The sequence below is a fragment of the Calorimonas adulescens genome (genome assembly GCF_008274215.1).
Lineage (GTDB): Bacteria > Bacillota > Thermoanaerobacteria > Thermoanaerobacterales > UBA4877 > Calorimonas > Calorimonas adulescens.
This window is the reverse complement of the sequence record NZ_VTPS01000017.1, coordinates 1-57,671: the sequence shown is the minus strand read 5'-3', so window position 1 is coordinate 57,671 and position 57,671 is coordinate 1. Positions and strand designations below refer to the sequence as shown.

General features: G+C 43.1%; 54 protein-coding genes, 1 pseudogene and 1 riboswitch (1 of these 56 running past the window's edge). Of the genes and pseudogenes, 14 read left to right on the top strand and 41 right to left on the bottom strand.

The window, feature by feature from the left end:
- Window positions 1–811 carry the beginning of an ABC transporter ATP-binding protein gene (locus FWJ32_RS10565; RefSeq protein WP_238988862.1) on the bottom strand. Its footprint begins 1,040 nt before the window's first position, so the window shows 811 of its 1,851 coding nt (coding positions 1–811); the start codon lies at window positions 809–811; its stop codon lies off the left edge, out of view.
- On the bottom strand, window positions 811–2,541 hold the full coding sequence (locus FWJ32_RS10560; RefSeq protein ID WP_149545921.1) for an ABC transporter ATP-binding protein: 1,731 nt from the start codon (window positions 2,539–2,541) through the stop codon (window positions 811–813). Before FWJ32_RS10560 ends, FWJ32_RS10565 begins: the two co-directional genes overlap by 1 nt.
- Before the next feature lie 298 nt (window positions 2,542–2,839).
- Between FWJ32_RS10560 and FWJ32_RS10555 the strand changes: the two genes are divergently transcribed.
- The 3 genes from FWJ32_RS10555 to FWJ32_RS10545 are packed head-to-tail and all read left to right on the top strand — an operon-like array spanning window position 2,840 to window position 5,191.
- Window positions 2,840–4,477, top strand: coding sequence for an FAD-dependent oxidoreductase (locus FWJ32_RS10555; RefSeq protein ID WP_149545920.1), 1,638 nt, complete (start codon window positions 2,840–2,842; stop codon window positions 4,475–4,477).
- Between the two features lie 13 nt (window positions 4,478–4,490).
- A complete protein-coding gene (locus FWJ32_RS10550; protein WP_238988861.1) occupies window positions 4,491–4,712 on the top strand; it encodes a sulfurtransferase TusA family protein in 222 nt (73 codons plus the stop codon).
- 8 nt (window positions 4,713–4,720) lie between these two features.
- Window positions 4,721–5,191, top strand: coding sequence for a DsrE/DsrF/DrsH-like family protein (locus FWJ32_RS10545; protein ID WP_149545918.1), 471 nt, complete (start codon window positions 4,721–4,723; stop codon window positions 5,189–5,191).
- Between the two features lie 54 nt (window positions 5,192–5,245).
- On the opposite strand, the gene FWJ32_RS13740 is transcribed toward FWJ32_RS10545, so the two are convergent.
- The 6 genes from FWJ32_RS13740 to FWJ32_RS10520 all read right to left on the bottom strand — a co-directional run bounded on the left by FWJ32_RS13740 (window position 5,246) and on the right by FWJ32_RS10520 (window position 9,762).
- Window positions 5,246–5,377, bottom strand: coding sequence for a hypothetical protein (locus FWJ32_RS13740; protein WP_275266295.1), 132 nt, complete (start codon window positions 5,375–5,377; stop codon window positions 5,246–5,248).
- Window positions 5,378–5,458: 81 nt separating this feature from the next.
- A complete protein-coding gene (locus FWJ32_RS10540) occupies window positions 5,459–5,905 on the bottom strand; it encodes a hypothetical protein (RefSeq protein ID WP_149545917.1) in 447 nt (148 codons plus the stop codon).
- Between the two features lie 190 nt (window positions 5,906–6,095).
- Window positions 6,096–6,389, bottom strand: coding sequence for a hypothetical protein (locus FWJ32_RS10535; RefSeq protein ID WP_149545916.1), 294 nt, complete (start codon window positions 6,387–6,389; stop codon window positions 6,096–6,098).
- 233 nt (window positions 6,390–6,622) lie between these two features.
- A complete protein-coding gene (locus tag FWJ32_RS10530) occupies window positions 6,623–7,033 on the bottom strand; it encodes an Asp23/Gls24 family envelope stress response protein (protein WP_238988860.1) in 411 nt (136 codons plus the stop codon).
- Window positions 7,034–7,190: 157 nt separating this feature from the next.
- Window positions 7,191–8,717: a GGDEF domain-containing response regulator gene (locus FWJ32_RS10525; protein WP_149545914.1), complete on the bottom strand. Its 1,527-nt coding sequence runs from the start codon at window positions 8,715–8,717 to the stop codon at window positions 7,191–7,193.
- 112 nt (window positions 8,718–8,829) lie between these two features.
- Window positions 8,830–9,762 carry a hypothetical protein gene (locus tag FWJ32_RS10520; RefSeq protein WP_149545913.1) on the bottom strand — a complete coding sequence of 311 codons (933 nt, stop codon included), beginning with the start codon at window positions 9,760–9,762 and terminating at the stop codon, window positions 8,830–8,832.
- A gap of 147 nt (window positions 9,763–9,909) precedes the next feature.
- Here FWJ32_RS10520 and hflX point away from each other — a divergent pair, with 147 nt between their 5' ends.
- The gene (hflX, locus tag FWJ32_RS10515; protein ID WP_149545912.1) at window positions 9,910–11,139 is read left to right on the top strand and encodes a GTPase HflX; all 1,230 of its coding nucleotides are present in this window, start codon (window positions 9,910–9,912) and stop codon (window positions 11,137–11,139) included.
- On the opposite strand, the gene FWJ32_RS10510 is transcribed toward hflX, so the two are convergent.
- Window positions 11,132–11,740, bottom strand: coding sequence for an Asp23/Gls24 family envelope stress response protein (locus tag FWJ32_RS10510; RefSeq protein ID WP_149545911.1), 609 nt, complete (start codon window positions 11,738–11,740; stop codon window positions 11,132–11,134). The genes hflX and FWJ32_RS10510 overlap by 8 nt on opposite strands.
- Window positions 11,741–11,861: 121 nt before the next feature.
- Here FWJ32_RS10510 and FWJ32_RS10505 point away from each other — a divergent pair, with 121 nt between their 5' ends.
- Complete coding sequence (locus FWJ32_RS10505) at window positions 11,862–13,001, top strand: DNA polymerase IV (protein WP_149545910.1); 1,140 nt, start codon at window positions 11,862–11,864, stop codon at window positions 12,999–13,001.
- 55 nt (window positions 13,002–13,056) lie between these two features.
- Here FWJ32_RS10505 and FWJ32_RS10500 read toward each other — a convergent pair whose 3' ends face one another.
- From FWJ32_RS10500 to asnB, 4 genes are all read right to left on the bottom strand, one after another.
- Window positions 13,057–14,049: a M42 family metallopeptidase gene (locus FWJ32_RS10500; protein ID WP_149545909.1), complete on the bottom strand. Its 993-nt coding sequence runs from the start codon at window positions 14,047–14,049 to the stop codon at window positions 13,057–13,059.
- Window positions 14,050–15,063 (bottom strand): M42 family metallopeptidase, encoded by a 1,014-nt coding sequence (locus FWJ32_RS10495; RefSeq protein ID WP_149545908.1) that lies wholly within the window; start codon window positions 15,061–15,063, stop codon window positions 14,050–14,052.
- Window positions 15,048–16,091 (bottom strand): M42 family metallopeptidase, encoded by a 1,044-nt coding sequence (locus FWJ32_RS10490; RefSeq protein ID WP_149545907.1) that lies wholly within the window; start codon window positions 16,089–16,091, stop codon window positions 15,048–15,050. Before FWJ32_RS10490 ends, FWJ32_RS10495 begins: the two co-directional genes overlap by 16 nt.
- A gap of 211 nt (window positions 16,092–16,302) precedes the next feature.
- Entirely contained in the window at window positions 16,303–18,147 is a 1,845-nt protein-coding gene (gene asnB / locus FWJ32_RS10485) for an asparagine synthase (glutamine-hydrolyzing) (RefSeq protein WP_149545906.1), read from the bottom strand.
- A 146-nt stretch (window positions 18,148–18,293) separates the two neighbouring features.
- Here asnB and FWJ32_RS10480 point away from each other — a divergent pair, with 146 nt between their 5' ends.
- The gene (locus FWJ32_RS10480) at window positions 18,294–18,488 is read left to right on the top strand and encodes a DUF1657 domain-containing protein (protein WP_149545905.1); all 195 of its coding nucleotides are present in this window, start codon (window positions 18,294–18,296) and stop codon (window positions 18,486–18,488) included.
- Window positions 18,489–18,526: 38 nt separating this feature from the next.
- Here FWJ32_RS10480 and FWJ32_RS10475 read toward each other — a convergent pair whose 3' ends face one another.
- From FWJ32_RS10475 to FWJ32_RS10460, 4 genes are all read right to left on the bottom strand, one after another.
- Window positions 18,527–20,131 carry an MBL fold metallo-hydrolase RNA specificity domain-containing protein gene (locus FWJ32_RS10475; RefSeq protein ID WP_149545904.1) on the bottom strand — a complete coding sequence of 535 codons (1,605 nt, stop codon included), beginning with the start codon at window positions 20,129–20,131 and terminating at the stop codon, window positions 18,527–18,529.
- 84 nt (window positions 20,132–20,215) lie between these two features.
- Window positions 20,216–22,003 carry an oligoendopeptidase F gene (gene pepF / locus FWJ32_RS10470; RefSeq protein WP_149545926.1) on the bottom strand — a complete coding sequence of 596 codons (1,788 nt, stop codon included), beginning with the start codon at window positions 22,001–22,003 and terminating at the stop codon, window positions 20,216–20,218.
- 167 nt (window positions 22,004–22,170) lie between these two features.
- Window positions 22,171–23,049, bottom strand: coding sequence for a shikimate dehydrogenase (gene aroE, locus FWJ32_RS10465; RefSeq protein WP_149545903.1), 879 nt, complete (start codon window positions 23,047–23,049; stop codon window positions 22,171–22,173).
- Window positions 23,050–23,070: 21 nt separating this feature from the next.
- On the bottom strand, window positions 23,071–24,141 hold the full coding sequence (locus FWJ32_RS10460) for a mandelate racemase/muconate lactonizing enzyme family protein (RefSeq protein WP_238988859.1): 1,071 nt from the start codon (window positions 24,139–24,141) through the stop codon (window positions 23,071–23,073).
- A 373-nt stretch (window positions 24,142–24,514) separates the two neighbouring features.
- Between FWJ32_RS10460 and FWJ32_RS10450 the strand changes: the two genes are divergently transcribed.
- Window positions 24,515–25,042, top strand: coding sequence for an ECF transporter S component (locus FWJ32_RS10450; protein ID WP_149545902.1), 528 nt, complete (start codon window positions 24,515–24,517; stop codon window positions 25,040–25,042).
- Window positions 25,043–25,051: 9 nt separating this feature from the next.
- Entirely contained in the window at window positions 25,052–25,651 is a 600-nt protein-coding gene (locus FWJ32_RS10445; protein ID WP_149545901.1) for a nitroreductase family protein, read from the top strand.
- Window positions 25,652–25,762: 111 nt separating this feature from the next.
- Here the strand turns inward: FWJ32_RS10445 and FWJ32_RS10440 are convergent, their stop codons facing one another.
- The 7 genes from FWJ32_RS10440 to gcvT all read right to left on the bottom strand — a co-directional run bounded on the left by FWJ32_RS10440 (window position 25,763) and on the right by gcvT (window position 33,031).
- The gene (locus FWJ32_RS10440; protein WP_203227730.1) at window positions 25,763–26,575 is read right to left on the bottom strand and encodes a lipoate--protein ligase family protein; all 813 of its coding nucleotides are present in this window, start codon (window positions 26,573–26,575) and stop codon (window positions 25,763–25,765) included.
- Window positions 26,572–27,531, bottom strand: coding sequence for a LipS2 family lipoyl synthase (locus FWJ32_RS10435; RefSeq protein WP_149545900.1), 960 nt, complete (start codon window positions 27,529–27,531; stop codon window positions 26,572–26,574). Before FWJ32_RS10435 ends, FWJ32_RS10440 begins: the two co-directional genes overlap by 4 nt.
- A complete protein-coding gene (locus FWJ32_RS10430) occupies window positions 27,528–28,325 on the bottom strand; it encodes a LipS1 family lipoyl synthase (RefSeq protein WP_149545899.1) in 798 nt (265 codons plus the stop codon). Before FWJ32_RS10430 ends, FWJ32_RS10435 begins: the two co-directional genes overlap by 4 nt.
- A gap of 130 nt (window positions 28,326–28,455) precedes the next feature.
- Window positions 28,456–29,904, bottom strand: coding sequence for an aminomethyl-transferring glycine dehydrogenase subunit GcvPB (gene gcvPB / locus FWJ32_RS10425; RefSeq protein WP_149545898.1), 1,449 nt, complete (start codon window positions 29,902–29,904; stop codon window positions 28,456–28,458).
- Window positions 29,901–31,235 (bottom strand): aminomethyl-transferring glycine dehydrogenase subunit GcvPA, encoded by a 1,335-nt coding sequence (gene gcvPA / locus FWJ32_RS10420; RefSeq protein WP_149545897.1) that lies wholly within the window; start codon window positions 31,233–31,235, stop codon window positions 29,901–29,903. Before gcvPA ends, gcvPB begins: the two co-directional genes overlap by 4 nt.
- 1 nt (window position 31,236) lies before the next feature.
- Window positions 31,237–31,623, bottom strand: a complete 387-nt coding sequence (gene gcvH / locus FWJ32_RS10415) for a glycine cleavage system protein GcvH (RefSeq protein WP_149545896.1) — start codon at window positions 31,621–31,623, stop codon at window positions 31,237–31,239.
- Window positions 31,624–31,933: 310 nt separating this feature from the next.
- A complete protein-coding gene (gene gcvT / locus FWJ32_RS10410) occupies window positions 31,934–33,031 on the bottom strand; it encodes a glycine cleavage system aminomethyltransferase GcvT (RefSeq protein ID WP_149545923.1) in 1,098 nt (365 codons plus the stop codon).
- Between the two features lie 341 nt (window positions 33,032–33,372).
- Between gcvT and FWJ32_RS13920 the strand changes: the two genes are divergently transcribed.
- Together FWJ32_RS13920 and FWJ32_RS10400 are read left to right on the top strand one after the other, a co-directional pair.
- The gene (locus FWJ32_RS13920) at window positions 33,373–34,713 is read left to right on the top strand and encodes a DNA methyltransferase (protein WP_149545895.1); all 1,341 of its coding nucleotides are present in this window, start codon (window positions 33,373–33,375) and stop codon (window positions 34,711–34,713) included.
- Complete coding sequence (locus FWJ32_RS10400) at window positions 34,661–35,293, top strand: MjaI family restriction endonuclease (RefSeq protein ID WP_149545894.1); 633 nt, start codon at window positions 34,661–34,663, stop codon at window positions 35,291–35,293. Before FWJ32_RS13920 ends, FWJ32_RS10400 begins: the two co-directional genes overlap by 53 nt.
- A 24-nt stretch (window positions 35,294–35,317) precedes the next feature.
- On the opposite strand, the gene FWJ32_RS10395 is transcribed toward FWJ32_RS10400, so the two are convergent.
- On the bottom strand, window positions 35,318–36,208 hold the full coding sequence (locus FWJ32_RS10395; protein WP_149545893.1) for an MBL fold metallo-hydrolase: 891 nt from the start codon (window positions 36,206–36,208) through the stop codon (window positions 35,318–35,320).
- Between the two features lie 205 nt (window positions 36,209–36,413).
- Here FWJ32_RS10395 and FWJ32_RS13915 point away from each other — a divergent pair.
- Window positions 36,414–36,818 (top strand): annotated as a pseudogene (locus tag FWJ32_RS13915) (substrate-binding domain-containing protein); the annotation flags it as partial.
- Between the two features lie 54 nt (window positions 36,819–36,872).
- On the opposite strand, the gene FWJ32_RS10385 reads toward FWJ32_RS13915, so the two are convergent.
- From FWJ32_RS10385 to FWJ32_RS10365, 4 genes are all read right to left on the bottom strand, one after another.
- Window positions 36,873–38,879, bottom strand: a complete 2,007-nt coding sequence (locus tag FWJ32_RS10385) for a GGDEF domain-containing response regulator (RefSeq protein ID WP_149545891.1) — start codon at window positions 38,877–38,879, stop codon at window positions 36,873–36,875.
- 754 nt (window positions 38,880–39,633) lie between these two features.
- On the bottom strand, window positions 39,634–40,677 hold the full coding sequence (locus tag FWJ32_RS10380) for an L-Ala-D/L-Glu epimerase (RefSeq protein ID WP_149545890.1): 1,044 nt from the start codon (window positions 40,675–40,677) through the stop codon (window positions 39,634–39,636).
- Window positions 40,678–40,682: 5 nt separating this feature from the next.
- Entirely contained in the window at window positions 40,683–42,011 is a 1,329-nt protein-coding gene (locus FWJ32_RS10375; RefSeq protein WP_149545889.1) for a transglutaminase family protein, read from the bottom strand.
- Window positions 42,012–42,428: 417 nt separating this feature from the next.
- Window positions 42,429–43,775, bottom strand: a complete 1,347-nt coding sequence (locus tag FWJ32_RS10365; protein WP_149545887.1) for an HD domain-containing protein — start codon at window positions 43,773–43,775, stop codon at window positions 42,429–42,431.
- Window positions 43,776–43,900: 125 nt separating this feature from the next.
- Between FWJ32_RS10365 and FWJ32_RS14025 the strand changes: the two genes are divergently transcribed.
- Complete coding sequence (locus FWJ32_RS14025; RefSeq protein WP_275266294.1) at window positions 43,901–44,182, top strand: DNA methyltransferase; 282 nt, start codon at window positions 43,901–43,903, stop codon at window positions 44,180–44,182.
- Window positions 44,183–44,317: 135 nt separating this feature from the next.
- Here FWJ32_RS14025 and FWJ32_RS10355 read toward each other — a convergent pair whose 3' ends face one another.
- The 12 genes from FWJ32_RS10355 to FWJ32_RS10300 form a co-directional block, all read right to left on the bottom strand.
- Window positions 44,318–45,529 (bottom strand): hypothetical protein, encoded by a 1,212-nt coding sequence (locus FWJ32_RS10355; protein ID WP_149545886.1) that lies wholly within the window; start codon window positions 45,527–45,529, stop codon window positions 44,318–44,320.
- Between the two features lie 222 nt (window positions 45,530–45,751).
- The gene (locus FWJ32_RS10350; protein ID WP_149545885.1) at window positions 45,752–46,195 is read right to left on the bottom strand and encodes an OsmC family protein; all 444 of its coding nucleotides are present in this window, start codon (window positions 46,193–46,195) and stop codon (window positions 45,752–45,754) included.
- 523 nt (window positions 46,196–46,718) lie between these two features.
- Window positions 46,719–46,946, bottom strand: a complete 228-nt coding sequence (locus FWJ32_RS10345; protein ID WP_149545884.1) for a thiaminase II/PqqC family protein — start codon at window positions 46,944–46,946, stop codon at window positions 46,719–46,721.
- 62 nt (window positions 46,947–47,008) lie between these two features.
- Window positions 47,009–47,800: a hydroxyethylthiazole kinase gene (thiM, locus tag FWJ32_RS10340; protein WP_149545883.1), complete on the bottom strand. Its 792-nt coding sequence runs from the start codon at window positions 47,798–47,800 to the stop codon at window positions 47,009–47,011.
- 20 nt (window positions 47,801–47,820) lie between these two features.
- Complete coding sequence (gene thiE / locus FWJ32_RS10335; protein WP_149545882.1) at window positions 47,821–48,462, bottom strand: thiamine phosphate synthase; 642 nt, start codon at window positions 48,460–48,462, stop codon at window positions 47,821–47,823.
- Window positions 48,463–48,467: 5 nt separating this feature from the next.
- Window positions 48,468–48,767 (bottom strand): MTH1187 family thiamine-binding protein, encoded by a 300-nt coding sequence (locus FWJ32_RS10330; protein ID WP_149545881.1) that lies wholly within the window; start codon window positions 48,765–48,767, stop codon window positions 48,468–48,470.
- A gap of 32 nt (window positions 48,768–48,799) precedes the next feature.
- Window positions 48,800–49,987, bottom strand: coding sequence for a putative hydroxymethylpyrimidine transporter CytX (gene cytX, locus FWJ32_RS10325; RefSeq protein ID WP_149545880.1), 1,188 nt, complete (start codon window positions 49,985–49,987; stop codon window positions 48,800–48,802).
- Entirely contained in the window at window positions 49,977–50,768 is a 792-nt protein-coding gene (thiD, locus tag FWJ32_RS10320; RefSeq protein ID WP_149545879.1) for a bifunctional hydroxymethylpyrimidine kinase/phosphomethylpyrimidine kinase, read from the bottom strand. Before thiD ends, cytX begins: the two co-directional genes overlap by 11 nt.
- 71 nt (window positions 50,769–50,839) lie before the next feature.
- Window positions 50,840–50,944: riboswitch (TPP riboswitch) on the bottom strand.
- A gap of 119 nt (window positions 50,945–51,063) precedes the next feature.
- Window positions 51,064–53,070: a tetratricopeptide repeat protein gene (locus FWJ32_RS10315; protein ID WP_149545878.1), complete on the bottom strand. Its 2,007-nt coding sequence runs from the start codon at window positions 53,068–53,070 to the stop codon at window positions 51,064–51,066.
- Window positions 53,071–53,234: 164 nt separating this feature from the next.
- Window positions 53,235–54,605 (bottom strand): sensor histidine kinase, encoded by a 1,371-nt coding sequence (locus tag FWJ32_RS10310; protein WP_149545877.1) that lies wholly within the window; start codon window positions 54,603–54,605, stop codon window positions 53,235–53,237.
- Window positions 54,598–55,290: a response regulator transcription factor gene (locus tag FWJ32_RS10305; RefSeq protein WP_149545876.1), complete on the bottom strand. Its 693-nt coding sequence runs from the start codon at window positions 55,288–55,290 to the stop codon at window positions 54,598–54,600. The genes FWJ32_RS10310 and FWJ32_RS10305 overlap by 8 nt, the downstream gene beginning before the upstream one ends.
- An 84-nt stretch (window positions 55,291–55,374) precedes the next feature.
- Window positions 55,375–56,781 (bottom strand): C40 family peptidase, encoded by a 1,407-nt coding sequence (locus FWJ32_RS10300; protein ID WP_149545875.1) that lies wholly within the window; start codon window positions 56,779–56,781, stop codon window positions 55,375–55,377.
- A gap of 96 nt (window positions 56,782–56,877) precedes the next feature.
- Here FWJ32_RS10300 and arsC point away from each other — a divergent pair, with 96 nt between their 5' ends.
- Both arsC and FWJ32_RS13730 read left to right on the top strand, forming a co-directional pair.
- Window positions 56,878–57,285, top strand: a complete 408-nt coding sequence (arsC, locus tag FWJ32_RS10295) for an arsenate reductase (thioredoxin) (protein ID WP_476727228.1) — start codon at window positions 56,878–56,880, stop codon at window positions 57,283–57,285.
- Between the two features lie 13 nt (window positions 57,286–57,298).
- Window positions 57,299–57,433, top strand: a complete 135-nt coding sequence (locus FWJ32_RS13730; protein ID WP_275266293.1) for a hypothetical protein — start codon at window positions 57,299–57,301, stop codon at window positions 57,431–57,433.
- The last annotated feature ends 238 nt before the right edge of the window (window positions 57,434–57,671 follow it).

Here is a 57,671-nt window from a genome sequence, read left to right as displayed (position 1 = left end):
CTCTCCATGAGGCGTCATACAGCCTGTCATTAATTTCTATAAACTCCTTAACTGCATCCCCTTCATGCCCGAACGCCTTGACAACGTTGTGCCCGCCATACATCTCTTCAACATGGCCATTGAGTTCCCCAAGGGTCTTCTGTTGCCGCGCAAAATATCGCTGCGAACGTGACGCTATGGAAGTGGTTGCTATTATGCTGAGCGGCAGAGTTATTGCTGTAACAAGTGTAAGGACAGGGCTTATGGCAAGCATCATAATCACCACACCAATGAGTGTGACAACTGCGGTGATGAGCTGTGTCACGCTCTGCTGCAGTGCATTGCTTATGTTGTCCACATCATTGGTCACGCGGCTCAAGATATCTCCGTGTGAATTACTGTCATAAAACCTCAGGGGCAGCCTTGAGAGCTTTTGCATTATGTCCTTCCTCATGTTTAAGACTACCTTTTGAGAAACCCCCGCCATGATATACTGCTGTACATAGGCAAAAAGCGAACTCAAGATGTACAGTGCAACCAAAACTAAAAGTACATTCGATATATAATGAAAATCCACAGCAGCACCTGGTATATGATTCAACTTTGCCATAAATCCTTCAAAAAGTTTGGTGGTTATCATGCCTATAAACCGTGGGCTCAATATATTAAATATTGTACTCAAGGCTGCCATAATGAATACCAGGGCAACCTGTACCGTAAAGGGTTTTAGATACACCAAAAGCCTCTTTAAACTGCCCCAGAAATCTTTCGGCTTTTCTACAGCCATCGCCATAGGCGGCCCACCTCCATGGCCTCCATGACGCCTCTCCATCATAATACCACCTCTTCTTCTGACAACTGCGACAGCACAATATCTCTATATACATCGCAGCTTCTATACAGTTCTTTGTGAGTGCCAATCCCAACAACTTTACCCTCATCAAGTACCACAATCTGGTCTGCGTCCATTATAGTGCCAACCTTTTGCGCTACCATAATGACTGTAGCATCATTTGTCTCTTTGCGAAGTGCCTGTCTTAGCCTTGCGTCGGTTTTAAAATCAAGGGCAGAGAAGCTATCATCAAAAATATATATCTTCGGCCTTCTTACAATAGCCCTGGCAATGCAGAGTCTCTGCTTTTGCCCACCTGATACATTGGTACCTCCCTCTGAAATGATTGTATCGAACTTATCATCCATTTCTTCAATAAAGTCAAGGGCCTGAGCTATTGAGGCCGCATGCCTTACCTCATCGTCTGTGGCATCATCCTTGCCATACCTTATATTCTCTGCTATAGTCCCGGTAAACAGCGTAGAACGCTGTGGTACATAGCCTATGTTGGACCTCAAAACATCCTGAGGTATCTCCCTTATGTCTACCCCATCGATGAGTATACTGCCCTTTTCCACATCATAAAACCTCATAATCAGGTTGAGCAATGTGGTCTTTCCCGCACCAGTGCCCCCTACTATTGCAGTAGTTTTACCCGGTTCAGCTTTAAAGGTGATATTTGAAAGGACTGCCTCTTCTGCCCCCGGGTAGCGGAATGTCACATCCTTGAATTCCACACCCCCCCTGACTTCCTCTGGTATCTGAGGTTTAACTGGATCCATTATCCCTGGCATCGTATCCAATACCTCATTTATCCTCTCCGCAGACGCCGAGGCCCGCGGATACATTACGAATATCATTGATACCATTGTCACAGAAAACATTATCTGCATTGCATACTGAATAAACGCCATCAGGTCGCCCACTTGAATGATTCCCGCATCTATCCGCCTGCTGCCAAACCATATGATAACAACGGTCGTCATGTTAAAAATCAACATTGTAATAGGCATAAGGCCTGCCATTAGCCTGTTAACCCTTATGGCCGTATCGGTAAGGTCTTCATTTGCGTCATCAAATCTCTTTTTCTCGTAGTTTATCCGGTTGAAAGCCCTTATTACCCTCACCCCAGTAAGGTTCTCCCTCAAAACCCTGTTAATGGTATCAATCTTTTTCTGAATTGACCTGAAGAGCGGTACAGAAATCCTTGATATAGTCACTATTACTAAGGCGATAACCGGTATGACCACAAGAAATATCCATGAGATGCTTGGCGCTCTTGAGATGGCCATAATTATGCCGCCTATCCCCATTATAGGGGCCATTGCCACCATTCTCAATGACATCATCGTAACCATCTGTATCTGTGTCACATCATTGGTGGTCCTTGTTATAAGGGAAGCTGCCCCAAAGGTGTCAAACTCACTTAACGAGAATCTCTCTACACGCTTGAATATCTCCTCTCTAAGTGCCTTACCTAATCCCATGGCTGCATGGGACGAAAAAAAACTGGCCAATACCGCACTTAAAGCCCCGCCCAATGCTACCAAAAGCATTTTTATACCCACTGACATGATATAATTGATATCGCCATTCACTATTCCCGTATCAACGATGTCCGCCATCAGTGTTGGAAGATAAAGATCCGCCATCGACTGAAAAAAAACAAGTGCAAGCGCCGCTGTAACCAAATGCCAGTATGGCTTTAAATAACTCAGAACCCTGACCACTCATATCCCTCCCTCTTGCTGTTTCGCATAAACCAGTAATGTTTATTTTATCACTTTTTTATAGCCCTTACAACAAAACCATATAAATATTACTCACCAGTTCTTTTGCGGCCTTAGCACCTTTGTGGCTGCTGCATATGCATCCTCAACAGATACTGGCAGAAATTGCTACAGATATATCTGAAGGTTGGATACAAAATCAGGTGTATACCTTATTGACACAAACATGACGATATGATAAATTATAGACAGATCCTACCCCCAAGGGGATAGGGTAAAATAAAGAGGGGGTAATTAAATGCGTTATCTGATAATAGGAGCTGTGGCTGCAGGTACAAAGGCTGCTTCCAAAATTCGAAGAGAGGACGGAGCGGCCGAGATTACTGTCCTTACTTCCGACAGTGATATATCATATGCAGGCTGTGGCCTCCCTTATTATATCGGCGATGTAATAAAGGAGAGGGGTGAGCTGGTCGTAAGGAACCCCGAGGATTTTAAGATGGAACAGGACATAGATGTCCTCACCGGGTGGGAAGCATTAAAAATAAGCCCTGATAAAAAGAGCGTGCTGGCAAGGGATTTAAACACCGGCACGGAGAAAGAGTTTCCCTATGACAAGCTCATACTTGCCACTGGAGCCTCACCTTTTATCCCACCTATAGATGGTGTCAATATTGGTAATGTCTTTACCTTAAGGCGGGTAGTCGACGCAGATAGGATAAAACAACTTGTAAACTCAGGCGTTAAAAATGCCGTGATTGTAGGCGGAGGTTTTATAGGCTTAGAGGTAGGTGAAAACCTGGCAAAGAGAGGAGTAAATGTTACCATAATTGAGATGATGGAGACAATCCTGCCAGGTTTTGACAAGGAAATAGCAATGGCCATGCAGAATTATCTCAAGGAAAAAGGCATGAATATACTCACCGGCGAGGCGGTACAGGCCTTCAAGGGTGATGGGACCGTAAAAGAGGTCGTCACGTCCAAAAGGACTCTCCCCTGCGATATGGCGGTACTTTCAATCGGGGTAAGGCCAAATACCAGGCTTGCAGTCGAAGCCGGAATAGAGCTTGGCCCTACAAAGGCAATAGCAGTTGATGAAAACATGGAGACAAATATAAAGGATATCTATGCTGTAGGTGACTGTGCAGAGAATGTAAACCTCATAACCGGCCAGAAGGTATGGTATCCCATGGGTTCCACTGCCAATAAGACAGGCAGGATAGCTGGCATAAATCTGGCAGATGGCAAGTGGTCCTTTAAGGGTGTTCTCGGTACAACCATAGTAAAATTATTCGATATGACCGCCGCCAAGACCGGACTTAATGAGACAGGCGCAAAGAAAAATGGCTATGACGTCTTGACAGTTCTTGTCCCCTCGGAAGACAGGGCACACTATATACCCGGTTACAGGATGATTACCACCAAGCTTATTGTTGACAAAAACAGCCGCAGGGTACTCGGGGGACAGATAATAGGAGAAGGAGTAGTGGACAAGCCCATAGACATCCTGGCCACCGCTATTACATTTGGTGCAAGGGCTGATGACTTGGTAAACCTGGATTTAGCTTACGCACCACCTGTCTCAACGGCCATGGCATCAACCATAGTAGCTGGAGAGGTAGCAGTCAATAAACTGGATGGAAAGCTGAGGGGTATCTCCCCCACAGAGCTACATGAAAACCTCGGCAGGTACTATGTGGTGGATGTAAGAAGTGAACCAGAGTATATAATCAGTTCCATTCCCGGCTCGGTTAATATCCCCTTTGGCCAGTTAAAGAGGCAAGCCGTAAACCTTCCAAGAGATAAAGAGATAGTCCTTGTCTGTAAAATTGGCAAGAGGGCATATATGGCTTACAGGATATTGAGCCAGATGGGGTTTGAAAATATCATGATACTGGATGGGGGTATTTCCTCTTATCCATTTGAAACTGCATAGGGAGGAGATAGCATTGGAAAGGTATATAAATGCCAAGGGGCTTCAGTGCCCCGGACCTATAATGAAACTTTTTCAGGAGATAAAGACCATGGCCCCCGGCGATGTCGTTAAGATTGAGGCATCCGACTTTGGATTTTTAAAGGATGTAGAGGCGTGGTGCAAAAAGACAGGCAACAAGCTGTTGTCCCTGGAGCAAAAGGATAACGTAATAACCGCACTGGTAGAAAAGGCATAGGTGGCATTATGAGCAAAAAGACAATGATTGTGTTCTCAGGTGACTTGGACAAGGCAATGGCTGCCTTCATCATAGCCAACGGTGCCGCCTCCATGGGCGACGATGTAACCATGTTCTTTACATTCTGGGGCCTTAATATACTGAGGAAAGCGCAGAAGGTAAGGGTACAAAAGTCTATGATAGAAAAGATGTTCGGCTGGATGATGCCCAGGGGTCCAGAGAAGTTAAAGCTTTCTAAGATGAACATGGGCGGAATAGGAAGCTATATGATGAGGTCGATAATGAAGCAGAAGAATGTCTACTCCTTGAATGAGCTCATGGAGTCCGCCCAGGCCATGGGTGTAAAGCTTATAGCCTGTACCATGTCTATGGACATAATGGGCATAAAGAAAGAAGAGCTGATAGATGGCATTGATTATGCCGGTGTGGCCACATACCTGGCGCATGCTGACGAGGGAAATGTAAACCTGTTTATATAACCTCTTTGAAAAGCAGGCGCAGTTTCTCTTATTGCATTTTTCAACCCCTGGTTTTCAGGTCTCCGTTTGCGAGATATCTTTAACCCTCTGCCCTGCAAATAACCATTCATCAGTTCCTGAAACAGCAATTGCTGTTATGAGCCCCGCTGTGATTACTATCACAAATACAATTGTTCTTTTATTCACAATACCCCACTTAATAGTTTGTTACATCAAAAAAGCGAGATATATAAGCTAAACAGGTCTGCCGGATTTATGGCAGACCTGTTACTCCATACCTATCCTGTTCTTTATGGAAAAGATATCTTTCTCGTCCTCAAACAGTCTATACCTGATAAAAGTCATATCATTTGCAATCTTATTGAGCTTTTTGGAGTTGTGCCTCAGGGCCAGTTCTATCACACCTGTCCTATTATCTATTGTTTCCATTAGTTCTTTATGCTCCCTTATGTGGGCTTCTTGATACGACCTATGTACCTCTGTCAATATCTCAATATCCTTCCTCGTCTTCTCCTGGCTTATCTCCACCTTGACAAGACGCTTCTCCAGCCTCTTCTGACCGTTCTTAAGCTCTGCTACGTCCTGCTTTAGGCCGCTGACGTCATCCTTGAGGACAGCTACGTCCTGCTTTAGGCCGCTGACGTCATCCTTGAGCCCTTTAATATCGCCCTGCATGCCCTCCAAGATGAAGAGTATTTTCTCATCATTTGTCATACTATGCCTCCTTAATTTTCATAATCAGCCGCATAATTCTACGAATTTACATACGGATAAGTTTATTATAACATATCGTGGATAACTTTTGATAAAGGTTTTTGTCATACCAATCCTTAAACAAATTATAACATATACATAAAAGATGGGGGTAGGAAAACCTACCCCCATCTTTTATATTGGTCATATATCACTTAACCTCGGCTTTGGTCTGGCTCCTGGCAATCAAATACCAGATATAACCGATTACTATTGCGCCAATAAATCCAGCAATTACGTTGTAGCCGTATGCCATCCAGGCCCAGTCACCCAGGACTGCGTCTCCGGCCCATGCGCCTATGATATGAGCTATGAGTGCTGCCCAGTATGTGCCATAAATCTTATTCAGTCTTTCTGCATAGGTGCTTCCGGCTTTACTGTTAAACAGCGGATGGAACACCAGACTTGAGATTATGCCAACTACAAGAAGCATTACCGTATACATATCATCGCCTCCTTTCATTGGCTTTATTTATCTTTTCACCTATAATTTTACTCCGCTTCATCATAAAAACAAATCCGTTTTTGACCTTTTCTGACCAATTATTGTATATTTGAGCGCCTCATAATGATGTCCCTTACTATTTTCAAACCTTTTCTTATTCAATCTCTTCCTCTTAAAAGATATCATAAAAGTATATGGTGGCAGGAGCGCCACCATATGTCTGAATATTTATATTATGTTGTTTGTACTACATCCTGCAGGGTATCCTCGCGACTCGCCTGCTGATTTTTTGCTTCCTCAGGCTGACTTATACCGACAACATGTACGTTTACACCCACCACATTCAATCCGGTATATTTTTCAACATCATTCTTTATCTTTCTCTGTATATTGTCAGATACCTCGGGTATGCTGTCTCCATAATTTATTACTATGTTCGCATCAATTGTCACATCTCTCTCGTTAGATTTCACCTTTATGCCTTTGGCTAAATTTTTTCTGCCGATCACCTCTGTTATGCCGTCAACTACTCCGCCGCTCATATTTGCAACACCCTTTATCTCCAACGTAACCAGACCAGCTATTGCAGCTACTACATCATCAGATATTTCTACTGTTCCCAATTCCTTTGTATATACAGCCATGGCCATCCTCCTCTCTATTTATTTTAATTATACCACCTGCGACGAATTTAAACAAGTTTGATATTAATCTGATTTTTGCATTAACTACGTATATTAAAAACTATGCTTTGAATAGTAAATTATGAAATTTTTTCAAGCCCCATATGTCTCAATATGCTTATAACATCTTACTCAGCTTATATATCTCATTTTCCAACTCTGTCATAGAAAAAGGTCTGTAAAATATTATATCCGCCCCTTGTATTGAATTTACATTTTTGTCCTCAGTTAAATATATGACCTTAAAATCCATGCGCCTGTTTTTTATCTCATTGAGTACAGTCTTTCCATCCACCTTAGTTGAAATATCATTTATTAAAAGAACAGCCGGATCATCATTTTCTAAAAGGTGAACCTCGTCAGGTGAGATTAAAACAATTTTGTCTTCATCAAATGTATGCCTCAAGATCTCCAGTAATCCCTTCCCGCTGTCAACCACTATGATATTGCCCTTTCTTTTGCCATTCACCCTCTCTGTCCTGTTGCCCCCAGCCTGCTTAGCCGCATACATCGCAGCATCTGCGGCTTTTATAATTTCGTCACAGGATGTTATGCTGTCATCCATCTCTTTAACGCCTGCACTGAATGACAGCATAATATCAGTTTCTCCACAATCAATTTTAAGTGAGGATATGTTCTCTCTTATTCTCTCTGCCGCCCTTACAGCACTCTTTCCGTCCGTATCAGGCATCAGAATGACAAATTCATCTCCGCCATATCTGCAAAAGATATCACAATTTCTCAATGATGACATGACAGCAAATGAAAACTCCTTAAGCACCTTATCGCCAACCACATGGCCATATATATCATTGATATCTTTAAATTTATCTATATCCAAAAACATAACGGAGAACGGTCGCCTGTTTCTTTTAAACTGACCAAACTCCTGATATAGACGCTCAATGAAGTATGATCTATTGTATGCATTCGTAAGCGCATCCCTTAAACATGTATCCCTAAAAGAACTGTACCTTTCAAGGTCAAGCCTTATTCTGCATGCAATTTCCAAGGGGTTGAACGGCTTTATTATGTAATCAAATATACACAGTTTAATCTCTTTCTCTACCATCTCCAGTTGCCCTTCATCGGCAATGGCAATCAATGGTATCTCATTCAAATTATAATCGGACATTTCATGGAACTTATTGCTACCAAAGTCAAAAATACTTAAGTCTATTAGTATCAGATCGGGTCTGGCATTATCAACTATGTATAGTAGCTCATCTAAATCCCGCACATGCCCTGCTGAAAACCCCCCTCTGATGAGAAGCTCCACTAATAATGTGGCAATTATATCATCCCTGCTGGCAATGAGTATCTTATCTTCCCCATTTCCAAAAAATATCTTTCTACTGATAAATAGAATGTCTATAATTCTACTTAATGCCACTTTAACCTCATTGTCATTATGTCCATCATCTTTTAAAATGTCCTCAAGCATTGAGAGATTATTGACTACCTCATTTTCTCCAAGGGTTGTACCCATTATTTTATATCTAATCAGCTCATTTATTATCCTTTTCTTTTCATAACTCGAATTCTCTATCGTTTTATATGTCACGTACACGAAATTCCTGAGATCAGCATAATAGGCCCATGATGCCTTGACTAATGGTTCCCCAACCCATTCATACAAATTCATTGTACCCTCCCCTTATATGCCAGTAAAACTATGCTTTTACATAATTATATCATCTTTATTTTTATGTAACAAATTGCAGCAGATGTTTGTGTCTCAAATTTCTCTTTATCTGCTAACCCTCTAATATCTCTTTTTTCTCTTTTTCTATTCTTTCAAGACCCTTAACTGTTTCATTGAGCTCAAACTCCAGTTTTGCTATCAGATTTTCTACCTGCCCCAGTTGGTCGGCGGCTCTACTGTGTGCATCCTCTATTCTGGTCTGGATTGCCCAATCCACAAAAAAACCGTCAAAGAAGTAGTCGGCAAAGGTGGCCAGGCCTCCGAGATGGACCCCAAGGTCCATATACCTATTCACGTCAGCCAGCTCTTTTTTAAGGCTGCTCAAGGCGTTCTGCGCATAATATGCCTGTTCCTCCGCCTTATCAATACTGGAATGTTTTACAGCAGTTGCAATAAGTCCACCGCCCAGCATATCATATATGCCCCAGTTTTCGGCCGTATTTAGATCATCTATAAGACCTCTCAAGGCGTCCGCTGCCCTGTTACCTGCATTTATAGCCTCTTTAATCTCCTTTTCCTTATTCTTTAATGTCTCTCCCTTTTCAATGAGTTCCAAAAACCTCTTTTTTTGGGGTGAGTCTTCCCTCTTCAATATCTCTTCTTTCTCCTTCAAGACCTGCTCATATTCGGTGTCCACATTACCCAGTGCGGTGAGGTCAAGGCTCAGTTTTTCTCTTTCTTTGTTCAATTGCTCCAACTGCCTTGTTGCAATCTCCCACCTTATCTTGGCCTCTATATACTCCTGTTCTTCTTTTTTCAGCTTTTCCACTCCGTTGCCCCTGATTGATGCCCACAGCCTTGAAAGGCTGAACCTGTTTAATCTGTCAACATCCCCTTTCTCTTTGTCCATGGACTTCTTAAATTCTGAAATTTTCACGCCCAGTTCATCTATCTGTCTATCTACCTGATTTATCTTTGCTCTTATACCGTCAGCTATTTCTTTCCTTTTCTTTGCCGCTTGAAACCTCTCTGAAAAGCAGTCCATGTAAAGGCCTCCCATATTTTAGATTACTATTTACTATTAAAAGTCTATCACATTTTATGTTAGTTAAAAACGCAGTATAAAGCTAATTTTTATTAATGCCGTGACAATGGTGTATAATATTTTTATGCTAAACATGGGGGTTATATAATGATAAATGAAGCAGAAGACAGACCAAGGGCAATCTTAGCCGGTATAGTCAACAGCACAGAAGATGAGGAGTCAATAGATGAGCTGGCACTTCTGGCAGAAACGGCCGGCATTACCGTAGCAGGCAGGGTTACACAGCGTAAAGAGAGGATAGACCCTGCATACTATATAGGGAGGGGAAAGGTTCAGGAACTAAAACTCATGGCTGGTGAGCTAAATGCCAATGTCGTTATCTTTGATGATGAACTATCACCAATACAAAAGAGGAATCTGGAAAACGAAATCGACATCCAGATAGCAGACAGAACTATGCTCATCCTCGATATATTTTCTCAAAGAGCGAAGTCACTGGAGGGCAAGATACAGGTGGAACTGGCCCAGCTTCAATACCTCCTTCCCAGGCTCACAGGTAAAGGTATTGAACTTTCCAGAGAGGGTGGTGGAATCGGTACTAGAGGGCCCGGCGAGACAAAGCTTGAGACCGACCGCAGGCATATCAGGCGGAGGATTTCCCGTCTTAAAAAGGAATTGGAGGCAGTCAAAAAAAATAGGGGTGTCATAAGGATATCCAGAAAGTATCCGGTTATAAGCCTGGTAGGATATACCAATTCAGGAAAGTCCACCCTTTTAAATGCACTTACCGGCTCTGACATACCGGCTAATGACAGGCTCTTTGACACCCTTGACACCACCACCCGTGCCCTTATCCTGCCGGATGGGAGGACTGTCCTTGTCTCAGATACAGTGGGGTTTATAAAGAAATTGCCTCACCAGCTTATCGACTCCTTTAAGGCTACCCTGGATGAGGTGAGTGAGGCAGACTTATTGATCCATGTGGTAGATGGTTCAAGTTCAAAGATGGATGAGGAAATCGCCACAGTAAACAGCGTGTTAAAAGAGGTAGGGGCCTATACAAGGCCCGTATTACTGGCTATAAATAAGATTGACAAAGTCCCCGGCTCTGCCTATACGCTTAATTTACCAGGTTCAGTAAGGATATCTGCTTTAAAAAGGATAAACTTAGATGGTCTGATAAACAGGATAGCGGAACTCTTACCATCTTTCAGACAAAGGGCTCATCTACTCATTCCTTACGACGATGCTGGTGCTCTGGATGAGGTACATAGGAACGGCAAAATAACGGCAGAAGAATATACACCTGATGGGATAGCCCTGCAGGGTGAAATTGATATTGATACATTGGGTAGACTGTCAAAATATGTTAAATAGTGGTGTCCGCTTTTTTTCTGTATGTATTCGTTATATTGCTAACGCAAACATCTACATTCCCTATGGTCAGAGATATTGCATTTTCTAAATATTCTCTGACAGTCCTCTGGAGTTTTCCCACAGATTCAGGTATATTAAGGTCTGCTGCAGCCATAACCTCCAGTTCAAGGTAGATATTGTCTTCCTTTTTGCCAACCGTTATCTCTGTAGTCTTAAGCTCCTCTACCATGATTGCTGCCCTTTCAACCAGGCTGCGTATGGTGTTGAAAGATACTTTTATGTCTCCGTAATTTGATGGTATGGTCAAGAATTCGCTGCTGTTTTGCCTTTTTGCCACGGATGACGGCCTGGCCATATAGGATGAACTTCCCGCCGCAGCAGGCTTTGATGATGCCGCACCCTTGGAAAAGGCCATTATAAGACCAATGCCACCAATCACTATAATAACTACACCTGCGATAATTACAGCCATAGACCACTGGGCATTGCTTAAAAAGCTCATGGCATCTGCCCTTCCACTGCCCAGTACTATAAGGGCTATCGCTGCCACAATGGCTACGACAGCAAGTATAAACATTAAAAACTTATTAAAGGTTCCCATTTGCATATCCCCCTTTTACATTGCTTACCTCTTTATTCCATTATACCCCAATGAGAAGGATACAACAAACAGTATTATATTTACCGGTACAATATACTATAATAATATTAAGGTGAGGTTTATGAAAAGAAACATCATACACGTGGATATGGATGCATTCTTTGCATCAGTGGAGCAGATGGACAACCCATCCCTGAAGGGCAAACCCGTCATAGTAGGAGGCCTTTCAGGACGGGGCGTGGTGTCTACTGCCTCTTACGAGGCCAGGAAATATGGGGTACACTCAGCCATGCCCATGTACAAGGCTAAGGCCCTGTGTCCCGAGGGCATTTTCTTACCTGTCAGACATGAAAGATACAAAGAGGTATCAGACAAGATATTTGAGATACTCTACGGATACACAGACGTTATAGAGCCAGTGTCTATCGATGAGGCCTACTTGGATGTAACAGGTGGGGACGCCATGGAGACGGCAAAATCCATAAAGGAAGAAGTCTTTAAAAAGACCTCCCTAACCGTATCAGTTGGTATTTCATACAACAAGTTTCTGGCGAAGCTGGCCTCGGACTGGAATAAGCCCGACGGACTGATGATAATCACAATGGACATGGTGCCGGAGATATTAAAGCCTCTCCCGGTCGTAAAGGTGCACGGTATAGGTAAAAAGTCGGCTGATAAATTGAACAGCATAGGGGTATACACCGTCGCTGACCTATTAAACCTCACCAGAGATCAGCTTATAAAACTGTTCGGCAAATTTGGTTCAGAAATATTCGACATGATACGCGGCATAGACGACCGGCCTGTGGAAACTTACAGGGAAACAAAGTCCATAGGCAGGGAAACAACCCTGATGAGTGACACCACGGACAAGGATGTACTTAAAAAATATATCCTGGAGTTTTCTAAAGAGGTCTCCAGTTCTTTAAAAAAGCACGGTCTCTACGCAAAGACCGTAACGGTAAAGTATAAGACGGCGGACTTCAAGACATACACAAGAAGCAAGACCTGTAATGACATTATATCCAGTGAAAAAGAAATTTCCGGCCTGGCCTGTAAAATCATAGACTCCATAGACATTAAAGAACCACTAAGGCTCATAGGGGTTTCCGTCTCAAACCTGACCGAAGGAGCTGCAAGGCAAATTTCCATCTTTGATAAGGGGTATGATAGCCGCATAAACAGAGTACTAAAAGAGATAAACAGCAAATTTAAGCGGGAGGTCATAACGACAGGCAGTAAAATACAAAGAAGCATATAGACAATGGCCCAGTGATTCGTATACCACCGGGCCATTACTCTTGCAAAAAGAACCCCTATAATCTTATACCATCATGAAGCATACCCGTAAGAAGCCTTACCCCCTTTTCTATATCGGATATATCTACCATTTCACTGTCAGAATGTATATACCTGCATGGTATGGAAAGCGCCCCTGTTGGCACCCCGTTGCGGCTCAAGGCTATAGCCCCTGAGTCCGTACCACCATGTTTGAGTACCTCCAACTGGTATGGTATTCCAAGCTTTTCCGCTTCATCTACCATTATATTTTTCATGGCAGGGTGTACCATTACAGAGTTGTCAAACACCTTTATTGCAGGACCGGCCCCAAGTTTTACTGCCATCGGCACTGATTTTGGAGTGTCGCCGGTATCTGTAACATCCACAGCTACGGCCGCATAGGGCTCTATGGCATAGGCTGCTGTGGTGGCACCGCGAAGGCCAAGTTCCTCCTGTACGGTAAAGACAAAGTATATCTCGTGGGGCGAATCCTTAAGATTCCTGATAGTCTCTATAAGCAGGGCGCAGGCAGCCCTGTCGTCCATGGCACAGGATGTGCATTTACCTCTGTTCTCGCCAAAGGGTGTGTAATAAACTGCCACATCACCAATCTTCACCATGGAAAGGGCATCCTCACGGCTTGAAGCGCCGATATCTATATACATATTGTTGATAGTGACATCCTTTATTTCCTTGATCTCATTCTCGTAGCTCACCACACCTACAGTCCCATTTTTAAACCTGACCTTCCTGTCCACAAGGTCTGTAACTCCAAGTCCACCCACAGGTGCAAACCTTAGAAATCCCCTGTCGTCTATATATGTAACAATGAGGCCTATCTGGTCCATGTGGGCGGCCAGCATCACTTTGCTCCCGTTGCCCCTTTTTACTGCTATAAGGTTCCCCAGTGTATCAACCCTTATCTCATCTACGTAGCCTTTTATCTCTTCTCTTATGACCTCCCTTATCTCCTCCTCATTGCCCGAGGGGCCATAGGCAGATGTAAGCCTCTTTAACAGTTCTTTCATCTAAAGCACGCTCCTTTTTAAGAATTCTTTTATCAACTTCACAGTATTTCTATAGTCATCTAAGTCCATTATGGCAGCAGGGGAGTGTATATATCTTACAGGTACCGAGACCACGCCTGTCCTGACACCCTTCCCAGTACGCTGAATCATGCCTGCGTCATTGCCGCCTGTCATCGTCCTCTTAATCTGATATGGTATCCCTGCACCCTCTGCAGCCTCTATAAGCTTATTCACTATCTCCTTTGTGGAGTATGAGCTCCTGTCTATGAGGGATATGGCCGGGCCGTCACCCATCACGGTAGAATACATGTTTTCATCTACCCCCGGGACATCAGAGCATGTTGTGCCCTCTACCGCTATGCCTACATCGGGGTTTATCTGATAGGCTGCAACGCCAGCTCCCCTCAATCCAACCTCCTCCTGCACTGCGAAGCAGGCATACACGTCACAGGGATACCTCTCTTTGAGCGCCTCTATAAGGACAGCACAGCCTGCCCTATCATCCAGGGCCTTTGCCTTTACCTTGCCGTCCCCTATGGGCTCAAATTCGGTAATAAATGTCACATAGTCCCCCGGGCTTACAAGTCTTTCCGCCTCTTCCCTTGAAGTCGCCCCGATATCTATGTACATTTTCTCAACTTTTATGACATTTTCCCTTTCATTCTTTTCCTGAAGGTGTATGGCCTTTATGCCTATGACACCCGGTACCTTCCCCGCTATAAGCACCCTCTTGGAGAGGAGTACCCTCTGGTCTATGCCAATATCGCCAAATTTGAGCATCCCATCATCGCATATCCGCGTTATGATGAGCCCAACCTCATCCATATGGGCATCCAGCATCACCCTTTTGGGATTACTGGATGTTCCCTTCTTATATGCTATGAGGTTTCCCATCTTATCTGTGTACATGTCATCCACATACTGCCTTATCTCTTTTTTTATGACGTTCCTGACCTCTGTCTCATTGCCCGAGACGCCGTTTGCCTCTGTAAGACGCTTTAATAGTTCAGCCATTCATTTCCCTCCTTCAGTGAGGCTATGAAAAGTGCAATGAGCCTCCCTGCCTTTTTGACATCATCTACATTTAATGTCTCCACTGTGGTGTGCATATACCTCAAGGGTATGGATACCAGTACGGTGGGCACCCCTTCCCTTGACACCTGCATAACCCATGCGTCAGTACCGCTATGGCCAGCCATAACCTCCAACTGATAGTCTATACCGTACTCCTTTGCTGTGTCGATCAGCTTCTGCGTAAGGACAGGGTGCATATTTGGTCCCATACCGATGGCAGGGCCCCTGCCTACGGCATATGTCCTCTCCTTCGGCGCATCGGGCGTGTCCCCGTGGGTTACATCAATGGCTATACCCACATCAGGCGATAAGGCATAGGTACTTATCTTAGCACCACGACTCCCCAGCTCCTCCTGGGTTGTAGCCACAAAGTACACATCGGCGTTATATTTTAGCCTATCAAGCTCTTTCATTGCCTCAAGGAGGACTGCCACCCCTGCCCTGTCGTCTAAGGACTTGCCATTTATAAAACTGCCATTCATTTGAATGACGGGGCTCTTAAATGTTATAGGGTCGCCCACCCTTACTATATCTCTTACACTTTCAGCACCCATGCCTACATCTATGGCCATGTCCTTTATATCTACAGCCTTATCTGCCTCTCCCGGTTTTTGCAGGTGAGGCGGCTTGGCACCTATTATGCCCAGAAGTTCTCTCTTGCCGTGCACCCTTACCTCCTGGCCGGGGAGAATCCTCTGGTCTATTCCTATACCCGTAAACTTAATAAACCCCCTGTCATCAATCTCAGTGACCATCATCCCCACCTCATCCATGTGGGCAGCCAGCATCACCCTGGGCCTTTCCCCTTCCCCCATGGACTTTTTCCCTATGACATTATAGAACCTGTCCACATCAACCTCATCGCAGTATTCCCTGAAGATACCTGCGACAGCACCGGATACCTCTTTCTCATAACCGGGTATACCGGATAGGTTGTTTACCTGTGATAAAAATTCAACTACCTCCATATGTTCAGCTCCTTTCATCGCATATAATCATTATATCACAGCCTTGGCAATTTACCAGTGGCCAGGTGCGATGAGCAAATGAAGGAATGCACCAAGATAAAATTACCCCCCATGTGTTATTTCCATGGGGGTAATTTTATCCACGGGTTGGGACTCCATAGTTCCCTATAAAGCCTCTCATTATCTTAGAAAATTAAGAGGGCTTGCCCTCTCAAACCTCAATTATGACCTTATTCTCTTTAAGCCATGCGTCCACCTGTATAAGATATGCCATCATCTGTGGTCCTGTCATGAGCTGGCCGTACCATGGCCTTGTTATATATTCTCCACCTGTGTCAATGAGATTGTTTACGGCACCAGTATCCACTATCTGCAGAAGCGGCGAAGCGCTGTCATCCATGATTGATTTCAATTTCATTTTTACTATACTGGTGTACTGTGGGTTATGCGTCTTGGGGTATGGGCTTTTCTTCCTCAGTCGGACGTCATCTGGCAGTATCCCCTTCAACGCCTCACGCAGCAGCCCCTTTTCCCTTCCGCCGTGAAACTTCATATCCCATGGGACATTCCACACATACTCTACTATCCTGTGGTCGCAGTAGGGCACCCTTACCTCCAGCCCGCTTGCCATGCTCATGCGGTCTTTCCTGTCCAGGAGCGTCTGCATAAACCAGTTTATGTTGAGATAAAACAGTCGTCGCCTCCCGGCCTCCTCCGGACCCTCTCCTTCTAACTGTGGTACCTCATTGAGCGTTTCTTTGTACCTGTCCCTCACATAACCCTCAAAATCTATCCTCTCCCGCAATCCGGAAGATATAACCTTCAACCGTTCGTCCAGGGATAAGGACCATGGAAATGTATCCGCCTCTAACGCCTCCTTCATCCTGAACCATGGGTAACCTCCAAATATCTCGTCGGCACATTCGCCCGAAAGCGCTACGGTGGCACCTTTCTTTATTTCGCGGCAAAACAGCAGGAGCGACGAGTCCACATCGGCCATACCGGGAAGGTCCCTTATCCTTACAGCGTCTGTCAGGGCGTCGGCAAGGTCACTATTGCTTATATAAACCTTGTGATGGTTAGTTCCCAGACAGTGCGAAACCCTGTCTACCCACATAAAGTCGGCGTCTGGCTGAAAATCACCTGACTTGAAATATTTTTCATTATCCACATAATCCACAGAGTACGAGTCCAGTATACTGCCCTTATCCCGGTATGCCTTTGAGGCTATGGCCGTTATGGCACTGGAATCGAGGCCGCCTGAGAGAAATGTGCAGACAGGTACGTCGGATACCAGTTGCCTTTTTACTGAATCCACGACCAGTTCCCTGACTTTTGCTGCAGTAGTTTCAAAGTCATCCCTGTGAGGGATACTTTTAAAACTCCAGTACCGCCATACCTTCAAGCCGTCCCGGCTGTATATAAGGGCCTGGCCAGGCCTTAGCTCTTTAATCCCCTTGAACACCCCCTGCCCTGGAGTGCGGCCAGGCCCTATCGCCAGCACCTCGGCCAGGCCGGTCTCATCGATTACCGGTTCTATATATGGGTGGGCAAGAATTCCCTTTATCTCTGATGCAAAGATTAAAGACCCGTTCTTTACCGTATAGAACAATGGCTTTACCCCCATCCTGTCTCTGGCCATAAAAAGCCTCTGATTTCTCTCGTCCCATATGCCGAAAGCAAAAATACCGTTAAGGCGGTCAAGGCAATCTGGCCCCCACTCTATGTATGAGGTCAGGAGCACCTCTGTATCCGAATAGGACATGAACGTATAGCCAAGAAGCTTCAGCTCTGCCCTTATATCCTCTGTGTTATACAGTTCACCATTATACACAATGGTATATTCATTCTCACCCCATACCTTTGTCATAGGCTGCCCGCCACCAGCGGGGTCTACTACAATCAACCTTCTGTGGGAGAAGGCCACATGGTTTTTTAGCCACACCCCGTAAGCATCCGGGCCTCTATGCGACATGGTATTTGCCATATCTGCAGCTATTTTATCCTCGTCTACAAGGTTTCTCTCAAAATCTATCCATCCTGCAATGCCGCACATTTTCGCCACACCTCCTCAAATATTTATCAATTACATTCTATGTACCGCCCATTAAAAGGTGATAAAAATGCCCCGATGGAAGAGGAGACTACAAATTAAGAATAAAAATTTCTTTATAGAAAAAAATAATATCGGAGGTGTATATTATGCCGGATGTCAATGCATTAAACACAGTGGTAAACAACCTAAAAAAAGCCCGCTACGACCTGGAGAAATTCTCCAAGGAGACAGATGAAGAAAGTCTTCAGAAAACATACCACACCTATGCCAACCAGATTGGCACCATGTTAAAGGGCTTAGAGGCAAAGTCAGACGAGGGACAGTACAGTATAGACAAATAAATGCAGCAGGAGGCCAACGGTCTCCTGCTGCATTTATTTCACTTTATAAGCTCCCTGATCCTTCTATACGACTCCCTTATCCTATCCATTTCCCGATTAATATCTGCAATTTTTTCGTCATCCTCTATCCTGGTCGCAGATAATGAGGCAGTAAGCTCCATCCATTCATTGCTGAGCTCTTCCAGACCTGCAGCCACATCACCCATCGTCCTGCCTTTTACCTTTGGCTGAGGTATCTTGATATCTGCAAAGTCATATGTCTCTCCAATTGACGGGGTGACTGTCTCCATACCATATCTATCCCTCAAAAGTGCCGAAAAGGAGTCTATAGCACCGTCCTCGCCATGAACCACAAAAGCAAGCTTAGGTTTTTTTTCAAAATGGTCTATCCAGTCAATAAGTCCGTTTCTGTCTGCGTGCCCTGACAGGCTGTCTATGTTGAATATCCGTGCCTTTACGGAGATCATTTCACCCAGTATCTTTACATGTTTACGGCCATCTAAAAGCATTCTGCCCAGGGTACCCTCAGCCTGATATCCCACAAATACCACACTGCACTCCGGCCTCCAAATGTTATGTTTCAGGTGATGCCTTATTCTCCCTGCATCGCACATCCCGCTGGCGGAAATAATGATCTTGCTACCCGGTGTGGCATTCAGGGCCTTTGACTCCTCTACACTGGCGGTGAAGTGCAGTCCCTTAAACTCTAGAGGGTCATCCCCACTCATTATAAGGGCCATAGCCTCCTCATCAAAGTAACCCTTTTCATACTTTTTAAATACCTCTGTGGCGGCACTGGCAAGTGGACTGTCTATATACACCGGCATTTTAAAGATACCCTTCAACATATCCTTCTCTACCATTGCATTGAGTTCATATATTATCTCCTGCGTTCTCCCGACAGCAAAGGAAGGTATTACAACATTTCCGCCCCTCTCAAATGTCTCATTAATAATGCTCAAGAGTTCGTTCAGGCTGTCACCCATGCTTTTATGCAGCCTGTCTCCATATGTGGATTCTATAAAAAGGTAGTCAGCGTCTTTAATATATGTGGGGTCCTTAATTATTGGCTGTCTTTTATTACCCAGGTCACCTGAGAATACTATCTTTATCCCCTCATCCTTGACCCACATCTCGATGATGGCAGAACCCAGTATGTGCCCAGCATCCCTGAAGCAGACAGATATGTTGTCGGACAAATCTATCACCCTGTCATACTCTATCCCTTCAAAATACTTCATACACTCCCGTGCATAATCCGCTGTGTACAGCGGCTCAACCATCTCCCGGCCTGCCCTCATGGCCTTTCTGTTTGCCCATTCTGCATCCATCTCCTGTATGTGACCACTGTCGGGCAGCATTATACTGCAGAGTGCCGCAGTAGCCTCTGTGGCTATTATCCTACCCTTAAAACCCCTCCTGCAGAGTACCGGTATCCTCCCAGTGTGGTCTATATGGGCATGAGTAACAAGGAGAAAGTCAATAGAGGCAGGATCAAAGGGAAAATCGGCCTTATTTAGAGATTCAATCTCCCTGCCGCCCTGAAACATACCACAGTCTACCAATATTCTTGTCTTTCCGTCGTACAGATAATAGCATGAACCAGTCACCATCCCTGCGGCACCGCAAAACGTCACTTTCATAGTTCAATCCCCCATTTATGTATTTTCTTTAATTATACTACTTCTGGATGGAAAACATAAAAAATCCTACCATCTCAGGTAGGACTAAATAAGCTTTTCAAACTCATCCAAGAGCCTCTCAAAGAAATCAAGAGCATCATATATTGGTTCCGGCACAGTCAGGTCAACACCGGTGCGCTTTAATATATTGAGTGGATAATCGGAACCGCCGCTCTTTAAAAATTCCGTATAGTTATCCACCGCTCTTTTGCCATCCCTCAGTATTATCTGTGACAATGCTATAGCTGCCGAAAAACCTGTAGCGTATTTATACACATAAAAACTGTTGTAAAAGTGAGGTATCCTGGCCCATTCATAGGATATCTCCTTATCTATTACAGCATCAGGCCCAAAATATTTTGCATTAAGGTCGTGGTATACATTGCATAGTGTATCAGGTGTAAGCGGTTCTCCAGCTTCTGCCATCCCGTGAGTAATTTTTTCAAACTCGGCAAACATAGTCTGCCTGAAGAGTGTGCTCCTGTACTGGTCCATAAAGTGGTTTAATAGATACATCTTCTCTTCCTTTGAACCAGATTTATCCAGAAGATGATTTATCAGCAGCGCCTCATTACATGTTGAGGCAATCTCTGCAAGGAATATTGGATAACTCTTGTAAATAAAAGGCTGTGCTTTATCAGAGTAATATGTATGCACCGAATGTCCCATCTCATGAGCCAGTGTAAACACATCGTCCAGCTTGCCTTGATAGTTTAAGAGGATATATGGATGGACACCGTAAGCCCATGAGGAATATCCTCCGCTGGTCTTCCCCCTTGTCTCATACACATCTATCCAGCCTGACTCAAAGCCCTCTTTTACAATGTCAAGATATTCATCGCCAAGTGGCCTTAAACCTTCAAGTACTATATCCCTTGCTTCCTCATAGGTAAACTCCCTGTCATACTCTCTTACCAGAGGCACATACATATCATACAGATGAATCTCGTTGAGCCCCAGCGCCCTTTTTCTTAAAGACACATACCTGTACATCAGGGGTAGGCGCTCGTTAACTGTGTCTATCAGGTCATCGTAGACCCTCACAGGGATATTGTCCTGGAAAAGAGAAGCCTCTAAAGAAGAATTAAATCTCCTTTGATTTTTATTAAAGATGTCCGCCTTGATGTTTGCTCTCATTGAGGCCGCTATCGTATTGATATAACTACCGTATGTGGTATGAAGCGCTTTAAAGGCATTTTCCCTTACCTGCCTGTCAAAGCTCGATATCATTTTTGAGTATCTTCCCTTAGAAAGTTCAACCTCTTCTCCATTTTCATCTTTTATTACAGGAAACCGCAAATCTGCGTCGGTGAGCATCCTATATATATCTCCAGGTGAAGACAGTGCTTCCTGTGCCTCGGCCAGTATCCTCTCCTTTTCAGCATCAAGTATGTGGTCCTTCTGCCTGACAAGATTTTCTATGTAATGCCTGTATACCTTCATTCCTGCATCTTCATTGGCCCTGTTTAAAAGTTCATCGCCAGGCAGTTTAAGTATTTCCGGTTCAATAAAGGAGAGCCTGCCTGATGCTTCTACATAAAGGCTCATGGCACGGTCAGCCAGGCCCTGATATACTGCCTTTGTGTTATCCTCATCCTTCCTCATGCGAGCATAGGAATAAAGCCTTTCCACCAGCATAAAGGCCTCATCCCTTGCCTTAAGCACATCAGGAACATTGGATATGTCTATACCTCCTCTGAAGCTCTCCGCCTTTTCAATCAATGAGTATGCCTTCCCGTAATCCTCCTCCCAGAGTGCATCATTCCCATAAATGTCCTCCAACCTCCATTTGTATTTACCGTCAATTTCATCCCTGGATGGCAACCGTTTCATCATGTGATTCCCCTTCCCAATTTAATAATAATAATTTTATCTAAATACGCTTAATAATTAAAAAACATTTTCCACTTCTATATATAATTATACTGCTGTACCGTTTAAATGCAACTTTGAATCTTATGAACAGCCAAATAGCTGTATGCCAATAATACCGATAATATTTATAGACCTTTCCCATCTGAGTCTGCAAGCTTCCTGTAAGCAATCTCGTATAGCTCGTCATAGTCCGGTTCTATGCCGGTCCATATCTTGAAGGATTCTATAGCCTGATATATAAACATGCCAAGCCCGGTAAGCACGTCGCAACCCTTATCCGATGCCTCGCGTAAAAGCCTTGTCATGATGGGATTATAGACCACATCACACACAAGCTGGGAGCTGTGTATTATCTTTATTGGTACAGGGGATTCATCTGTATGAGGAGACATACCCACAGTAGTGGCATTGACTATAATGTCTGCTTTGTACGATACAGCTTTAAGACTATCATAGTCAAAATGTATTGGAACGGCGGCTCCCTTTGCTGCCCTGTTTATTTCTTCTGAGAGTTTTGCCGCCCTTTCATATGTCCTGTTGGCAATATAGACCCTCTTTGCTCTATGGATTGCCAAAGAAAACGCTATGGCCCTGGCAGCACCTCCGCCGCCCAGTATGAGTATGGTATGCCCCTCCGGTGTTATCCCGGCATTCTCTTTCAAAGACATTAAAAAACCGTCGCCGTCAGTATTATATCCCTTTAGTTTTCCGTCACAATAGGATATGACATTTACAGCGCCTATAATCCTTGCCTTTTCATCCAGTTCATCCAGGTACTTGATAACATCGGTCTTATAGGGGACGGTAACGTTGGCGCCTTCAATCCTGAAACAATCGAATGAGTTCAGTGCCCTCTCAAGCTGGTTCTCCTTAAGCTCAAAAGGTATGTATATGTAGTTGAGGCCAGCCCTCGTAAAGGCTGCATTGTGTATGGCCGGAGATATGGAGTGCCCCACCGGGTTGCCAAACAGTGCGATGATCCTTGTATCTTTGTCTATATCCACCCAGTCATCACGTCCATTGTATCATCTAATCCCTGTTATCCCAAGGCCAGGCCCTTCAGCAAAGCTTATATCCGGACCGTCATAACTTATACCGCCTGCTACAGGGTCATCCGCCAGAAGATACGCCGCATCGAGGTCAAGCCTTGTGACATTGTGCGTTGAGGCTGCAAAGTGGGCCGCCGCTGTCACTGATACCTTGCACTCCATCATGCTCCCTACCATACACTCTATTCCAGCTGCCTCAGCCATATAATTGATCTTAAGCGCATTGTGGATTCCCCCGGCCTTCATCAGCTTTATGTTCAATATGTCACATGCCCTCATAGAGATTAACCTTAAGGCATCATTGGGAGAAAAAAGGGCCTCATCGGCCATGACAGGCACAGATACGGCTCTCGTCACATCGGCCAGGCCATCTATATCCCATGCCGGTACAGGCTGCTCTATCAGCTCTATGTCATACCTCTCCAGGGCATTAATTACCCTTACGGCATCCTTCGGCCTCCATCCCTGATTGGCATCAAGCCTTATCTTAACCCCGGGCCCAACCGCCTCTCTGATAGCCTTTACCCTCTCAATGTCTTTCTTATAGTCTCCCCCAACCTTTGTCTTTAGGGTATCAAATCCATCTCTCACTGCCCTTACAGAGTCTTCCACCATTTCATCTATCTCATTTATGCTTATAGTAATATCTGTTTTTATCCTGTCGGTATATCCTCCCAGAAGCTTGTATAGCGGCACCCTGTAATATTTGCCTAGAAGGTCATATACGGCCATGTCCACTGCGGCCTTTGCACTGCTGTTATGCAGTATGCATTTATCCATGGCCAGAAAAACCCTATCTGTGTCAAGCACATCCATCCCAAGTATGGCAGGCCTTATATAGTTCAATATGGCATCCTCAATAGAACCCAGTATATCGCCGGTTATAACAGCGGTTGGAGCGGCTTCTCCCAAGCCTACCAGTCCGTCATCGGTCTCTATCTCCACCAGCACGTCCTCCACAGAGTTTACCTCTCTAAGTGCTGTCCTAAAGGGCTTTTTCAGTGGTGCCTTTATTCTTGACACCCTTATATCTTTTATCTTCATCATTACACACATCCCCTTATCTTAATTATTCTATTTTTTGCTTTTATATATTAAGAAATGGATTACAGCTTTTACTTTATCAAAATATTGCCCTGAATTCAAATCTTCACTTCCTATCACATCACAGTTAAGATTTATTGCACTTGTAATTATCAGAGAATCCCAAAAAGCACATATCGCTGACTTATTTGAACGGCATTAATTATATCGTCAACATCAGGTATATCAAGTTTCCAGTTTCTCAAATATATAAATCCTCTTTATCCAGGTTGTTTTCTACCATTTACCCGGTTAGAAGTAAGTATATATTGTATACCATCCTCTGCAAGAGTATAATAAGTTATAGTAGTTAATTAAATAACAAGGGGATGATACTATGGAAAAGAACGCTTTAAAGCCATTCAGCGTACGGTGGCTCACACGCACGGCCCTTCTATTAGCTGTCACTCTGGTATTTCAGATGTTCGGCTTTCCTCAGATGGTAACCGGTCCTGCTGTAAATGCCATGCTGATGATTTCCGGCATATATGTCGGCCCTCTTGGCGGTATCATAATAGGTCTTCTCACCCCATGGATTGCCTTCATGAGAGGTACACTGGCGCCTCCCCTTGCCCCTATGATACCCTTCATCATGCTAGGAAATGCTGTGATTGTCATACTGTGGGTCTTATTCCGCGTGCTTATTAAAAATGTCTACATTGGCTCTATAGCCGGCATGGTCATAGGTGCTGTAGCCAAGTTTTTAATCCTTTCGACCGCTGTGAGGCTCATCGTAAGCGTCCCGCCCCCTATAGCACAGGCAATGCAGATACCCCAGCTCTATACTGCTCTGCTTGGTGGTGTTATTGCTTTAGTGGTTGATAGACTCATAAGTGTAGCCTTTAGAAATTATAACGAGGATTAATCCCCAGAGATGGGGATTGTTTTTTTTTCAGTCAACTTCTTCGACAGCAGCAGGGATTTAGATGAGGAAATATTAAAAAAGATAATAGATTTAGCAGTACTGGCCCCATCAGCCTTTAACCTGCAACCATGGGAGATAATAGCAGTAAGGTCACCTGAGGCGAAGCAGAGGCTATACGATGCAGCCTTAAAACAGCCCAAGATACTTGCAGCACCTGTTACCTTGATCATGGTTGGTGACAAGGATGCCTACACAGAGGCCAATGATGCATGGTGGTACATGAGGGATGTGGGCACACCCGACGACAAGATACGTGGAAGTATCGAGTTTGCCAGGAATGTCCTTTATAATACTGAGCTGAAGAGAAACAACTTTGCTGTGAGAAATACATCATTCCTCTATATGTCTTTAATGTATGCTGCAAAATATTATGGTGTTGAGTCCCATGCCATGATAGGGTTTGAGGAGGATAAGATAAAAAAGGAGTTTAATATACCCGATAACAAGGTGGTAGTCCTTCTGATATGCTTGGGATACTTCGATGAGAGCAAAACATTGTATCCAAGGCTCAAACACAGGGGATATGAAGAGATAGTGAGGGTAGTTTAAAGCCCTTTAAAAGAGTCATGATATTGCTTAAACACATCAGCAGTGTGAGAATATCACGAATGCTACTGGAAGTGTTTAAAGACCCCTGATGATCAGTTGTCAGGGGGTCTTTTATCTCATGAGGTTCCATTCATCGCTTTTATACTTTTCTACCAGTTCCAATGCCCTTTTCTCTTCTTCCTCTGTAAGACTGGAGATGATATAGCCTATGCCAAAGACCTTTTTAAAACCTGCCGATATGGCCTGGCCAGCCTCAGAATAACCTATCTCTCTGCCGGCCATTTCTGATAGGCTACCCGCTTTCTTAGAGAGCATTGAAGCTATCCTTTCCCTTGCCTTGTCGTCCACATTCATCGTGAGCGCCAGTTTTTGCGGGTCAAAGTCCAGCATGATGGAGCCATGCTGGAGGATGGTCCCGTATTTCCTCACCTGTGCACTTCCAATGAGCTTTTTACCATGAAAGACCACCTCGTACCATGATGGAGAATCAAAGCAGGCGGAGGTAAGGGCCCTCTCTGTCCCGCTCTCCTTGAGTGATGCCACCTCTGCCTCTATTCCCAATTGCTTCAGGCCTTCCACAAGTCCAAGGCTCAGTACCTTATATGTCTCAATGACAGAACCAGGCAGGTCGCTCTCCCTTATGGAGACACTGTATGTTATCTCTCTGTCATGGAGGACCGCCCTGCCGCCCGTGGGCCTCCTGACAAATCCTATGCCCTGTCCCTTAAGTCTCTCTAAATTTACCTCTCTTTCTGCCCTCTGGAAATAACCTATGGAAAGGGTGGGTGGGCTCCATCCGAAAAACCTGAGCACCGGGGGACTTTCCCCGGCAGCTACAGACTCCATCAGGGCCTCGTCAACCGCCATGTTGTAAGCCCCATCACTATATCCTGTGTCTATAAGCCTCCATACCCTCTCCATCATCGCATATCCACCTCAAAAAGTCCGCTCTCACAGATAGCCTCTAACGCCTCATCTTTAGTAAGCGGCCTTGGATAGTTGTACATGGTGCCCCCCGGCCTCTCGTTATAGTAGGGCCTGTTGCAGTCCGGGCATCCTGAAGTCATAAATGCCTTTCCGTCTTTTAAAAGCTCCATTATCTCTTTTTTACCTTTAATGTCTACAAGCACCCCATCCTTGAAAACAAAATCATCGAAAGAGGCCAGGCCGTTTACAAGCAGATACCTTGAAATCTGCACCCTCCTGTAACTTCCTATATGGGGCTGTCCCCTGCCTTCCATGGGAGTACCCCTCACCGGAGTAAAGGCAAAGAGGGCCACAGAGACCCCATGTCTATGGAGGTCATATATCAGTTTTATCATCTCTTGCTCCGTCTCCCCAAGTCCCGCTATAAGGTGTGTATTTATACGACCCGGATATTTCTCAGCCAGCCCATATATTATATCTAAAAGCCTGTCTAAGGAACCACCTTTTATATCGCTGTAAAGCTCTTTAGAAGCCACATCGATGGGAAGGGATATTGTATCTACCCCCAGCTCAAAGAGCTCATCTGCCTCTTCTATCGATGTGATATAGACAGAGGCGTTTACTGGTATATCATTGGCAGCCTTAAGCTTCTTTAATACCTCCTGAACAGCTGCCATACCCTCTTTGCTGTCCACCACTTGAAGGCATGCTCTCTTAAGGCTGCCCTCTCCATAGGCCCGGGCAATGCCGGCCGCCACAGAGTCATCATCAAACTCTGGCCATGTCACCCTCGAGAGATAGTCCCTGCGGCTATCAGACCGTATACTCTGCGTACAAAAACTGCATCCACGCCTGCATTTTTCTCCCACCATTATGTATGCAGTGGTTGGAAAAGCATCTAACCTTATTTTACTTAGACCTATTACCCTGGCCGTACCCTCTGATACCCTCATAGCACACAGCACTCCTCTTTGATATTTATGTCATACGCCATTTCTTTGGCATACATGACTGCACCCGGGGTTGGGTTTACTATGCCGTCCACGCCTATATCTACAGCCATCCTGTCGATACTATCCCGGTATGAGCCACCCGGCCTCATACACCCCAAGGTGATATACCCGTGAGGCAAGGCCTTTCTGGCAAACCTCAATACGTCAGCCGCTTCCATTACCCCCGGTGGCTTTCTGTCCGCAAAAGGTGTGCCAATGGTTGGCCTGAATATGATAAACGCTATTTTCTCCGTGCCCATGTCCTTTAATACCCTTATTGCCTCATATTCCCTGTCTATGATCCCACCCTTTAAGCCTATCAGTATATGCGGTACCACATCTGTATACCTCCTGAGAAACTCATAGGACCTTATATAATCCTCACTGCCTTTATTCAAGCCAAAGACTTCATGGATGGCCTCATCATCCACCGTAAAGTCGAAGGATACCTTATCAGCAACCTCCCCTATGGTTTTAGCCTCATCCTCATTCACAAGACCGCAGTGGATATTCAGCCTGGCCTTTCTTTTCAGCATCTTAATCTCATCCAAAAATCTATTTACAGGTACCTTCCCTTCTCTGTCACAGCCTCCACTTATAAGAAAGCTGGAGGAATCGGTATTGTCCGCTTCTTTAAGGCTTATCATGTCCCTTAGATAGTGGCCCATGCAGTGGGAACAGTTCAAAGAACATGCCTGGCCGGTTATGCTTACGGATTTAGTCTTACCAGGATAGTACATGTCAATTTTTTTCAACATTATCCCTCCTGATCTGAATACATTTGAACACCAACTGGTTATACTTGAACCTGTACGCAACACCAATCGATGACCTATATGTGGCAGTATAAAGAGCAACATATGAATGCCGTGTGTAACATCTATCCTATTTCTTTATATATCTTAGCACCGGATGTCTTGCAGCTGCAGCTTCGTCAAGTCTTCCTACAGGTGTATCATGTGGCGCGCTTTTTACAAGATCAGGATTTTCCTTTGCCTCTTTTGCTATCTGCCTCATGACGCTTATAAAATTATCAAGAGTCTCTTTGCTCTCTGTCTCTGTAGGCTCTATCATAAGGGCTTCCTCGACAATAAGAGGGAAGTATACTGTAGGCGGGTGTATGCCAAAGTCTAAAAGCCTCTTGGCCACATCTATGGTCCTGACACCATTCTCCCGTTTCTGCCACTTTGAGCTTATGACAAACTCGTGTTTGCAGTATCTGTCATAGGGAAGGTAATAGAGGTCTTTCAGGTTTTCCATAATGTAGTTGGCATTGAGCACAGCATTCTCGCAGACCCTCCTGAGTCCATCCGGGCCGTTAAAGAGGATGTAAGCATAGGCCCTTACCACAATATTAAAGTTACCGTAAAAGCTCCTGACCTTGCCTATGGTATGGGGTAGATCGTAGTTAAAGTAATACCTTTCACCGTCATAGTCAACCACAGGTACAGGCAGGAAGTCAATCAGTTCTTTCTTCACGCCCACAGGACCTGAGCCCGGTCCACCGCCGCCATGGGGTGTCGAGAAGGTCTTATGAAGGTTTATGTGGACAACGTCGAAGCCCATATCTCCCGGCCTGGCCTTTCCCAGGGTGCCGTTTAAGTTTGCGCCATCATAGTAGCACAGAGCGCCAACACTATGCACCATTTCGGTAATCTTACCAATGTTCTCATCAAAGAGGCCAAGGGTGTTAGGGTTAGTCAGCATAAGTGCGGCTACCTCGTCATCCAAAGCATCCTTCAGCTTTTCTAAGTCTATGCCACCCCTCCCATCGGACTTCACCTCCACAACCTTGTAGCCACACATGGTGGCTGTGGCAGGATTGGTGCCGTGGGCCGAGTCGGGTATGATGACCTTGGTCTTTTTATTTCCTTTATACTCATGGTATGCCCTTATAATGCTCATGCCGGTGAATTCACCATGCGCACCTGCAGCTGGCTGCAGTGTAACCCTGTCCATACCGGAAATCTCTGCCAGAAATTTCTCCATATCATACATAAGGTGGAGGCTTCCCTGAGACACAGATTCAGGCTGATAGGGATGGCTCTCCGCAAAGCCTGCAAGCCTTGCCACATCCTCATTTAGCTTGGGGCTATACTTCATGGTACACGAACCCAGCGGGTAAAAGCCAACATCCACTCCGTGGTTTAATTCCGACAGATTGGTAAAATGCCTGATAACATCAGCTTCTGACACCTCTGGCAGATTGGGCTCTTCAGTACGTACCATCTCTTCAGGTATGACATCATCCACCATGGGCACATCCAATGCCGGCAGAGAATAGCCCCGTCTACCCTCTCTGCTGAGATCAAAAATCAATGGCACCAGTCTCATCTCAGTCCCTCCAATCCAGCTACCAGCTCATCCATCTCCTGTTTTGTACGCTTTTCCGTAACAGCAATCATCATGCACCCCTTAAGCTCGGGATAAAAGCGGGAGAGGTCTATACCGGCAATTATCTTTTTCTCCAGCAGCCTATCAATCACTGAGGAGACATCACCGTCCAGTTTTATTACAAACTCCTTGAAAAAGTGTTTATCAAAGGCCAGTGAGAAACCTGCCTCTCTCAATTTGCCGGCAAGGTAATGGGATTTTGCCAGGCACTGTTCCCCCACCTCCTTAAGCCCCTTCTTACCCATAAGCGAGAGATATACCGTGGCAGCCAGTGCACACAGGGCCTGGTTGGAACATATGTTGGATGTGGCCTTCTCCCTCCTTATGTGCTGCTCCCTGGTCTGCATGGTAAGCACGTAGCCTGTATTGCCCCTGTTATCTATGGTCTGGCCCACAATCCTTCCGGGCATACTCCTTACAAACTGTTCCCTTGTAGCCAGAAATCCCAGGTGCGGCCCGCCAAAGTTCATGGGGTTGCCCAGGGCCTGGCCATCTCCGCATACAATGTCTGCGCCGTAATCTCCGGGAGCTTTTAATATACCGAGAGACAGCGGGTCTACCACTGCTATAAAAAGACCTCCGGCCTCATGGATAAGTCCTGAGAGCATCCTGACATCCTCTATACATCCAAAGAAGTTGGGGTTTTGCACAATAAGGCAGTCAACCTCGGATAGCTTTGCCTTCAGGTCCTCTACGTCTGTTGCACCATCCTTATAGTCCACCTCTACTATATCGATGTCCATCCCCGCAGCATACGTCTCCAAGACCCTTCTGTATTCCGGGTGAACAGTCTTAGATACAAGTATCCTGCCCTTACCCCTTATCTTTACTGCCATAAGCCCTGCCTCGGCCATGGCTGAAGCCCCATCATACATGGAGGCATTGGATACATCCATGCCGGTAAGCTCACATATCATGGACTGGTATTCAAATATGGACTGCAGGGTGCCCTGGCTTACCTCCGGCTGGTATGGCGTATAGGCAGTATAGAACTCTGATCTCCCTGTAATATGAGAGACTGCAGAGGGTATATAGTGGTCATATATACCACCGCCTATAAAATAGGTGTAGTGCTCTGCCTCTGCATTGCTCTCCGCCAGGGCTGTCATATGCCTCTTTACCTCCAGTTCAGACATGGCCTCAGGCAGGTTCAGCCTGCCATTGAATTTCACATCCTCAGGGATGTCTGAAAAAAGGTCCTCTATAGAGGATGCACCAATGGCCCTTAGCATCTCCTCCCTCTCCACATCTGTATTGGGGATATAGTCCATATCATTCACTCTCCTTGATAAAGGACTCATACTCAGCAGAACTCATGAGGTCTGCTGTCTCCTCAGGGTCATCCAGTTCGACCACAATCATCCATCCTTTACCATATGGGTCCTGATTCACCAGTTCAGGGGAATCGTCCAGCTCCTCGTTTACCTCCACCACCCTGCCGCTCACCGGTATATACAGGTCTGAGACAGACTTCACAGACTCCACCACCCCAAAGTTGTCTCCCGCCTCAAACTCGTCCCCAACCGATGGCAGTTCCACATAGACCACGTCGCCCAGCTCTGCCTGGGCATATTCGGTAATCCCTATGATCCCCCTGCTGCCTTCCACCTTCAACCATTCATGGTCATCAGAATAATAAAGGTCATCTGGAAAATGCATATCCTACTCCTCCTTATTATTTATAGTTTAATTAAAATCAGATATATGCATGTCAATAACATCCCGGCACTTGATCGCTCCTCCTGATGCTCTACAATTTATGTCTACACTTTGCCGGGCGCGCCTACATTCGGCACCGCAAGCCTTAAGCGTCGGCTCAGCAGGCATCCATGCCAGATGCCCCGGCTGCATTTGCCTCTCATTAAGAGTATCATAGACTCGCTTTAATGCTGCCTTTGGATGTTATATGCCACGCTTTGTAAATAATTACAGCCAAATTGTATACATGGAATAACATCCGGCCCTGTCGCTATGCCTGCCTTTTATAGAATGGCGTCTTTACCACCACAGCCCTGTTTGCTTTTCCCCTTATCATTATATCAAATTCCTCGCCAATCTTAGCATAGTCAGGCTTTACATAGGCCAGGCCTATGTTTTTATCCAAGGTAGGCGAGTGTGTCCCTGTCGTCACATAGCCTATCTTTGCCCCATCCTTATATACCTCATAATCCTTACGCGGTATACCCTTATCCACCATCTCAAAGCCAACCAGCTTCTTTTTAAGCCCATCCTCTTTCTCCCTCAATAGGGCATCCTTCCCTATAAAGTCCTTGTCAAATGATACTGCAAATGAGAGGCCGGCCTCCAGCGGTGTGGTGTTTTCATCCAGCTCATGCCCGTAGAGGGGCATCCTTGCCTCAAACCGCAGGGTATCCCTGGTACCAAGGCCGCACGGCAGTATACCATACTCCTTCCCTGCCTCCATTATCTCCTCCCAAAGCTTCCCTGCCTTGTCAGGAGCCATATAGACCTCAAAACCATCCTCTCCGGTATATCCCGTACGTGATATCAGTACTTCTATTCCTAATAGCATCACATTGTGTCTAAACTCATAATACGGTATGCTGCCAAGCTCAAAGTCCGTAAGTTTCTGTAATGTGACCTCTGCCATTGGCCCCTGAACTGCCACTTCACCATACATCGAAGAAATATTATTCACTTCCACTTCAAAACCATGAGCATGTTCTCTAATCCAGTTAAAATCCTTCTCCGTATTGGAAGCATTAACCACAAGCAAGTAATCGTTTTCCCCAATTTGGTAGACCAGAAAGTCGTCCACTGTACCTCCATTTTCATAGAGCATAAGCGAATAGACTATCTTGCCAGGTTCAAGTTTACCCATATTGTTGGTCAGTATATACTGCAAAAAGTCAAAAGCATCCCTTCCCCTGACACTTATCTCTCCCATGTGAGACACATCAAAGATGCCAACCCTCTCTCTTACGGCCCTGTGTTCTTCCAGTATGCTCGAATACTGTACTGGCATTGCCCAACCGCCAAACTCAACTATTTTTGCCCCCAGCTTATTATGCAGCTCAAAGAGCGGTGTCTTTTTTAGTCCTTCCAATCCGTTCAACCTATCACCTCCATTATATATGACAGTTTTTAGTTCGACATAAGAAGTTCAATATCCTGCATAAAAGTCTTAATGTACATAAATTATTTTTTGACAATCTTTTTGCCCTTTTTTTCTATTAAAGTCCTTTTTCATCATAATATTATTCCATCCTTTTTTATTACTTTTACGAATCATATGTCAATAAGCTTTACAAAATGCCGATTGGTTATCATAAAATTTATAATTTCAAACCCCCACTCTCTTAAACAGATATAAATAATTATTTGCATATATGCTATAATTGAACTGATTAGATAACAATTATCCTATGTCAAACAGGGGGAAATTCTATGAACACATTTCACAAAATAATTTTCGGTGACGCACGCAATATGAGCAGAATAAAAAATGAATCCATACATTTAATAATTACCTCACCACCATACTGGCAGTTAAAAGATTATGGCAGCAATGAACAAATAGGTTATAATGATACATACGAAGAATATATAAATAATCTAAATTTAGTATGGGAAGAAGCATATCGTGTCCTTCACAAGGGCTGCAGATTGTGTATCAATATCGGAGACCAATTTGCACGTTCTGTTTATTATGGCAGGTATAAAATTATCCCAATTAGAACAGAAATAATTAAGTTCTGTGAGACAATTGGATTTGATTATATGGGTGCAATTATCTGGCAAAAGGTTACTACATGCAATACATCCGGGGGCGCCACAGTCATGGGTTCATATCCGTATCCAAGAAATGGCATTTTAAAACTTGACTATGAATTCATTTTAATATTTAAAAAACCTGGAAATGCTCCAAAAGTCCCTAAAGATATCAAAGAAAAATCGAAATTGACCAAAGAAGAATGGAACCAATACTTTTCTGGACATTGGAATTTCCCCGGAGAAAAACAGGATAAACACCTTGCCATGTTCCCTGTTGAACTGCCATACAGATTAATAAAAATGTTTAGCTTCGTTGGTGATACGGTTTTAGACCCATTTGTCGGTAGTGGTACTACCTCATTAGCGGCAAAATTATTGCAAAGAAATTCCATTGGTTACGAAATCAATCATGATTATCTACCTATTATAAAAGAAAAATTTAATTCTCATTGTGATGATAAAACTTATAATGCTCATTTAGAATTCATCACGGATAAAAATGATAAGATAGATTATAATGAAAGAATCAAAAAACTTCCTTATATTTTTAAAGACCCAGTAAAAATTGATAAAAAGGTGGACCCCAAAAAATTAAATTTTGGTTCTAAGATTGATGGTACCTCTGAAAGTAACATTAATTTCTTAGGTGTCAAAAAAATAATCAGCCCTGAAATGCTGATATTAGACAACAACTTAACGATTAAATTATTGGGTATAAAAGAAAACATACAGAACAAACAGAAAGCTATTGAATTTTTGAATAACATGCTTATAGGAAAAAAAGTATTTTTAAAATTTGACACGAAAAAGTTTGATGAAAACGGTAATCTGCTGTGTTATCTATACTTAAAAAACAAAACCTTTATAAATGGACACTTAGTAAAGAGTAATCTGGTAGATGTGGATACCACCATAGAGTATAAATACAAAAATAAATTTATCAAATATAGGGGGGCACACGATGTCAAAAGAGTGGATATTGAATCAGGCAATGAACAGGTGGGGGCTAAATAAAAAGAGATACGTAGGTGCTGTTTCAAATTTAATAAGAAATTGTTCTCCAAAAACGGTTGATGAATGGCGAAATTATTATTATAAAAATGTACATCCAGAATCATATTTGCGAGAACTTGGTCAAAAATTATATATTAAAATCACAGAGGTTATCCAACATGAAATTGCTGAGGTCACCGAGGAGGATTGCATTAATTATATCAAAGAAGTGGTAATAGACAGAACTTTTGAAGGTTATCAAACGGAAATACACACAATATATGGCCAACTGCAAAGTCACATAAATTATCATATAGAACCAGCACCAGATGAATGGGATAGATTATTTAATGTTGACTTTTATATAAAAATAAGGGATTCATATGTAGGACTTCAGATTAAACCAATTTCATTCGAGCATACATTTGAAGATTATAAATGGAAAGAAATGCAGGAAAATACTCATACTTCATTTCAAAAAATGTATGGTGGTAAGGTATTTACCATATTTTCAATAAAAGAAGGAGATAAAAAAATTATTTACAACAAAGAGATAATAGATGACATTAAGCAGGAAATAAAAAGATTAGAAGAAGAGTAATAATTTTTTGACAATCTTTGCCTGTTAACTGTTATACAGGATTAATTTCCCATCCTGAATATCGCAGGCTATCTCTTCCCTGTCCAAGAGGTAGGATACAAAAGCTTTTATCCCGGCCATGCAGGTATAATAATACCTGTGGTCTATCCTTATGTCCTTGAGTATGAATACCTCACTGGCCAGGCCTTCAAGGGTTTTGGGCTGATCCAAGAGTTCCGATATAATTTCGATATATTCATATATAGTATCTCTGTTGAGCTTCACAAGGGGTTTAATATCATCATAGACCTTGTCTGCATGCCCGAGGACATAATAGTCCGCCTCTATATTCTCCAGAAGATCCAGTGTCCTGTACTCAGCCTCAATATCATATAGAAAGGGTACATATATATTGAGTCTCCTCTCGTCAAAAAGGGCATCCCCTATATATGCAACCCTGTCTTCAGTGATGAGCCCTATCTGACCGGCTGTATGCCCCCTCAAGGGTACAACCGTAAAGACCCTGTCATCAAACTCTACCTCTCCAGGAGCTATTTCACCGTCAACAGGGGTTTCCCTTGCGTAGAACATCTCATCCTTTACCCCCTTGTATGGGACAGCACCGTACAGGGTATAACTCTCCAGTTCATTATGCCGCATAAAGGCAGACTCTATAGGCGAAGCATAGATTGCAAGCCCTGGATAAAGCTCTCTCAGGATGTGGTCTGCACCATAATGGTCGGTATGGGCATGCGTATTTACTATGTACCTGGGCTTAAAACCATTCCCTGTTAGCGCCTCAGATATCTTTCTCCCCGCTGTGTTGTTTATACCGGAGTCCACAAGCAGGCAGTAGCCATTTTTATATGTGTATACACCCACGTTGGTATTCCCGGGTATATAATAGCTATGGCCGTTTATCTTTATCATATCCATAAGGACCACCCCCAAAAACGTCTTATCAAAATTATATCATAGAAAATACATTTTACTTACATTTCTAATATGCAAGGTCCATATCCACATATCAGCAGGATTCTCGCACCTTAGATTCGCTCTGATACAATTATCAAAGTTTGACCATATTATATAGCAATTAAATTACTCTCTTATTAATTGTCGAAATTTATGATTATTCTATATTGACATTCATTATCTGCAAGAAAAGACGGATAGCATAAGCTGGGTTAATATAGATAACACCGAAGCCGGTTATATGGTGGCTTCCTACCTGTATTCCAGAGGATATAGGAAAATTGCCTTCGAAGGCATTGACGAGAATAATATATTTGCCATTGACAGATACAGAGGATATCTTAAATTCATCCATGAGATTGGCTCACAGCCATTAACCCCCGACAAATTTTACAATACCGCAGATGCTATTATATGCCTGGATAACATGTATGCCTTCAAGGTACTTCAAAACTGCAAACAGCTTGTCAAAAACATACCTGAAGATATAGGCATAATAACCTTTGACGATTATCCTTTAGCCGAATATCTTGAACCCACAATTACAAATATAGATATAGACCCTTTCACTCTTGGAATTGAGGTGGATAAAGAAATCCTCAGGAAGGTGAAAGAAAAGGACGGTTTACTCGCTTTTTACACAATTTCTTCCCGCACCTTTTGCTTCATACAGCATGTTGTCTACACGAAGAAGAACTGTATCAATAGTATCAGTATCCCTATATTCCGTCACACCAAAGCTTGCAGTCACATGTCCCACTTCAGGTAGGCTCATCATACTAATGTGTTTCCTAAGCTCTTCAGCCAGTCCAACTGCATCGCTTAGAGAGGTTTCCGGCAATAGGATTATAAATTCTTCTCCTCCCCAACGTGCAAAACAATCTGTCTTGCGTATTCTTCCTTTTATTGTATCGGCAACTTTTTTAAGAACCATATCCCCCGCAGCATGACCGAAACGGTCATTCACGCTCTTGAAGTGATCTAGGTCAAACATAATAAGCGAAAACGGCTTTCTATTTCTTTTTGTTCGCTCTATTTCTTGTTCCAGCATCTGCATGAAAAAACGCCGGTTATAAATAGTTGTAAGGGGATCAGTAATGGACTGGCGATAAAGCAATTCTTCAAATTTTTTGCGTTCGCTTATGTCACGAATTATACCTATTGCATACCATGCATCTTTATCTCTCACGGCAGAAAGTGAAAGTTCTACATCAATTTCATAACCGTCTTTATGCCTCGCTTTCATTTCAATCATTCTACCTACAGCATTTCCTTTACCGCTTAACCGGAATTTTTTAAATGCCTCTCTATACGCTTCATACAGTCGCTCGTCCTGTATCATAAATGTGTGTAAGTCTTTTCCTATTATCTCTTCTTTTGAATATCCAAGTATACGTTCCGCCGCAGGATTCCAAAAAGTTACATTACCGTTATCGTCAATCATGATAATGGCATCTCCTGCATACTCAGTTATAGTACTTAAAATTTCATTCTTTTCTTTTAAGTCTCTTTCCATTCTTCTACGCTCTGTTATATCAATAACAAGCGCTACATATACTTTTTCTTCCATAAATTCTACAAGTTCAATATGAACTTCTACAGGATACAAAGAACCGTCTTTTCTTCGATGCGTTGTATCAAAAATGATTTTCTTCTGTTCTCCATTGGAAAGCGGCTCGAGAAGTTCTTTAAAGCTGTGTAAGGTAAACCCTGGTTCTAAGTCAACAGGGGTCATTTCTTTGAACTCTTCTTCAGTATATCCTAAATTTCCCTTTGCTCCACGGTTTACGGCAATGAATTTTAATGTTTGTGGGTGAAATATGTAAATTTCATTCAGTGAGTTTTCAAAAAAGTGTCTGTAAAATTCAAGCTCTTCTTTAGCTTTCCATTGCTCGGTAATGTCAAAGATAATTAAATACATCAAGGTCTTCCCTTGATAAGTCAAAGAAGATGGATATACCTCTGCCATCCGTTCTTCTCCGTTAGCCAATCGTTGGAAGCAAATGCATGGACTGCAGCCTTTCCTTAAAGCTTCTGAACACTTTTGGTCACCACTTATGGTAGAAACACCAACAACAGCTTCTATGTCCATCTGCAGCATAGTTTCTTTGGAATAACCGTAGAAATGACAGGCAGCTTTGTTAGCATCAATAATGCGTCCCGATTGCGGGTCAATAAGCAGCATTATTACGTCATGATTCTCAAACATACTGTGGAACAAAGCCTCATTCTGTTTTAACAGCATCTTTGCTTCGTGGAACTTAAAAGCCATTTCTATTTGAGATATAAGTACATATTCGTCTACACCCTTAAGAACATAGCCATAAGCTGAAACTGACCTTATTTTTCCCATTATTTCTTTACTGGCATTAGCAGTTAAAAATAAAACCGGAATATCTTTATGCTGCTGAATTATTTGCGCCGCATCTATCCCGTCGATTGTCCCTCCAAGCTCTATGTCCATAAGAATTAAATCGGTACTTTGATCACTACGTACCTTTTCTACAGCTTTTTCTCCTGTTAAGACTATTTCAGTTTTGTATCCGTATTTACTTAAAATATCTGCTGTTATTTGTGCGTTAAGTTTGCTATCTTCTACAATCAGGATTTTCTTTTGAAAAGCAGTATTCATCAGTTAATGCCTCCAATTAACTCAATTTTAGCAGGTATAATTATATGTACCTTATAAAAACATTCTGCTGTATTTTCAGAAAATTACTCAAGACTTTTATTTTCCGAAATATTATTATACTATTTTTACTTAAAAACACAATAAAAATTTTCCTGTCATAATATAATTTATACGATATTTTTCCATCAAAAAGTTTGCAGTTCTCTGTACTGTATTATAGTCGGTTAGTTCCATAACTGCATAATTGTAATAAGTAGTAAATTAAACCATTCAGTTAAAAGGGTTCCTTCCTCTAATCGCTCTTTACAACTTCCTGCTGTTGAAAGATCCGGTGTAAATGTCCAGGGAGTGATATAGGTGCTGCAGTTTAAGTTTTAGCAGTTTTGCATACCTGTCTTGATGATTGAAAGTACCCAAGTTGATTTTATGCGGGTTTGAAGTGGGTGAAATGGAATTTTTGGGCTGCAACTGTCAAAGTCGGGTGGCTCTTTCTATTTTTCTCACTAAGTGATCTTCGGGGACCAATTGGTCTACTGATACTATTTCAATTTGTGTTCTGCTATTGTCTTTCTTCTTAGTTAACACTTTTACCACCTTTTCTTTTGTTTAATTTGCTATGCTATAAAAATTAAGGAATCTCCTTTATTATAAGGGACTCCTTAGACTTCGTCTACAGTCTGAAGCCGCCAAAACTTATGGCAGCTTCTATCTACTAAGATCATTTAGACAACATGAACATTTTAACTTTGAACCTTTATTTAAGATATTTTTTAGGAATTATTTCTGGTATTTTTTGTTCAAATTTTCCTCTGAATATTTCTTCTTTCATCATTAAGTGTGAATCTAAATCATGAAAACTAAATGCACCTGTTCCAAGTGCAAAATGCACACTCTGATTTATTCCAACACTTGACTCCGACATGCAACCTATCATGAGCTGTAAATTTGCAGCTTTAGCCATCTCAACAATTGCTAAAGCATCTGAAATACCCGACTTCATAAGCTTTATATTTATGTAGTCTACTGCTTCTTCTTTTATAAGCCTAAGTACATCATATTTAGTACGTGCACTTTCATCTGCTGCTACAGGAAATGGAGAATTAAACCTAACAAATTTTAAGCCATCTATATCATTTGCTAGAACAGGTTGTTCAAATACTGATATGTCAATTCCCATATTGTATACCTTTTTGACAAATTCAATTGCTTGTTTAGGAGTATACCCCATATTTGCATCAACAATATATTTTGCTCCTTTTGTTACCTCAAAAATCGCTTCCATAACTTCAATATCTTCTGCTAAGTTTTCACCAACCTTGATTTTTATAACCCTAAAGCCCTCATTATATATAGATTTTGCTTCCTCTATACGATTCTTAAAACTATCTATTCCTACTGTTTTATCCGTTTCAATTTTATCCTTTGCACCACCCAATATCTGATAAACAGGAATTCCTATTTCTTCTGAAAAAGCATCAAGCACTGCATATTGAACAGCTGCCTTTAAACTTGGAGTTGCAAACATCTTATCCGTAATATCAAAAATTTTTCTATAGTTTTTAACGTCTATTCCTGTGATTGTTTCTTTCACAAAATTTTCAAATTGTAATAAAGCTTCTATTCTCTCTCCATTAACTCTAAATGAAGGTGATGCTTCTCCATACCCTTTTGCACCACTATCAAGGGTTACTTCTACCTCAATGTTTGTTGCCTCTGATGAAATGCTCCCAACGATATGAAATGGTTTATGGAAATTATAACTTCTAAGTGTAAATTTTATATCAACTATCTTTCCCATTTTCTCTACCTCCGTATTTCTTTAAAATCTAAAACTTGAATCTCATATTTAAAATCATAAATATTTTTATACTCTGTTTCTGCTTCACCAACCTGGTTATCATAAGGATCATTACGCCAGAATACTTTCTTAGGTGCAAAGTCTTTCATAAAATCAGAATTTGCCACCATTCTAAATGCATCAAGATTACCAAAATAGAATTCTCTTAATTCTTGATTGTTTTTATAGCGTCCACCAAAAGATAGATCGGCAGGAAGCCATCCATAAGGTGGTATAAAGAATAATGTCCAATCATGCGGTGACGCTAGGAATGGGGTTATATACCAGCCTGATTGCCATCTAGCAGGAATACCTACAATCCTGCAAAGAGTTATAAATAACAACGCTTGAAATCCACAGTCTCCTTTTAAATTACATGCAACAAATTCAGGAATATTTTCATATAATGCATAAGGATGTACATAAGAGTAGTTAACATTTAAGGTTATCCAATCATATATCTTCTTTGCTTTTAAATATGGATTTTTCTCATCTCCTACTATTTCTTTAGCAAGTTTCTTTAAATATGGTGTAAAAATTATATGAGGCGGATCCTCTGATAGAAAATCATAATTATTTATTTCTTCAGTATTTGCTGGAGCAACTGTATTTACCCATTCTTTTATAACATATTCGAATTCTACAAAATATTCATCATCCTTTTTACCTTCAAAATAGATCGTTCTTTGAGGGATATCGGAAGATGCTAAAAAGTATTTTTCATGACTTGTTGAAACAAGTTCTACATCTTTCTGCTGAAATTCTTCTTTTGGAAATGGCAACCAAACTTTTACTTTCTCTTCCTCGATGTCTTCTACCATTTTTAGAGAAATTCTAGTATGAATCTTATACTCTTCCGGCTTATCACCATTCAGAAGTTCTCGTAACCTATTGTCATTAAGATTTCGTGACTCTTCTCTACTTTTGTCTTTTTTCATCCTTTTCTGGTAATCCGGAATCGCATAAGTAATATTCTGAACAAATCTTTCCTCATACATTCTTTTTCCATCAACCATAATGTAATCCAAAAATCCTCTATCAAGCAAAGTATAAAATTCTTCATTTGTAAAATTATCTATAAGCTCTCTTGCTTTGTTAATAGCTGTCTCCTCATTATAAGGATAATTCTTTAAAAGCCTTTTTACTCGCTCCTTTTCAAAAATTAATCTCATTCTAAGGTCATTTGGAAGTCTTTTTTCAAGCCATCTTTCAATAATATAATTTACTTGAGCAAAATTCCCCAAGTATTCTTCTCGAACAATTTCCTCTGGAAGCTTAACATTCATAAATTCCACGTTCTTTTTCCCCCTTTTTTATTTTAACATTTCGGCTTTTGCAGAACCCCAAAACCCTCATAAATTCAGGAGTTCTGCTATATATTTTCAAAGGAATTCCCCCGCTTTTGTTGAATTCCTATATATGACAAACACAAAAACGAAACGGAGGAAATCCTATGAAAAACAAAGCTAAACAATTATCTCTTTATATTGTTACTAATGGCTTGGGTGTTTAAAGCCTACCAGCTTTTATGATAATGATTCTTTTGATATTGAAAATGCTAATTTTACTGCTGAATCTAAAGCCCCCTCCGCATGGTATGGACTCTGATGGTATCCCTACTTGCCCCCGCGACCCTTCTCTTAAGATGGTTTACAACAGTATAACACGGGAAAAGGGCAGAGCTCCTCTAAGTGGCAAAATTCTTCTGCTCTTTACAACTTCCTGCTGTTGAAAGATCCGGTGTAAATGTCCATTTCAATTTCCTGATTGTAAGAGGGAAAACTACTTTCTTCCTTCACATAAATTCTCGTACCGTTTATCTCCATCAATACTTTAGAACCTCTGCGAGTAATTCCCGCTGAAAGGCCATCGATTAATCTGAAAAATCTGTACATTGGCAATAGAACCTCAGGAAAATCGGACGGCAGTTCATTCTCAAGATGATGATACTTTATCAAATAATACATCTTATCGTCTATATTATATAACGCCTTGCTTAAATCAGCGCTTCGAAATGCATGAAAATAGCCCTTTTCAAACGCTTCTTTCGGATTTACTATATCTCCTATCTTCAAGTCCGGCTGTACTTTCCCGATATCATGCAGAATAGCTGCCTGTACAAGTGCATTCTTATCCATCCCAGGCAGTTCCATCAGACCCTGTCTAAAAGCGTCTGCAATTAATTTAAGCATGTTTACGACGTGCCTGAAGCCACCATTTCTGATTACACCGGTTATCTTCACCATGCCTGTACTTTCATCGTACTCATCCATATATTCTGAAATAGATTTCAACCGTGCCTCTATGCGCTGGTCCGGAAGCATGATCGAAAATGCCGTTTCCACTTCATTTTGACTGCTTTTCAAGTTTTGCATCATATTGTATTCCGCTGTTATATCGGTAAATGTAATTAAAAAGTTATTTGTCTCACCTAAAATATTCGCACTCATCCTATAATAGGTTCCTGCCTTGGATGTTAATATTTTTTCTCGATTATCGTTAATCATTTTTCTTATTTCTTCAACATCTATTGGATTTTCTGATATTATTTCCATCGCAAGTTCATTGACCCTTATTATTTCACCAGCCACCGAAACCAGCGCTACTCCAAAGGGAAAGAGGTCTATCATCATCCCTATTAAGCGTTCCAGCCTCGCCTCTTTTTCCTTTTCTCCACTGTACGACTTTGCAAGTTCCTCCATTAAGTTTTCAAGAGAAAGTCTACCTATTACTCCTCCATTTATGTTGGTAAATAACCGAGAGTCTCTGTGTGTAATTACACTTTCAACGAGAGCCTCCATACTCATGGTTGGTTCTACTTTATCTTTGTCCTCTATCAAGATAGCAAAATCTTTTGCTTTAAACTTTAAAGCTTCATCTCCCATAAGAAACCATTTTAGTACTACGTTAAAGTCAATGTACCCCTTTGCGCCGTCTTCTTTTTCTACGATAACCACACCTTCCTTACTTTCAAGCATTACTCTTGCAACTTCTCTTAAATCGGCATCCTGTGAAACTACAGGTAAATTAATATGTTTGCCTGTAGATATATTTTCCATTAAATTGTACCCCCCTAATCTTTTTGCTTGTTCAGATGCTTGTTATTCCTCAAATTGAATGAGTCGAAAACCAATAAAATTTTTCAGATTAAATAATCCTGTGATAAAATTAATGCTAAAATAATGTGAGAAATAATTCTCACGTTGGTTCAGCCTTAATTTGGGGGAGGGATTTCTATGCAGAAATCATTCCTGGCGCCTCTCACATAATTTTAGCATTGACATTATTAAATTCAAATAGGCATGGAGAAAAACAGGATAAACATCTTGCTATGTTTCCTCTCGAATTGCCTTATAGGTTAATAAAGATGTTTAGTTTCGTAGGCGATACAGTGTTGGACCCTTTCGTTGGCAGTGGAACAGCTTCATTGGCAGCAAAAATATTGCACAGAAACTCTAAACAATAAGAAAGAGATATATAATAAAGAAGTAATAAATGAGATAAAATAAGAAATAAAAAGGTTACAATTGTTTTGATAATAGCTTAGATTTCATCTGTCAAAATAGTAAAAAGCAGGACTATAGATGGTCCTGCTTTTTTACTATTGTTTCTGGAACTCCCGGGTTATGTCTATCACCGGAGCGTTTTTAGCCTCTTCAGGAAGCTCGATGACTATATCATCGCCGCCATAGTCGCTGTAGTCTATGGTCCCTGATATGACCTCAGAAGAGATATTTAGGGACTGCCCCTGAATTGTAAAGTCAGGATTTAGGTCTACCCTTTCGTAGATCTCTGCAGACTGTATGAGCTTGGTCTCGGGATCTATATAATAGACTATCCTTCCATAAATCCCTCTATACATGTCTTCAATGGCCTGGCCTTGCGCTGTTATGTTCTGCATAATGCCGCCCATCCCAGCCAAATTTAGTGCCTCACTTATCACTTTCATGTCCCTAATATTTAGAAAAGCATCTATCACCCTTACCTGTTTGCCATCCTTAATCGTATACCCCATGTCCCTGTATACCCCATACTTGTCCAGATCCTTACTCTGCTCTGGAGTGATGTCTGCCAGCTTGCTGAAATCAGGCGCGATTCCCTTTACAGCATACCACATCTCCTTGCCCTGAGTATCCTTTGACTTCATATACACGGTATCCCCAACCACATACATCTCCATCCTGGTTTCAGGGATTCCCGCACCACTGGTTACCGTCTCCTGGTAAAGCCCCTTATCCATGTCAAATTCCGACCGGGTGGTTGTAGTGGTTACCATATCTCCCGGCATCCCAGACATATCCCCTTTGTTCTGAATTTTTATTGTCATTGTAGATGAAGACTTATATTTTTTTGCCACTTGATTGTTTTTCTCAGCAATAAATTCCCTGGCTTTAGCTGAGCTGGCAAACAGACTATCCAGCATGTCGTTTGCCGCCGAAGCTGTCACGGCAGAATCCATGGCCACATCAACCGGTAAAAGCCTGTATTCCAAAGCATATGCAAACTCATCAGACGATGCAAGCTCATGCAGGTTTAAAGAAGACAAACCTAAGAATCTTGCCATGAGTATCCCTGCTGTACGGTATGTCAAAGGGTCCTCAAGGCCAAGAGAACTGTCCGTCTTTCCTTTCAATATGCCATACTCTACTGCAAAGTCGCTGTATGATTTGTCTCCAAGGTCAACACCAGCTTTTTCCAGCATCAATTTAACAAATTCACCTTTTGTAATCGCTGCCGGCTCTTGCGCCATAGCAGCCATGGGAACAGCAAGCGTGAGCAGGAAAACCAATCCCAAAGATACAAGCCTTTTCATAAACATGCCCCCTGTAGATTTATTAACAATATTATAACATAAATATTATAACATAGTGAATCTGGATATAAAAGCCACATTATCCAGCACTTTATTGAGCCTTGTCCCCCGCTGCTTTACAACAAGACATATCATAGGTTTACTGTCCCAAACCCATTCTAAAACCCGGAGGACCAACCCTCTGGCTTTTAACATACCTGTCCCTTATTTATTCCACACTCTCTACTCAACAACCACGCCAGACGAAACCAATTTAACTCCCTGTGTCAGTGTATCACCTACAGGGCATCTCTTTTCAATAAATTTAGCAAATTCCTTTACCTTATCTTCTGGCGAATCACTCTTTATGTGCATTTTAAATCTGATTTCCTGGAAACCGGGTCTGACATTGGACTTACCCATAAAGCCATCTGTATCAAGGTCTCCTTCCAACTCAACCCAGAACTCCTTCAGGTTTATGCCCTGCTGTTTGGCAAAAACCGCTGCAACGATGGACTGACATGAACCCAATGCGCACAGCAGCGCCTCCACTGGATTCATCCCCTTGTTGGTACCGCCCAAATCCTCCGGTTCATCCAAAATCATTTTAAATCCCCTTACATCACTCTCCACCATCAACCCTTCCGGCAACTTTCTTGAGGTGGCTTTAAATGTCACTACGGCCATTTTAAATCCCTCCCTTTGATAAATATAATTATATAGTTCAAAAGCTCTACAAAGAGCTAAGAACCCAGCGTAGCGGGAAAACCGACCCTTTTATTCTTTTTTAGTTTTCCCTTAAACTATTATAATATTACTTCATATTACTTCTTTATTTATAAAACTATTTTGTTTCATATAGCAGAGCACTTCAAGTAACCTTTTGGATACACTATGCCATCATGTTTTTATTGAACATATTTATAGGCTTAATTGCGTCCTATAATAAAAATAATACCTGCGTTTACAGATATACTAATATTTTGCCGTTAAATTATTTTAAGAAAATGTTTGGAAATGTCCAAAAAGCTATAAAAAACTATATCATATTTATATGCTCTTATTGTGTCATCAACAAAAAATACCTGCATTTTGCAGGCATATTAATATTCTGATATATACATTTTACCGTATCTTTTACACTGGACTATACAGTGCTGCACGTTATCATTTTTAAAATAGTCAACTTTAACAGGTTCTATTGCGAGGGTTATAAGTGTATTTTCACCGCATGGCCAGGCCTTATTTCAAGACCAAACCCCCATCTCTCCGCATATCCCCTGTGCAATTTCAGTTCGTTAATGCTGCTATCAAGCAGATACTTGAAGTCATACATTGCCTCCCTATCGGGACTTTTAGCTATAGCCGCAGCAAATACCCTGGCATAGGATTCAAGGTAAAAGGCGTCCTGAGATATCAGGTACGGCGTCAGGACCATTATGACAAAATAGCCGATGAGAGCGCCTATACCGCTGGATTAAGTTTATACATGCTGTCACCTCATTCTATCTTTACCTTTTTCCCCGCCTTTAACTTTTCTTCCGTGAGATTGTATATCTCGTCAAAGAATGCTGCCCTAAAGCTGCCCGGGCCATTTACCTCCTGATGGGCAGCGGCCAGTTCACCAGCCAGGCCAAATGACGCAAAAGCCGCCACAGTTGCATCAAAGTAGTCCGATTCTGCCCCGCAGAAACAGCCCACCACAGACGTGAGCATACAGCCCGTGCCTGTGATGGTACCCATCATGGGGTGTCCATTGTCCACGTATGCAACCCTCTTCCCATCGGTTATAATATCTGTCACACCGGAGGCGGCAATAATACAGCCGTTATCCATTGCCAGTCTTTTGTAAGACCCTACGTCACCGTGGCCTCCCTCAGCTTCTACCCCCCTGATTTTTCCTCCTGCCCCTGCCAATATCCCTATCTCTGCAATGTTACCCTTTATTACAGAGAGCCTGAGCTCACGCATAATCCTTTTAGCACTCTCCGTCCTCATGGCAGTAGCCCCTGCACCTACCGGGTCCAAAATCACCGGTATGCCTAAAGAATTTGCCGTCCTGCCAGCCATTATCATGGCATCCACCTGTTCCCTCGTGAGTGTGCCTATATTGAGTACAAGAGCCTGAGATGCAGCTACCATCTCTTCAACCTCCTCTATAGCATGTGCCATTACCGGCAGCCCACCTATGGCAAGGGTTATATTAGCGCAGTCATTTACAGTGACTATGTTTGTAATGTGGTGTACCAGTGGTTTCCTTCCCCTGATCCTGTTTAAAAGTCCCTCTATCATATCTATCCCCTCCTAAATGTTCACATAGATTGATTTCTGTCCTTAAACGCCCTCTCTATCTCCTTTATTAGCAGTCTTGCATTTTTCTCTATGTCCCCTGAGAATACAGCAGATACCGTGGATAACCCGTCAACCCCGGTCTTAACCATTACCTCGTAAGCGTTTTCCAGTGTTATGCCCCCTATGGCCACCACAGGTATATCTACCGCCTCTTTAATCATCTTTACCCTCTCCAGACCTATGGCGTCTGATTCCGGCTTTGTTAGAGTGGAGTAGACAGCCCCCACTCCCAGGTAGTCTGCACCGTCCCTCTGGGCCTTAATGCCCTCCTCCACTGTCTTTGCAGATACACCCAGTATCTTCCCCGGCCCTATCATCCTCCTCACCACATCTGCAGGCAGGTCCTCCTGACCCACATGCACCCCGTCGGCATCTACCGCAAGGGCCACATCAACCCTGTCATTTATTATCAGGGGAATATTGTATAAACCTGTCACCTCTTTTACCTTTAATGCCAGCCCATAAAACTCCCGGCCCCCTATGTTCTTTTCCCTGAGCTGTATGATGGTTGCACCACCCTTAATGGCCATCTCCACCGCCTCGACCAGGGTAATGCCATTAAGATATGAACGGTCTGTTACAGCATAAAGCCTTAAGTCCATGTTGCCTACCTCCATTCCTCTTTATATTTTCCTATTTTCTCATCCATGGTTACCCCGTCGGGGCTGTAGTCAATCTTTACCACCGATATAACCCTGTGTACCCCTTCTTTTTCACATATTTCATGCACCTTGCTGACTATACCCAAAAGGGTGTCAAGGTCACCTTCCATGGTTGTCTCCATTGGTCCCACCAGATGCTTAACACCCGTAGCTTTAATGTATTCAATCACCCTGTCCACCACAGAATATACCTTCTCCTCTTCCACCAATGGTATTACCTGAAGGCTAAGGTTTACACTGCTCATGTCTTTCACCTCCCCTCTGGTTACGGTTAACCTCACAATGCCTTTGGTTTAGCGGCCATTTCAGCTTCCCTTATGCCTGCATAAATTATCCCTGTGAGGATTGCATCGGGCAGTGTGACCCCTATGGGTATATCTAATCCCATAATAATATAGTAAAGCACTGACCCAATGACCCATGAAATCAATGCCTCAATGCTGAATTTCGAATTTCTCATATCTGTCTTAAATACAAAGTAGTCTACCAAAAGAACGGCAAAGAGTGGGGCAAACACCGAACCTATGGCATACAGGAAGTTTTCGTACTGTTCCATGGGGAAGAACAGGGCAACCATCATTCCTATCACCCCCATAACAACCGATACCAGTCTCTCATCACCCTTTCTTATGTTGAGAAGCGATACAGCCGAGGAGTACACATCCAGGAAAGTGGTGGTTACTGTGGACATGATGACAATTATCATGGCAAACACACCAAGGTTTGCCTTTAGCATTATGCCTGTAGGGTCATCAGTGCCGAAGGCCAGGCCTGTGGCCAGGCCGATGACATACATCCATGTGCTCCCCAGGAAGTAGCCTGTCCATATAGCTATTGAAGAGCCCCTTTCAGACTCAGCCATCCTGGTATAATCCGAAACCAGGGGCAACCAGGATAGCGGCATTACCACAGCCAGCTCTACACCATGTCCAAAACTCATGCCCCCAGATGCCACTGCCGGCATCCCTCCTTTAAACACAGTATAGCTCATAACTATGGTAAGAACCAGCAGCATAGAAACTGCAATACCGTTTATCACATTGAACCCATAGCTACCCGAATAGAGCCACAGTATCACCAGAAGACCAACCATAAGCGCCCAGAGATGGAAATTATCAAACCCCCATAAACTTATGGAAATAGAATTTAAAGAACGGCCGGCCACTATAATCATTATGGCTGTCCATCCAATAAGCTGCAGAACATTCAATGCCGAAAAAAGATATGAGCCGCATACCCCAAAGGCATACCGCGTAGACTCCATAGAACCTGCCTTTTCCCTAAAGCCAATGATCCCTGCTAGCACGAGAAAGGTATTCCCCAGGATATGCCCCAAGACAATTGCAGCCACACCATTTTTAAAACCGAGCGGAGTGTACAGGGCGCCTGTCATTATCTCCGCCATGGATATGGCTGCGCCAAACCATAGCAGAAACATACTGAAGCTGCTGAGTTTAGTTTTCATTGTCCCACCTCCAGAAGTGGTTTGTGGGCCCCACCCCATGACCAATATCCAGAGAATTTTTTATCGCCCCTGTGATATAATCCTTTGCCCGTTTAACAGATTCAATAAGGTCATAACCCAAGGCCAGGTTTGCTGCTATGGCAGAAGAAAATGTACATCCTGTCCCGTGGGTGTTTCTGGTGTTTACTCTCTCCGATGTTATCTCATAAAATTTGTGCCCATCATAGAATACATCTAAGGCATCACCTGTAAGGTGTCCACCCTTTACTACAACACTCTTTGCCCCAAGCCCTATTATCTTCCTTGCTGCCTCTCTCATGTCTTCTGGCGTCTTTATCACCATGCCAGTCAGTGCCTCTGCCTCCATAAGGTTTGGGGTTACCACAAGGCTCAATGGAATCAGTTTGTCCTTTAAGGCATTCATTGCTTCAGGCTTTAAAAGGTAGCTCCCGCCCTTGGAGATCATAACCGGGTCCAAGACCACTTTCCTCGGACCGTACTTCTTCAAGCCGTCAGCTATGGCACCTATTATCCCTCCACTGGAAACCATACCTATCTTTACTGCGTCAGGATAGAGGTCCTCAAATACTGCCTGCATCTGGAGCGATACCATTTCCGGGCTTATATCCTCTATACCTATAACGCCCCTTGTATTTTGAGCCGTCACCGATGTGATTACGCTCATGCCAAAGACCCCGTGGGCTGAAAATGTTTTAATGTCAGCCTGTATGCCCGCTCCGCCTCCCGAGTCTGAGCCCGCTATTGTCAATGCTAGTTTCATGTTAAACACCCCCAAAATAATTAAACCCACCTGCTGCAGGTGGGTTTTTTAAAAATAAAAAGTGCCCTGTGTAAGGCACTTTCATGCTTTCCTACGCAGGTATTATCCTGACAGGTTCAAGGGTCGGGAACGTGTCCCCTCTCAGCCTCAGTAAAGAAGCTCCCCTAGCATCCATCTAATTAAGTTTTCACTCTATATTATTCTATACTATTTTGCAAATTCCTGCCTCCGGTATAAATTTTTATTGGCTTATGAGGCTACCGCCATCCTTTATATGCTTTTCAACTAAGATAACCTATTTTGTAATGCTCTTAATGAGCCAGTTATCTCCACGTTGTTCAAATGCCACTGTGACCCCGGCAGCCGGGCCATCAACTATCCTCAATGGGCCTTTTTTCTCCACCTCTGGGCTATCAAGCTGCAGCGACCAGCAACCATTTAAAGCAGGCTGTACGAGATTGAGCTCTTTGGCCTTCTCAACCAGGCCTTCATCTGTAACCAAGACCCTCGCAGATTTTTCGTTACCCGTGGAGAGCATATATACGAATTCCACAAGGGTGTCATATGCAGATGGGGCTGTGCGGCTGTCAATAAGCTTATAACTGTCGCCATCTCTCTCCCATGTGTCGATAAAGTGGCGGTGTGGGCCATCATTACTCTCATTAAATATCCTGCCTTTTGCATCGTCTGTATGCCATGAATCACTCTGCAGTGTAAACCGATCAATACCCTGTCCGTCAAAAGCCAATTCGCCGTGGCTGCTCCTCCATTGGTACAGTGGCGGCCTCCAAACAAGCCTCCACCTGTCATTTACAAGCCTCAGCAGAATATAATACGGACGAGGGGTAAGATTGCCAATATATGATGTTTCTATCACCAACCCCATCTCCGTGCTGCCATCTGGCCCCTTGACCACCCTGCTATCATACACAGCAGATGTAAAGGCTGCTTCTGTTGGAAACTCGTTTGAAAAAAAGAGCTGGTGCTTCATCTTACCCTCTTCCCACCAGAAGATCTCATGAGCCTTCATGAGACTTTCGCTCTTGTAGTCTACAAACACAACCCGGTTTATGCCGTTCGCATTGGCGGATACATCCTTGTAGGCAACATCAATATTATTTTCCCCTGTCCATTCCACAAATTTATCCCCATTAAACCTGCCTGCGTACAGCTTTTTAAAATAGTTTTCCACAATATCCACAGTTTTGTACACAGGCAACCTGTTGATAGCCCTCCTGGTTTCTATTTCCATGGACTGTTTTTGAGCTTTTTTGTAATATTCAAGGGCCTTATCGTAGTTCTTCTGGGCCCTGCATATTTCACCCATCCCAAAGTATGCCTTTGCTGCCATCCTTGGTGAAGATACAGGAATCGGCTGCTTCTCATCCACTGGAATAAGTCCTTCATATATGTATGATGCCTCTTCATACCTGCCCATGTCCCTCAAGACATCAGCCTTGAGCAGAAAAAAACTGGTATCATCTGGATAGTCGCTTTTCATCTTGAGACCTGAAGATATTGAAGATAAAGCAGAGTTTAACTGGCCGGCCCGATACTGTGCCAGTCCTAAGTAGTACCAGTACGCCCGCATTTCCGGCATTGTCTTTACCTTATCCTTATAGTATTCCACAACCCTAGGATAATAGGCCCTGTAGACATCGGGTGCACTCTCAAAGTTTTTATCTCTCTCATTCCATCGCATAACCTCAACGCTGTATGCATCCCCTGTATCCTTAGTCCACAGTGCCACCTCCGCAATACCATCCTTGCCATAGTCACCATCAATATCCTCCACATCCATCCTGTGATATGAGGTCCTGTATATATTCTGCAGTGAGTTGCTTCTCCATGTAAATACATCTAAAGCGTTACCTGCTGAGGCTCCTATAGTCCAACCAATGAGGATATCGGCCAGCCCATCCCCTGTCACATCTGCAATTTTAACTGTATCAAAACCATATCCCTTTCCCACATCAGTCCATACAATTTTGTAAGAACCCCCGCTCCTCTTGAGCAAAAACGCCCCTACCTTGCTTTCATCAAATCTGTATGTGGCAAGATATTCAGGGGTCTGGTCGCTATCTACATTTACCGGAAACACAGACACCCCGTCTACATCCTCCAGCTTCGCACCCGCGGGGAGATAGTCCATTACTTCTTTCATATAACCCTGCACACCCTTACCGGATTCTTCCCCCACTGATGGTGGCTTCATGGTAGCACCTGGAGTAGGAAGGCTGGAACAACCACCTATAAATATTAATGCTGATACCAGTGCCAGGCTTATAATACGCTTATGCACGCTATCGCCTCCTGCTTATAATATACTACTTATGCAAAAACAATGGGTTAACAAAGGGTTAAATTTTACTTAAGCAAATATACGGACACGACATATAACACCCGGAGACTCCACTAAAGCAGGCCTGTAATGTGCAGGCGCACCCAAAAACGAAATGGTAAATTTTATGCAGGAAGCTCTATCATCACCGATGTTCCTTCGCCAACCCTGCTCTTTATGTTTATCTTGCCTCCATGAAGCTCAATTATCTCCTTGGATATGGCCAGGCCGAGTCCACTCCCGGAAGCCTTCGCCTTTGCCGTGTAGAACTTTTCTGTTATATGATTTAAATCCCCTTCAGGTATACCGCAGCCTGTATCTTGGACAACAATCCTTGCTATATCCTGTGACTTTTCTGCATATATACCTATCTCCCCGCCGCTGTCAGTAAACTTCAGGGAATTGTCCAGAATATTTATAAGTACCTGTCTAAGCCTGCTGGCATCTCCTTCGATCATAGGTAGGTCATCTAAGTCCACATCCAACCTGATCCCAAGCCTTTCCGCTCTTGGGCGTATCTGGTCAACTGTGGAGATTATCAGTTCCTTGAGATCTACCGGCCCCATATTGAGAGAGATACGTCCTGACTCCAGCTTGCTGAAATCAAGGAGTTTGTTTACCATTACCGTAAGCCTGTCCGTTTCTTTTTCTATTATGTCTAAGCCCTTTTTCATAATTTCCTCGTCTGAGCCTTCTTTTAGTGTGACCACCCATCCTTTAATGGATGTGAGAGGCGTTCTTATCTCGTGAGATACAGAGCTTATAAAGTCATTCTTCATAGTATCCAGTTTTTCCAGTTCTACAGCCGCCTGATTCAAAGTCTCGGCCAGGGTGCCTATCTCATCATTAAATCTCTTGCTCACCCTCACCTTGAAATCTCCAGCGCTTATCTCCTTTGCAGCCCTGGTTATCTCGTCTAGCGGTTTGGTGAGTGTCCATGATACCCATATACCCACTATTACAACTATCGCTACGATAGCAGCGCCAATCTCTATCAGGTTTATTATTATCCTTCTCATGACCTCCTCCACACCCTCAAGAGAGGTAACAAAGCGAATCACTCCCACCACCCTGTTACCCTTCATAAGAGGAGATGAGACAGCCATGACGTCTTCATTGGTATCCATGTATTTGCCCTGATACACGCCAATATTTCCATTTATGGCATCCTGTATATCTTCACTCTCCGCATACTCGAAGTTGCCTATAGAGTCACCCAGGACTATTCCTGACGTGTTCATTACCTGCACCTCAGTGTTGGAAACCTGAGCAAAATCTTCAGAAAGATCCTGAGCCACATATATAAGGTTTGCGTCCTCTATATAGTTTTTAAAAAAGTTGTTGGCAAGCTGAGCCTGCTGGACCATTATCTCTCTTATATTCCCTGTATAATACCTCCATACCCACTCTACAAGGAACCCTTCCAATAGCAGTATAGCGGAAAGGACTATGAAGATATAGGTCCATATAAGCCTGCCTCTTATCCCCTTAAACATCTTCTTCCCCCATCACAAAGCGATAGCCAACCCCCCATACAGTGGCTATGTACCGTGGTTTGGCAGTGTTATCGCATAGTTTTTCCCTCAACCTTCTTATATGCACATCAATGGTCTTTATGTCCCCATAGAAGTTGGTACCCCACAACTTGTTCAGTATCTCATCTCTTGTGACCACACTGCCACCAGCCTCCATCAGCAGCAGTAGCAGCTCATATTCCTTATTGGTGAGGTCAATGTTTTTCCCATCTTTTGTAATCCTTCTCTTTTCCGTATCTACAATAATATCCTTAACCCTAATCTTAGACTCCTTGTACTTTCTATTTACCCTTCGCAGGACAGCCTTTACACGGGCGGTAAGTTCAACGGGATTAAAGGGTTTTACCACATAGTCATCTGCTCCCAGTTCAAGGCCTACTACTTTATCAGTATCCTGCCCCCTGGCCGTAAGCATTATTATAGCTGTACCAGGTCGTTCCTCCTGTACCTTCTTGCACACCTCATACCCGTCTATCCCGGGAAGCATTATGTCCAGTATGATAAGGTCCACTATATGAACCCTGATCATATTAAGGGCTTCCTCCCCGGTTGCCGCCTCAATGACGTTAAACCCTTCCCTCTTCAGGTTTATTACTATAAACTCCCTTATGGAGTCCTCATCCTCTACCACCAGTATACTGCCCATTGCAATCCCCCTTTGATTTTTATTATACCTTAATGCTGTTAAAAAGTATTTAGTCGTAACATGGAAAAAGGGACCCCATGGCCCCTAATTTTCTATTTGTATTGCTGTTGTAAGTGCATCCATGAATGTCCTCCCATTGGTCCTCGGGAGGTCGATGCTGGATACCGCAACCTCCATCACAGGTATAAACCTATAGTCCCCATCCGGCATCTTTTCTTTCATATCACCATACCCCGAAAAATCATGTATCATGTATTCTCTCCCGTCAACCTTGCCCAGATAGAGCATGGCATGACCCGGCATATACAGAGCTGCACCGGGCTTTAACTTTGCAAAGATTGCTTCTCTTTCAGCATCCGACCTACCCTTAAAATCATACCTTATGCCATACATGGCTTCCTGTTCATCGGTGTTACGTGGCAATTTAAATCCAAATGTGGAGTATATATCCATGATAAAGGATGAACAGTCTCTTCTTCCTGTCCTACCGCCCCAGTCGTATCTTTCACCCAGCATCTTGAACGCCTGCCTTATTATATTGCCCCTGGTGTATGGCAGATAGCCTACAGAGACATCCTCACTCATAGGTATCATGGCCTTTTTGACGGCAAGGTTTCCATCCGCATCCTTTGTAGGTACTTCCACAACATAGTTGCCCTGGGTGGCCTGGCCGTCTACAGTAGCATCATCATCTTTTACCAGAGGCAGCTTGACACCCATATCTAAGGTCAGCCCAGACACGTCCTGATTGTAGGGGTCGTACCCTGTCTTTATATGGTTTCCCGTCACCACAATAAATGGTACCTTCTCAGTAAAACCCAGTACCTCTTCTTTACTGCCGATGGCCACATCCTCAGCCCTTACCCATCCGCGGTAAAACCTGGCCTGGCCGAAGTACCACTTCCTATCGCTGCTCTCATGAAGTATAGCCAGCGGTTCTCCCACATAGAGCGCGGTCTCCTGAAACCTGTCAAATTCTATGTCTCCTGGTTTATTCGTCACAATATCGTCAGTCGGAAAGCTCCTCATATTGGTACGCCTTACCACCAGACCAAACCTCACAGGATTGCTCCCCTTGACATCACTTAGACCTCTTCTGCTCAAAAGGTTATCATAGTAGTCACTGCCCAGCATATTGCCGTTTATATCATATCTTGGCAGTGCAGGCACCTTATACTCATCTATCATCTCTTTTAGCGCCTCTCCTGTAATTGCACCAGGAAAGCCTTTAAGGTCTACCACCTCATTCACCGATTCATCTATCCTGCCGTTATACTCCTCTATCTCATCCGGTGTCATAATAATCTTATCGGCATCATCAAGCCTTGATATCCAGAAATTAGCATCTAACATTCCCTCTGTTACATCCGGCAGATTGCTCATTCCCTCTCCCCCTGTAGTCGTTGTAGTAAAACCTATATTAATAATCAAAAGAACCACAAAAACTATCACAAAAACTATAATGAAGATTATGGCCAACCTTATCTTCATAATCACCCCTCGTCTCTTAACACAAATTTAACACAAATGGACTATAATTTAAACCCCTTTTTAAGTTATAATTGGAGGTAGGAAGGAGAGATGCTAGTGCCAAAGAAAAGAATAATGTTTTTATGTATAAACAACTCCTGCCGCAGTCAGATGGCTGAAGGTATAGCTAAGACACTAAAGGGAGACGAATATGAGGTCTTCAGTGCCGGTATGGAGCCCACCCATGTAAACCCCAGGGCCATAGAGGTCCTGAAAGAAATCGGTATAGATATATCATCCCAGTATTCCAAGCTCATAGAAAACCACCTATTAAACTCCATGGACATAGTAGTCACCTTATGCGGCGAGGCAGAGGAGGCCTGCCCGGTTACCCCTCCCCATATAAAGAGGGAACACTGGCCGCTTCCAGACCCTGCCAGGGCTACAGGGACAGAGGAAGAGATTATGGACAAATTCCGAGAGGTCAGGAATAAGATAATAGAACTGGTAAAGGAAAAACTATAAGAGGAAATAATAGATGAGGATAACAGTTACCTTTTTAGTGTTATCCAACAGGAAGTCCGGTAAGGGAAGACTGGATGTGATAATAATCCCCAAGAGCAGGTCCAGAACATGTCTAAAAAGAGGGGCTGTTGCACAATGGACTAAATAGTTCATTGTGCAACAGCGCTTTTTTTTATTGCGTAAAAGCAAATACGGGTACCGAAGTACCCGTATAAGCTGTATAATTAAGTCATGAAAAACACTAAACTATACACCAAAGATTATACCGAATTTAATGGGAGCTTTCAATTAGTTTTACCATTAAATTTAGAAATGTTGATACCAGAGGATGATTCAGTAAGACTGCTTAGCCTAATATTGGAGGGATTAAATTACGAAAAGTTATA

Coding starts and splice junctions, on each gene's coding strand:
- FWJ32_RS10555 (WP_149545920.1), top strand. CDS start 2,840: ATGCGTTATCTGATAATAGGAGCTGTGGCTGCAGGTACAAAGGCTGCT.
- FWJ32_RS10545 (WP_149545918.1), top strand. CDS start 4,721: ATGAGCAAAAAGACAATGATTGTGTTCTCAGGTGACTTGGACAAGGCA.
- FWJ32_RS10540 (WP_149545917.1), bottom strand. CDS start 5,905: ATGACAAATGATGAGAAAATACTCTTCATCTTGGAGGGCATGCAGGGC.
- FWJ32_RS10535 (WP_149545916.1), bottom strand. CDS start 6,389: ATGTATACGGTAATGCTTCTTGTAGTTGGCATAATCTCAAGTCTGGTG.
- FWJ32_RS10530 (WP_238988860.1), bottom strand. CDS start 7,033: ATGGCTGTATATACAAAGGAATTGGGAACAGTAGAAATATCTGATGAT.
- FWJ32_RS10525 (WP_149545914.1), bottom strand. CDS start 8,717: ATGAATTTGTATGAATGGGTTGGGGAACCATTAGTCAAGGCATCATGG.
- FWJ32_RS10520 (WP_149545913.1), bottom strand. CDS start 9,762: ATGGACTGCTTTTCAGAGAGGTTTCAAGCGGCAAAGAAAAGGAAAGAA.
- hflX (WP_149545912.1), top strand. CDS start 9,910: ATGATAAATGAAGCAGAAGACAGACCAAGGGCAATCTTAGCCGGTATA.
- FWJ32_RS10510 (WP_149545911.1), bottom strand. CDS start 11,740: ATGGGAACCTTTAATAAGTTTTTAATGTTTATACTTGCTGTCGTAGCC.
- FWJ32_RS10505 (WP_149545910.1), top strand. CDS start 11,862: ATGAAAAGAAACATCATACACGTGGATATGGATGCATTCTTTGCATCA.
- FWJ32_RS10500 (WP_149545909.1), bottom strand. CDS start 14,049: ATGAAAGAACTGTTAAAGAGGCTTACATCTGCCTATGGCCCCTCGGGC.
- FWJ32_RS10495 (WP_149545908.1), bottom strand. CDS start 15,063: ATGGCTGAACTATTAAAGCGTCTTACAGAGGCAAACGGCGTCTCGGGC.
- FWJ32_RS10490 (WP_149545907.1), bottom strand. CDS start 16,091: ATGGAGGTAGTTGAATTTTTATCACAGGTAAACAACCTATCCGGTATA.
- asnB (WP_149545906.1), bottom strand. CDS start 18,147: ATGTGCGGCATTGCAGGATGGATAGATTTTGAGAGAAACCTTGTAGAC.
- FWJ32_RS10480 (WP_149545905.1), top strand. CDS start 18,294: ATGCCGGATGTCAATGCATTAAACACAGTGGTAAACAACCTAAAAAAA.
- FWJ32_RS10475 (WP_149545904.1), bottom strand. CDS start 20,131: ATGAAAGTGACGTTTTGCGGTGCCGCAGGGATGGTGACTGGTTCATGC.
- pepF (WP_149545926.1), bottom strand. CDS start 22,003: ATGAAACGGTTGCCATCCAGGGATGAAATTGACGGTAAATACAAATGG.
- FWJ32_RS10460 (WP_238988859.1), bottom strand. CDS start 24,141: ATGATGAAGATAAAAGATATAAGGGTGTCAAGAATAAAGGCACCACTG.
- FWJ32_RS10450 (WP_149545902.1), top strand. CDS start 24,515: ATGGAAAAGAACGCTTTAAAGCCATTCAGCGTACGGTGGCTCACACGC.
- FWJ32_RS10445 (WP_149545901.1), top strand. CDS start 25,052: ATGGGGATTGTTTTTTTTTCAGTCAACTTCTTCGACAGCAGCAGGGAT.
- FWJ32_RS10440 (WP_203227730.1), bottom strand. CDS start 26,575: ATGATGGAGAGGGTATGGAGGCTTATAGACACAGGATATAGTGATGGG.
- FWJ32_RS10435 (WP_149545900.1), bottom strand. CDS start 27,531: ATGAGGGTATCAGAGGGTACGGCCAGGGTAATAGGTCTAAGTAAAATA.
- gcvPB (WP_149545898.1), bottom strand. CDS start 29,904: ATGAGACTGGTGCCATTGATTTTTGATCTCAGCAGAGAGGGTAGACGG.
- gcvPA (WP_149545897.1), bottom strand. CDS start 31,235: ATGGACTATATCCCCAATACAGATGTGGAGAGGGAGGAGATGCTAAGG.
- gcvH (WP_149545896.1), bottom strand. CDS start 31,623: ATGCATTTTCCAGATGACCTTTATTATTCTGATGACCATGAATGGTTG.
- FWJ32_RS13920 (WP_149545895.1), top strand. CDS start 33,373: ATGAACACATTTCACAAAATAATTTTCGGTGACGCACGCAATATGAGC.
- FWJ32_RS10400 (WP_149545894.1), top strand. CDS start 34,661: ATGTCAAAAGAGTGGATATTGAATCAGGCAATGAACAGGTGGGGGCTA.
- FWJ32_RS10395 (WP_149545893.1), bottom strand. CDS start 36,208: ATGGATATGATAAAGATAAACGGCCATAGCTATTATATACCCGGGAAT.
- FWJ32_RS10385 (WP_149545891.1), bottom strand. CDS start 38,879: ATGAATACTGCTTTTCAAAAGAAAATCCTGATTGTAGAAGATAGCAAA.
- FWJ32_RS10380 (WP_149545890.1), bottom strand. CDS start 40,677: ATGGGAAAGATAGTTGATATAAAATTTACACTTAGAAGTTATAATTTC.
- FWJ32_RS10365 (WP_149545887.1), bottom strand. CDS start 43,775: ATGGAAAATATATCTACAGGCAAACATATTAATTTACCTGTAGTTTCA.
- FWJ32_RS10355 (WP_149545886.1), bottom strand. CDS start 45,529: ATGAAAAGGCTTGTATCTTTGGGATTGGTTTTCCTGCTCACGCTTGCT.
- FWJ32_RS10350 (WP_149545885.1), bottom strand. CDS start 46,195: ATGGCCGTAGTGACATTTAAAGCCACCTCAAGAAAGTTGCCGGAAGGG.
- FWJ32_RS10345 (WP_149545884.1), bottom strand. CDS start 46,946: ATGGTCCTGACGCCGTACCTGATATCTCAGGACGCCTTTTACCTTGAA.
- thiM (WP_149545883.1), bottom strand. CDS start 47,800: ATGATAGAGGGACTTTTAAACAGGATCAGGGGAAGGAAACCACTGGTA.
- thiE (WP_149545882.1), bottom strand. CDS start 48,462: ATGGACTTAAGGCTTTATGCTGTAACAGACCGTTCATATCTTAATGGC.
- FWJ32_RS10330 (WP_149545881.1), bottom strand. CDS start 48,767: ATGAGCAGTGTAAACCTTAGCCTTCAGGTAATACCATTGGTGGAAGAG.
- cytX (WP_149545880.1), bottom strand. CDS start 49,987: ATGAAAACTAAACTCAGCAGCTTCAGTATGTTTCTGCTATGGTTTGGC.
- thiD (WP_149545879.1), bottom strand. CDS start 50,768: ATGAAACTAGCATTGACAATAGCGGGCTCAGACTCGGGAGGCGGAGCG.
- FWJ32_RS10310 (WP_149545877.1), bottom strand. CDS start 54,605: ATGTTTAAGGGGATAAGAGGCAGGCTTATATGGACCTATATCTTCATA.
- FWJ32_RS10305 (WP_149545876.1), bottom strand. CDS start 55,290: ATGGGCAGTATACTGGTGGTAGAGGATGAGGACTCCATAAGGGAGTTT.
- FWJ32_RS10300 (WP_149545875.1), bottom strand. CDS start 56,781: ATGAAGATAAGGTTGGCCATAATCTTCATTATAGTTTTTGTGATAGTT.
- FWJ32_RS13730 (WP_275266293.1), top strand. CDS start 57,299: ATGAGGATAACAGTTACCTTTTTAGTGTTATCCAACAGGAAGTCCGGT.